The organism is Rahnella sp. BCC 1045 (assembly GCF_019049615.1).
In the GTDB taxonomy this organism is placed as follows: domain Bacteria; phylum Pseudomonadota; class Gammaproteobacteria; order Enterobacterales; family Enterobacteriaceae; genus Rahnella; species Rahnella contaminans.
Genome location: NZ_JAFMOZ010000139.1, coordinates 1 through 57671 on the forward strand (window position 1 = coordinate 1; position 57671 = coordinate 57671).

Consider the following 57671-nt stretch of genomic DNA (forward strand, 5'->3'; position numbering starts at 1 on the left):
GCTTTTTCATAGGGGCTGACTTAAATCAGTGCTGAGCTGCCGTTTTCACCGCGCGCAGGATCACGAATTTCTGGTTGGTGGCGATAGTGGTGCAGTTGCCAAACAGACGACGCAGCTTCTGGTAGTAATCCAGATGACGGTTGCCCACGATACGCAGTTCACCGCCGGTTTGCAGACAACGTTTTGCGTCGCAGAACATGCGCCACGCGGTGTCATCGCTGATAACCGTGCCCTGATGGAACGGCGGGTTACACAATACGGCGTGAAGGGTTTCGCGTTCAACTCCGGCCAGCATGTTGTTCACTTCGAAATGACAACGGCTGACATCCTGCGGCAAATTGTTTTCGACGTTAATCCGGCTCGATTCCACCGCCATATAAGACTCATCGACGAACAGCATTTCAGCATCCGGGTTCAGCGCCAGCGCGGTCATGCCGATTACGCCGTTGCCGCAGCCCAGATCTGCCATGCGGCCTTCGATGCCTTCCGGCAAATGCTGCATGAAGAAGCGCGCGCCGATATCCAGCCCGCCGCGTGAGAACACGTTCGCATGGTTGGAGATACGGAACTCACTGTCATCCAGCGCCCATTCGGAAATCACCGGTTCAGCGGTTTGCGCAGGCAACGTTGCTTCGCAATGGATCAGACGGGCTTTTTTCCACGCCAGACTGGTTTTGGTCGGGCCGAGGATTTTCTCGAACAGCTGCAAGGTCGAGGTGTGAATATCACGGGCTTTGGCACCGGCGATAATCTGGGTGTCCGGCGTGACGACTTCACGCAGCGCCAGCAGTTGTTGTTCCAGCAGCGCCAGCGTTTTTGGCACTTTGATGATGACCAGACCCGGATTGATCGGCAACGGCACCAGACTGCTTTGCGCCGCCACGCTGTCTTCGTCAAAACCGTTAATGCGCAGGTTATGGCGCATCGCCAGCTGGCTCATGAAAGAATCATTGATGCTGGTCGGATTGTATGGCTGCAAGGCGCAGGCCAGCGTGCCAAACGCATCGTTAAAAATCAGCAGCGGACGGCCGTTGAGCGCGCCGGTGTTCAGGTTTTGCAGCAGATACTCATCAGCCGCTTCCCATGCCTGCAACTGCGTTGCCGCTTCTTCCAGCGGATAACGTTCCAGACGCAGTTGCAATAACTGACCACCTGTTTCGGTTTCAAATTGGCTCATTGGCCCTCCTCAATATTCAATTTGCGCTGTTTATCCCTTAATTTGGTCTATCAGTAAAACGTTTTTTCAGTTAAAAAGGGGTTTATCTGCCGGACTGGCGCGATCGTAACGAAAACCCCGCTTACCGGTATGGCATCTTTTCCCCGTCAATAAGAGACAAAGCAAACAGTTATGCCTGAATTGACCTATCTGCAAGGCTATCCCGAGAATCTTCAGGCTCAGGTGCGCCAGTTAATCGAACAGGAACGTTTAGGTAAAGTGTTGCTGACGCGATACCCCGAGCCGCACGAGCTGACCACTGACAAATCGCTCTATCAGTATACGCTGGACCTGAAAAACCAGTTTTTGCGCAGTTCGTCGCCGTTAAGCAAAGTGGCTTATGACAATAAAATCCACGTGATGAAGCATGCGCTGGGCCTGCATACGGCGATTTCCCGCATTCAGGGCGGCAAACTGAAAGCCAAAGCGGAAATTCGCGTCGCCACCGTTTTTAAAAGCGCGCCGGAAGCTTTCCTCAAAATGATCGTGGTTCACGAACTCGCGCACCTGAAAGAAAAAGAACATAACAAAGCGTTCTACAGCCTTTGCTGCCACATGACGCCGGACTATCATCAGTTAGAATTTGATACGCGCATGTATCTGACGCATCTCGAAATATTCGGCAAGTTATATCAATAATGAATTATCCACTTATCTATAGGGAATACATATGATTCGCTTTGCAGTCGTCGGCACCAACTGGATCACCCAGCGTTTCATTGATGCCGCACACGAAAGCGGTAAGATGAAACTGACCGCGATTTACTCCCGCACGCTGGAAGGCGCGAAAAAACTTGGCGAGGATTATCCGGTCGAGCATTATTTTGATTCCCTTGAGGAAATGGCCGCGTCTGACTTAATTGATGCCGTCTACATCGCCAGCCCGAATTCCCTGCACTGTCCGCAATCCCTGCTGTTTCTCAGCCATAAAAAACACGTGATTTGCGAGAAACCGCTGGCCTCAAATCTGGCAGAAGCCGAAAGCCTGATTGCCTGCGCGAAAGAAAATAACGTAGTGCTGTTCGAAGCGTTTAAAACAGCCTATCTGCCGAATTTCCTGCACATGAAAGGCGCGCTCAGCCGTATCGGTACGCTGCGCAAAGCCATTCTGAATTACTGTCAGTATTCATCACGTTATCCGCGCTATCTGGCCGGTGAAAACCCGAATACTTTCAACCCGGCGTTTTCTAACGGGTCGATTATGGATATCGGTTATTACTGCCTGGCGAGCGCCATTTCGCTGTTTGGCGAGCCGGGATCCGTGACCGCCACCGCCGTCCTGCTGGAAAGCGGCGTCGACGGTCAGGGCACGGTGATTTTGTCTTATGCGGATGATTTCGAAGTGGTGATTAACCATTCTAAAATCAGTGATTCCCTTCTGCCGAGTGAAATTCAGGGCGAAGAAGGAACGTTGCAGATGGAGAAACTGTCAGAATGCCAGACGCTCACCCTGACGCCACGCGGCGGCCAGAAGCTGGATCTGACGCAGCCACAACACATCAATACCATGCTGTATGAAGCAGAAACTTTTGCGATTCTGGTCGATAACCAGTTCGTCGCGCACCCGGGGCTGGAAGTCTCGCGCATCACCGCCAAAGTGCTGACGGAAATCCGTCGTCAGACCGGTGTGGTGTTTCCGGCCGATAATCAGCCTTAATGTTCCGCAGGTCACGGGAGTAACAGATGATAGCACCCGGTCAGAAACCGCTGTTGATTTTACAAACCGGCCACGCGCCGGAGCCCATCCGCCGCGCGCACGATAACTTCCCGCAGATGTTTATCCGTCAGGGGGATATCGATCCGCAGCAGGTAGTGATTGTGGATTTGCAGGCGGGCGAACGTCCGCTGCCGCCGGAAAACTATTGCGGAGCCATCATTACCGGTTCGCGCAGCATGGTGACGGAACATCTGGCGTGGAGCGAAGAAGCCGCCGACTGGGTACGTCTGGGCATGTTGCAGGAATTACCGATGTTCGGTGCCTGCTACGGCCATCAGCTGATGGCGTATGCGCTGGGCGGCGAGGTGGATTACCATCCGCAGGGCATTGAAGTTGGCACGCACGAAGTCACGCTGACGCCTGCGGGACATCTCGATCCGCTGGTGTCGCAGCTTCCGGCGCAGTTCGCGGCCAATCTGATCCATCTGCAAACCGTCATTACGCCGCCCGCCACGGCGACGGTGCTGGCGAAAACGCAGCATGATCCGCATCAGATCCTGCGTTACGGTCCGAATGCAGTCAGCACCCAGTTCCATCCGGAGTTCAGTCTGGCGGTGATGAAAACGTATCTGTCCTGGCTGGGTTCCATTGCAGAAGATGACCGCGTGGACTTTGCTCATCAGGCTCAGCAACTTAGCGAAACGCCGCTCAGTCAGGGGCTGCTGCTCTCCTTCGTGGGGGCGCTCGGTAAGCGTCAGGCACTGGCGGGATAATGACCCATAATGTTTCTGAATGTTTGACATTCGACACATTTTGCATTAATTTGCGAGCTGCAAAGGGGAGTAACTTCTTCGTCGGATAATCGTCATTACGGTGTCTGGACCCGCGCTTAGCGTCGTCTCAGCCACCCGGTTACCGGGCAACCAGATCTGTATTCTTCATGAATACATCTCGTTGTAAGTGAGACCTTGCCGGAAGGCGAGGTTTGCTTACAGCTCAGAGAGAGCGGCTAACGTCTTCCGACGCTGGCCGTTTTTTTTTGATGTTTTTTCGAGGATACCGCAATGATGAACTCCGTTGGCAACCCGATGTTATGGGGCTCTTTTGCCGTGGTCGTGATAATTATGCTCGCGTTCGACCTGCTGTTACAGGGTCGCAAAGGCGCGCAAACCATGAGCATGAAAAGTGCTGCGATGTGGTCGCTGGTGTGGATTGGCCTGTCATTACTGTTTAACTTCGGCTTCTGGTGGTATCTGAACGGCGAGTTTGGCCGCGAAGTGGCAGATGCCAAAGCAACAATGTTCCTGACCGGTTACCTGCTGGAAAAAGCGCTGGCGGTGGATAACGTCTTCGTCTGGCTGATCCTGTTCAGCTACTTCTCCATCCCGGCTAACCTGCAACGCCGTGTGCTGGTTTACGGCGTGCTCGGCGCCATCGTTCTGCGTACCGGTATGATATTCGCCGGCAGCTGGCTGGTGGGGCAATTCAGCTGGATTTTATACGTGTTTGGCGCGTTCCTGTTGTTCACCGGTATCAAGATGGCGCTGGCGAAAGACGATGACGGCGAAGTAGGCGAAAAACCGATGATCCGCTGGCTGCGCAGTAAGATGCGTATGACCGACGATTTGCAGGGCGAGAAATTCTTCGTACGCCGCAACGGTATCTTGTTCGCCACACCGCTGTTGCTGGTGCTGATTATGGTTGAACTCAGCGATGTGATTTTCGCGGTCGACAGTATTCCGGCCATCTTCGCCGTGACCACTGACCCGTTCATCGTGCTGACGTCTAACCTGTTCGCGATCCTCGGCCTGCGTGCAATGTACTTCCTGCTGGCGGGCGTGGCGGAACGTTTCTCCATGCTGAAATACGGTCTGGCAGTGATCCTGATCTTCATCGGTATTAAAATGCTGCTGCTGGATGTGTTCCACATTCCGGTAGGGATTTCGCTCGGTGTGATCGCGTCGATTCTGATTATCACCCTGCTCATCAACACCTGGGTGAACCGTCGTAACGACCGTAAAAACAAAGCGCAGTCGTAAGATTCAGGCGGAATAAAACAAAAGCGCGGCCGCTTCACCGGTCGCGCTTTTTTATGGGATTACTTCTGAACCGGTACCGCGCCCAGTAATTTCTCCAGCGGATAGACTACCGCCAGCACCAGTTCATCCTGCACTTTGGCGGCATCGTCCAGCGCGGCCTGCGCCTGCTGGCGTTCCTGCACACTCAGCGTTTCCCCTTTTTGCAGTTTCTCCAGCCAGACCAGCCCTTGCGAAGACAGCGCACCCAGCTGTTCCGCCACCGGCTGCAATGGTCTGAGCACAGAGTTTTGCACCAGCACCGGTTTTACCTGTTCCGCGCTGCGTTGCCAGTTCTCTAACTGCCCGCGTGCCGCGTGAGCTGCCTGCGGATTTTTCGGATCCGCCACCAGCGTTTCGATCTGCGCGGCGAACTCGCGTACCGCATTGCTTTCCGCCGGTAATGCATCCGCCAGACGGTTCAGCGGTTCGGCCTGCGTGTAATGTCCGGCCTGGAATTTGATGTGCTGGCGGGTGTAATACTGCGCCGGTTCGAGCGCGGTCGAGAAACTCAGCAACGGTGCAATGTCCGTGCTGTTGGAAAGCCGCGTCATCAGCCGCGCCGCCTCGGCGTGCTGTTGCAGCCCGACCGACACCACCGACCAGGCGTCGATTTTCGCCAGACGCTGATACATGTTGCGGGTATCTTTGACGTCCTGCGCCGACCACAGGCGCTCTGCGACCACAAATCCGCGCGGCCAGAGTTTCAGATCGAGAATTTGCGACGTGATGTTTTCCTGCCACAGCGCCGCTTCGCCACCGAGAATATTTTTCATATTTTCAGCGTCTGGCACCACCGGCGGCTGGCCGTCAGGCACCGTGCTGAGCGGGCCACCGGTCACCGGATAACGCGCGTTACCAATAATGAAATAGCCGCTGAATTTACCGTCTTTCAGGGTCAGCACCGGGCGCGTGTCGCCCATCCAGGTATCGACGGCGAAACTGACTTTGCCGTCGTCCTGCCAGACAATATCGCGCACCTCACGGCGGGTTTTTCCGGTGAAATCGATGAATCCGCGCCAGCCGTTTTTACCTTCAATCAGCGTAAAGCTACCGTCCACCGGTTTGCCTTTCAGGCGCGGCATGTTGAATTTCCAGCTTTGCGCTTTTTCACCGTCAGCAACGTTCTGATCAACGCCAAGCGGCTGCGGCAGAATTTCATTGCGATAGTGATACGCGGCGCTGTGCGGCTGATCAAGATAGAAGCCGGTCGACAGAATGCCCTGATAACCTTTCTGCGCGCTGGCTCCGAGGGAATCCGGGCCCTGCCATGACTGGATCACAATGTCGTGCGGCAGATCAGGGTGGAAGATTTCGTCCCAGCCGACCATTTTGCGCTGATGCTGGTGCAGGATCGTCTGGAGCCGGGTGTTGAAATACGCCTGCAACGCGTGCGTATCAGCGATGCCTTTTTCTTTCATAAATGCCTGGATCGGTTTGGACGTTTTCCACTGTGTGGCGTCCACTTCATCACCGCCGATGTGCAGATACGGATCGGGGAAGATCTGCGTCAGTTCGCCGACGATGGCATCCGCAAAGGCATAGACTTTTTCATTGGACGGATCGAGTGTCGGTTCATGCACGCCCCAGGATCGTTCCATTTGGTACGGCCCCGGTGCGCTGAGCAGTTCCGGATACGCCACCGCAATTGCCGACGCGTGACCCGGCATGTCGATTTCCGGCACCACGCGGATCCCAAGCTGCGTGGCGTAAGCCACCACGTCTTTCATCTGCGCGACGGTATAAAACTGCCCGTCACTGGCCAGTTCCTGCAATTTTGGATACTTCTGCGATTCGAAGCGCCAGCCCTGATCGTCACTCAGATGCCAGTGCAGGACGTTAAATTTTGCCGCCGCCATGCCGTCGAGCTGGCGTTTGATATCCGCGACCGGCAGGAAATGACGGGCGGAATCGAGCAGAACGCCACGCCAGGCAAAGCGCGGCTGATCGTGAACGGTAACCAGCGGAATAAAGGTATTTTCACCGTCGTTCTGCACCAGCTGTAGCAGCGTTTCCATGCCGCGCATCGCACCGAAACGGGTATTGGCGGTGAGCGTAGCGCCCTGCGGCGTCACGGTTAACTGGTAACTTTCGTCGCTGTCCGGCATGGGCTGCGCGGCAACTTTCTGTTTGATCTCAATGTTGATTGCGGGATGTTCGCCCGCGCTGCCAGTATTTTGCGGCAACAGATACCAGCCGGTTTGCTGCGCCAGGCGCTCGCGCCAGTGGCTCACTTCCGGCATCAGTGCGTCGCCTTTAACCTGAATTTGCAGCGCATCGTTAAGCACAAATTTGCCCGCAGGCGAGGTTATTTCTACCTGCTGCGGCCACGGCATCAGCGGCAGATTCCCTGCCGGAGCAGCGAAAGCGGAGGCGGTCAGAAATAATGAAGTCACGAGAAGGGTACGGCGAAAAGGCAATAACATCGGTGAAATTCCTCAAAGATAAAAGCTGGCCTTCATAGCCCGCTGAAACGTAAAGGAATAACTATAGACGACGGATAAAAAAAGACGGTGACTGTGTTAACAATCACCGTCTTCCGGTTACCGCTCAGGTTTTACTGCCAGCCGTAACGGCGCACAAACCAGCCTTTCACGCACTGTGTCAGCACCATGTAACCCGCCAGGATCGCGATAAGCCACGGGAAGTAGCTCAGCGGCAGAGCCTGCAATTGCAGGAATCCGGCGACCGGCGAGTAGATCAGCGCGATACCGGTAATCACCACCATCAGCGTCATGATGCACAGCGGCCAGGATGCGCGGCTCTGGATGAACGGCACCTTGCGCGTGCGGATCATATGCACAATCAGCGTCTGTGAAAGCAGCCCTTCAATGAACCAGCCGGACTGGAACAGCGTCTGCGCTTCAACGGTATTGGCTTTAAACACCCACCACATCAGGCTGAAGGTCAGAATGTCGAACACGGAGCTGATCGGCCCGAAGAACACCATAAAGCGGCCGATATCCCCGGCGTTCCAGCGCTGCGGTTTCGCCAGCTGCTCTTCATCGACGTTATCAAACGGGATCGCCACCTGAGACACATCGTAAATCAGGTTCTGAATTAACAGGTGCAGCGGCAACATCGGCAGGAACGGCAGGAAGGCGCTGGCAACCAGCACGCTGAAGACGTTCCCGAAGTTAGAACTGGCGGTCATTTTTATGTATTTCAGCATGTTGGCGAACGTTCTGCGCCCTTCCGTCACGCCCTGTTCCAGCACCATCAGGCTTTTTTCCAGCAGGATAATGTCGGCGGCCTCTTTGGCGATATCCACCGCGGAATCCACAGAAATACCGATATCCGCCGCACGCAGCGCCGGTGCATCATTAATGCCATCGCCCATAAATCCGACCACATGCCCTTCACCGCGCAGCACGCGCACGATGCGTTCTTTGTGCATCGGCGTCAGTTTGGCAAATACCGTGGTCTGACGTGCCACGTGCAGCAGCTGTACGTCGTCGAGTTCGTCGATATCGCTGCCCGTCAGTACGTTATCCGCCTTTAAGCCGACGTCTTTGCAGACTTTACGCGCCACCAGCGGGTTGTCGCCGGTAAGAATTTTGACGGTCACGCCTTTGCGTTGCAGGGCTTCCAGCGCCGGAGCAGTGCTCTCTTTTGGCGGATCGAGGAACGCGATATATCCGGCCAGAATCAGGCTGGATTCGTCCGTCACGCCGTAACCCTGCGTGCGGGAAGGCATGACTTTATGAGCAACCGCGACCACGCGCAGCCCCTGCTGATTGAGGTCGTCAGTAATACGGCGAATTCGCCCGAGCAGCACATCGGTCAGTGGCACAATCTCACCATTGAGCTGCACCAGGGTACAAATCGACAACATTTCTTCCAGCGCGCCTTTACAAATCAGACGGTGATTCTGGTCGTTTTCTGCCACCACCACGGACATACGGCGGCGGTCGAAATCAAACGGAATTTCATCAACTTTCAGGGAATTGTGTGCCTGGCTGGCATCACCGGCTTCCAGCACTGCCACGTCGAGCAGATTTTTCAGGCCGGTCTGGTAATGGCTGTTCAGCCACGCCAGGTGCAGCACGTCATCGCTGGTCACGCCAAGCACGTCGGTGTGGCGTTCGAGGACGATTTTATCCTGCGTCAGCGTGCCGGTTTTGTCGGTGCAGAGAATGTCCATCGCGCCGAAGTTCTGGATCGCGTCCAGACGTTTGACGATGACTTTCTGGCGCGACAGTTTCACCGCTCCTTTCGCCAGCGTGGACGTCACAATCATCGGCAGCATTTCAGGCGTCAGCCCGACCGCGACGGACAGCGCAAACAGCGCCGCTTCCCACCAGTCGCCTTTGGTGTAGCCGTTGATCACCAGAACGACGGGCGTCATCACCATCATAAAGCGGATCAGCAGCCAGCTGACTTTGCTGATACCCGCCTGAAAAGCGTTCGGCTGGGTATCTTCCTGCACCACGCGTTCGGCCAGCTGGCCGAACCAGGTTTTGTTGCCGGTCGCAATCACCATCGCGATTGCCGTGCCGCTCACCACGTTGGTGCCCATGAAGCACAGGGTATTCAGTTCAAGCGGATCGTTAGCAATGGGTTTCTTTTCGCAGGCGTGTTTTTCCACCGGCAGGGATTCACCGGTCAGCGCCGCCTGGCTGATAAACAGATCCTTGGCGGAGAGAATACGCAAATCCGCCGGGATCATATCGCCCGCCGACAGCTTAATCAGATCGCCCGGCACCAGGTGGCTGATGGCAATTTCGACCGTTTCACTGCGGCCGGTTTGCGCATCACTGCGCAGCACGGTCGCGGTGTTGCTGACCATCGCTTTCAGCGCATCGGCCGCTTTATTGGAACGCGCTTCCTGGATGAAGTGCATGAACGTCGAGATAAACACCATCGCGCCGATGACCAGCGCGGCGGTCAGATCGTCGGTGGCGTAAGACACCATGCCGAGGACGGTCAGCAGCAAATTGAAAGGGTTGCGGTAGCAGTGCCACAGGTGCAGCCACCACGGCGCAGGTTGCTGATCGCCGGTCTGATTCAGGCCGGAGACTTCGCGGATCGCCTCAGCTTCCTGCTCGGTCAGCCCTTCAGGATGGCTGTCAAACTGCAGGTAAAGCTGGTCTTCTGTCGCACGGGCACAGGCCTGACAATGCGCGGCCATCGCCGCAGGTACCGCCTGTGCGGCGCGGCCTGGAACGGTTTCAAGCATCGGGTCGCGACGAACTAAACGACGCGGAAGGTTGCGGCTGAGCGCATCGAGCAACCGGGAAGTTATATTTTTGAACATCATTCGCACCTTTGTTGCGCCCACGGCTAAGCCGCCATAAGCATGGCAAAAGGATTTCTAAAAACAGGGCGAACGAAAAAACGTGCACCACTGCTCACCAGATAACGTCACGGCAAGCAGCAGCAAAAGGCGGGTGCTTACCGGATCACAACGGACTTACTGAGTTGGGGTCGGGTTCCATCAGGTTTTCACCTCCGGTAAGGAACAATTTGGAAATTCATAGCCGTCGGGCAGGAAAATCCGTTAGGGTAATCAGGAATAAGTGGATATACCTTCGATAATTCGCGCAGTATACGCTGGTGAACTGCAACCAAAATTAAACCTGATCAAGTTATTAATCATTCATCAAACAACCATACTAAATAACTATGCAAAATCGCCTGACCATCAATGACATTGCCCGCCTGAGCGGCGTCGGAAAATCCACGGTATCGCGCGTGCTGAATAATGAAGGCAATGTCAGCCCGCAAACCCGTGAGCGCGTTTTGCAGGTGATTGAGCAGGAGCATTTCAGCCCGTCAAAATCGGCACGCGCTATGCGCGGTTTCAGCGACAAAATTGTGGCAATTATCGTTTCGCGTCTGGATTCCCCTTCCGAGAATCAGGCGGTGCGCGCCATGCTGCCGTTGTTTTATCAGCAGGGCTACGACCCAATTGTGCTGGAAAGCCAGTTCAGCGCCGAACGCGTGAAAGAGCATTTGCAGGTGCTGAAGCAGCGTAATATCGACGGCGTGGTGTTGTTTGGTTTTACCGGATTGTCCGCGCAAATGCTGTCGCCGTGGAAAGATAAGCTGGTGATGCTGGCGCGCGATATGCCGGGGTTGTCTTCGGTCTGCTACGACGATGCGGGCGCGGTTCAGCTGCTGATGCAAAAATTGCTGGCGCAGGCTATCCGGTCGGTTGGCTTTATCGGCGTTTCGCCGCACGACACCACCACCGGGCAACGGCGCAGCGAGGCGTACCGGGCTTTTTGTCAGGAACATCATCTCACGCCGCACATTGCGCTGGGTGAACTCACCTATCAGAGCGGTTTTGAGCTGATCTCGCAACTGCTCGGCCGCAATATTCAGGCGGTAATTTGCGCCTCCGACACCATTGCAATTGGTGCGCAGAAATACCTGCAACAACAGCAAATCCGCGACGTACAGGTTTGCGGTATCGGGAATAACCCGTTGCTGCATTTTCTATTTCCGCAATCCCTGTCGGTTGAACTCGGCTATGGCGCGGGTGGAGAAGCCGCCGCGAAGCAGCTTCTGGCGCAGCTCGACGGTTCCGCGACGCTGCAACAGCTGATTATTCCCTGCCAGCTCGCCGTCTGATTTTCCCCTCTTTGATTTTCTGAATAACAGAAACTTTGTGATCGTCCCGGCAAAACCGGGAACGTTCCCGGACAAGTTCCCACCGGCTTCGCTATGCTTGAACCGTTCCCTACCTCAACAACAAATTTACGCATATCGATAAAAGGCCACCTCCTATGAGTAAGGTAAAACAACAGGATGTTGATCAGCTGATCGCCCTCGTGGGCGGCAGTGACAATATCGCCATGGTGACTCACTGCATCACGCGTCTTCGCTTTGTCCTCAATGATCCGTCCAAAGCTGATCCGAAGGGCCTCGAAACCCTGCCGATGGTGAAAGGTTGCTTCACCAACGCCGGTCAGTTTCAGGTCGTCATCGGCCCGGAAGTGGACGATTACTACAAAGTGCTGATCGCCAGCACCGGCAAAAGCGAAGCCGGCAAAGAACAGGCGAAAGTGGCTGCACGCCAGAATATGAGCTGGTTCGAACGCAGCATTTCGCATTTCGCTGAAATCTTCTTCCCGCTGTTACCGGCGCTGATCAGCGGCGGTCTGATCCTCGGTTTCCGTAACGTTATCGGCGATATTCCGATGAGCGGCGGGCAGACGCTGGCGCAGATGCACCCGCTCTGGCAATCCATTTACGACTTCCTGTGGTTGCTGGGCGAGGCGGTGTTTATGTTCCTGCCGGTGGCCGTATGCTGGTCAACCGTGAAGAAAATGGGCGGAACGGAAATTCTCGGCATCGTACTGGGGATCACGCTGGTTTCGCCGCAGCTGATGAACTCCTACAACCTCGGTCAGCAAATTCCTGAAGTGTGGAATTTCGGCTGGTTCACCATCGAAAAAGTCGGTTATCAGGCGCAGGTTATTCCTTCCGTTCTTGCCGGTATGGCGCTGGCGATGATTGAAAATGGCCTGAAACGCATCGTGCCAAATTACCTGTATCTGGTGATTGTGCCTGTTACATCGCTGATTATTGCCGTCTTCCTGGCGCATACGCTGATCGGACCGTTTGGCCGTATGATCGGCGACGGAGTGGCCTTTGCGGTGAAATTCGTGATGACCGGCAGCCTCGCGCCAGTCGGTGCCGCGCTGTTTGGTTTCCTGTATGCGCCGCTGGTGATCACCGGTGTACATCAGACCACGCTCGCCATCGACATGCAGATGGTACAAAGCACGGGCGGAACCCCGGTCTGGCCACTGATCGCGCTGTCCAACATTGCGCAGGCCGCGGCCGTTGTCGGCGTGATTATTGTCAGCCGTAAACACAACGAGCGTGAGATTTCCGTGCCTGCGGCGATTTCCGCCTTCCTTGGCGTGACCGAACCGGCGATGTACGGGATCAACCTGAAATACCGCTTCCCGATGCTCTGCGCGATGATCGGCTCGGCGTTTGCCGGTCTGATTTGCGGCCTGTTCCACGTGACCGCTAATGGCATTGGTGTCGGCGGATTGCCGGGCATTTTGTCCATCAAGCCACAGTTCTGGAGTATCTACGCGCTGGCGATGCTGGTGGCGATTGTGGTGCCGATTATCCTGACTGTGCTGGTTTATCAGCGCAAAGCCCGCCGTGGCGAACTGGCAGTGGTGTAAGACATTTAAGAAGGAAAATGGAATGAACAGCGAATTGCCGTGGTGGAAAAACGGCGTGATTTACCAGATTTATCCAAAGAGTTTTCAGGACACCACGGGCAGCGGCACCGGTGATATTAACGGCATCACGCAGCGTCTGGATTACCTGAAAACGCTGGGCGTCGATGCGATTTGGCTGACGCCGATGTACCTTTCACCGCAGATTGATAACGGTTACGACGTAGCAGATTATTGCGCGATTGACCCGGCTTACGGCACGCTGGACGATTTCGAGCGGCTGACTGCCGGGGCGCATCAGCGCGGGATCCGCATCGTGATGGATATGGTGTTTAACCATACGTCGACTCACCACGAGTGGTTCCGCCAGTCACAGGATCCGGGCAGCGCATTCCGCCCGTTTTATATCTGGCGCGACAGCGCAGCCGAAGGCGGCCCGCCAAATAACTGGCGTTCTAAATTTGGTGGCGGCGCCTGGCAGTGGCATGAAACCAGCGGACAATATTATCTGCACCTTTTCGCCACCGAACAGGCCGATCTTAACTGGGAATACCCGCCGGTACGCGAGGCGCTGAAAAAAGTCTGCCAGTTCTGGGCAGATAAAGGCGTCGACGGTTTGCGTCTGGATGTGATCAATCTGGTTTCCAAACAGCAGGATTTTCCGGCTGACGACACCGGCGATGGCCGCCGTTTTTACACCGACGGCCCGCGCATTCATGAGTTTTTGCAGGAATTCAGCCGCGATGTGTTTACACCCCTCGGGCTGATGACAGTCGGTGAAATGTCATCGACAAAACTGGAACATTGCCGCCAGTACGCCGCCAATGACGGCAGCGAACTGTCGATGACGTTTAACTTCCATCACCTGAAAGTTGATTACCATGACGGGCAAAAATGGACCGACGCGCCGCCGGATTTCGTGCAGCTCAAGCAGATTTTCCGCGAGTGGCAGCAGGGAATGCACGGCCACGCCTGGAACGCGCTGTTCTGGTGTAATCACGATCAGCCACGCATTGTCTCGCGCTTTGGCGATGAAGGCGCACTGCGCACGACGTCCGCAAAAATGCTGGCGATGGTGCTGCACGGTTTGCAGGGCACGCCGTACATCTATCAGGGTGAAGAAATCGGCATGACCAATCCGGGCTTTAAACACCTCGAGCAATACCGCGATGTGGAAAGCCTGAATATGTTTGCCGAACTGAAATCCGACGGGCGCAGCAACGAAGAGCTGCTGCGAATTCTGGCAAAGAAATCTCGCGATAACAGCCGCACACCGATGCAGTGGAACGCCGGGGAACAAGCCGGATTTACCACCGGCACGCCGTGGATTTCTGTCAGCCATAATGCGCAGGATATTAATACCGAACAGGCGCTGGCGGATAAAGATTCGGTGTTCTATCTCTATCAGCAACTGATCGCGCTGCGCAAAACCGTGCCGGTGCTGACGGAGGGCGATTATCAGGATTTGCTGCCTGAGCATCCGCAGTTGTGGTGCTATAAGCGTGAGGCTGACGGCCAAACGTTGCAGGTGATGGCGAATCTGAGCGGTGAAAATCAGGCCGCCGGTCTACCCGATTTCGGGGGCAAAACGCTGCTGAGCAACTATGGTGATGAACCGGTTTCCGGCAGCCTTCGTCCTTATGAATGCCGCTGGCAACTCCTCGAATAATCTGAATTTTCATCTTTGTCGGGTCAGTCACATCAGTGGCTGACCCGTTTGTTTTTTATGCATCTCCTTTAAAAACAACACGCAAAAAACAGGCCAGAATTAACATTTGTTCACCTATTCTTCCGACGAAAAAATTCTTTGTTTCAGGTCAATAAAATGACAATTAACGCTCGCGCAGATCCTACATCTAGTGTGTATAGTACACACCCAACCCAATATGTAGCGATTTCTCGCCTATCACCCACAACCGGCCTGTAAGCCTTGCGGGGCGCGGGAATGAGCGTAAAAGGAGTGTCATTGTGAAGGCAGACAGACTGGAATCCGTACCCGCAAAATCCAATAACAAAATGCAACCCATCGTGATCAAGCGGGATGGTTGTCAGGTCCCTTTCGATGAAGTTCTGATTAAACAAGCCGTACAACGCGCAGCCGCTGCCGCCGGTATCGACAGCGAGGATTATTGTGCGCAGGTCGCCCGCGTCGTGGCTGAAAGTCTGCAAGATCAGACGCGCGTCGATATTCATGACATACAGGATGCGGTCGAAAATCAGCTGATGGCGGGCCCGCATAAAAAACTGGCACGCGCCTATATCGAGTACCGCCACGACCGTGATGTGAAACGCGAAATGCGGGGACGCCTGAATCAGGAAATCCGCGGCCTGGTTGAACAAAGCAACATGGCGTTGCTCAACGAGAATGCCAACAAAGACAGTAAGGTGATCCCGACCCAGCGTGATCTGCTGGCGGGGATTGTCGCCAAGCATTATGCCAAACAACATATTTTGCCGCGTGACGTGGTGCTGGCGCATGAGCGCGGTGAAATCCATTACCACGATCTGGATTACTCGCCGTTCTTCCCGATGTTCAACTGTATGCTGATCGACCTCAAAGGCATGCTGAATCACGGTTTCAAAATGGGGAATGCGGAAATTGACACCCCGAAGTCAATTTCGACCGCAACCGCCGTTACCGCCCAGATTATCGCGCAGGTCGCCAGCCATATTTACGGCGGCACCACCATTAACCGTATCGATGAAGTGCTGGCTCCGTTCGTCACCGCAAGTTTTAACAAACATCGCCAGACTGCCGGAGAATGGCAGATTGCCGATGCGGATGCTTTTGCCCGTAACCGCACCGAAAAAGAATGTTATGACGCTTTTCAGTCGCTGGAATATGAAGTCAATACGCTGCACACCGCCAATGGTCAGACCCCGTTCGTTACTTTCGGTTTTGGTCTCGGCACGACGTGGGAATCGCGCCTGATCCAGCAATCCATTCTGCGCAACCGCATTGCCGGTTTGGGTAAAAACCGCAAAACGGCGGTGTTTCCAAAACTGGTGTTTGCCATCCGCGACGGCCTGAATCATAAAGCCGGTGATGCCAACTACGACATCAAGCAACTGGCTCTGGAATGCGCCAGCAAGCGTATGTATCCGGACATCCTCAATTATGATCAGGTGGTGAAAGTCACGGGTTCGTTCAAAACGCCGATGGGCTGCCGCAGCTTCCTGGGCGTGTATGAAGAAAACGGGGAAATGATCCACGAAGGCCGCAATAACATCGGCGTGATCAGCCTGAACCTGCCGCGTATTGCGCTGGAAGCGAACCGCGATGAAGCCGCATTCTGGACGCTGCTCGACGAACGTCTGCTGCTGGCCAAGAAAGCGCTGATGACCCGTATTGCGCGTCTCGAAGGCATCAAAGCCCGCGTCGCCCCCATCCTGTATATGGAAGGCGCGTGCGGTGTACGCCTGAAAGCCGACGATGATATTTCCGGCATCTTCAGGAATGGCCGCGCCTCGATTTCGCTCGGCTACATTGGCGTGCATGAAACCATTAACGCGCTGTTCGGCGACGAGACGCACGTATTCGATGCCAGCCAGTTACGCGAAAAAGCCGAGGCGATTGTTGCCCGTCTGAAAGCCGCCACGGAAAGCTGGAAAGACGAAACCGGCTACGGCTTCAGCCTGTACAGTACGCCAAGCGAAAACCTGTGCGACCGTTTCTGCCGTCTGGATAAAGCCGAATTCGGGCTGGTGGCAGGTGTGACCGATAAAGGTTATTACACCAACAGCTTCCATCTGGACGTCGAGAAGAAGGTGAATCCTTATGAAAAACTCGACTTCGAAGCGCCGTATCCGCCACTGAGCAACGGCGGTTTTATTTGCTACGGCGAGTATCCTAACCTGCAACACAACCTGAAAGCGCTGGAAGATGTGTGGGATTACAGTTACACCCGCGTGCCGTATTACGGCACCAATACGCCGATTGATGAGTGCTACGATTGCGGCTATACCGGCGAATTCGAATGCACCAGCAAAGGTTTCACCTGCCCGAAATGCGGCAATCACGAACCTTCACGCGTGTCAGTCACCCGCCGCGTCTGCGGCTATCTCGGCAGCCCGGATGCGCGTCCGTTTAACGCTGGCAAGCAGGAAGAAGTGAAGCGCCGGATTAAACATCTGGGTAACGGACAGCTGGGATAATGCAGTGAATTTTCATCAGTATTACCCGATAGATGTGGTCAACGGGCCGGGAACACGCTGCGTGCTGTTCGTTTCCGGCTGCGTCCATGAATGCCGCGGGTGCTATAACAAAAGCACCTGGCGGCTGGATTCCGGCAAGCCTTTTACGCAGGAAGACGAAGACCGCATCATCGCCGATCTGCAAAACACGGTGATCCCGCGTCAGGGTTTGACGCTTTCCGGCGGCGACCCGCTGCATCCGCAGAATCTGTCTGCGGTGCGTCAGCTTTTGTTACGCGTACAGGCGCAATGTCCGGGTAAAGACGTGTGGATGTGGACCGGTTATACGCTCGGCGAACTGAGTGCTGAACAGCAGGAAGTGACGACATTGATCAACGTGCTGGTCGACGGGAAATTCGTGCAGGAACTGAAAGACCCGTCGCTCATCTGGCGCGGCAGCGGCAATCAGGTGATTCATTATTTACGATAGACGCTTTTAAGAGGGGAAATCATCCCCCTCTTTTCTCTAAATTCCATTCAGCAAAAAATCAAACGCGTTTTTCACTTCATAGATTTCACCGTCGAGCTGTTTTATCCACTCACCGATTTCTTTCGGGGAAACACCTCCCAACATGTGCGTCATGGCAACATAATGCTGATGTTGGATTTTGAGCAACGGACAAAGTTTTTTAGGCGGAAAATCGATAAGCCGTGTCAACGGAATCAGCGGTACCATGACAGTATGGTGATAGCCCACGGCTGACGGATGATGAATATTCAGCAGAAAGGGATAGGCTGCTTTTCCTCCCCCCTTGTTGGTATAGATGGCGTACTGATCCATCAAAATGCGCGCTGATAGTCAGAAAAAGCCCCATATTCCTCTGCATATTTCTTTATGGCCTCAATCCCTTTCCTGTTCTCCCGCGCCCATATTTCAGTCGGTGTTTCAGGCATTACCTGAACAGGTAACTCATTGAATTCCATTGTTCTTGCTTCTGACATACATAATCCTTATGTGATTGACGGTTAAAACTTGCACGACTTAAAAAGTGTATTCCTCCGCTTTCACGCCGTAAACCGCCGATATGTATTCCTGCGAGACATCTTCCAACTCTTCACTTTCCTGCAACCAGACCTTCACCCAATTGTCACTTAGCACGCCCAAGATGATGCCAACGCCACACTGAGGTTTGCATCATGACCCTTTCAGACCGCTATCAATTTTCCCCTGCCACTGCCCGTTTATCCCGTGCGAGGTATTCATTGTGATGAACTTATCTAGACATCCGACCAGTCACACCACGGTTTATCAACAAATCGCTGCTGAACTGGAACAGGAACTGCGCAACGGTTACCGCTGCGGCGATTATCTGCCGCCGGAACAGCAGCTTGCCGAGCGCTTTAAGGTCAACCGCCACACGCTGCGCCGTGCGGTGGATGAGCTGGTTGATCGCGGATGGCTGCAACGCCGTCAGGGTATTGGCACGCTGGTGCTGATGCGCCCTTACGATTACCCGCTGCATTCACAGGCACGTTTCAGCCAGAACCTGCTGGATCAGGGCAGTCACCCGACCAGCGAACGTCTGCTGGCGGTGCTGCGTCCGGCGACCGATCACGTGGCGGCGGCGTTGTCCCGTCAGGAAGGCGACACCGTTATTCATCTGCGCACGCTGCGCCGCGTTAACGGTGTTCCGGTCTGTGTGATTGACCACTATTTACCTGATCTCGACTGGTGGCCTGCGTTGCAAAACTTCCATAACGGCTCGCTGCACGATTTTATCCGCGAAGAGATTAAGCAAAAGCTCAGCCGCCGCACCACCCGCATCAATGCCCGCCGCGCGCTGGCAAAAGAGAGCAAATTGCTCGAAATCGTCCCGCAGGCACCGCTGCTGTGTGTCCGCACCCTGAACATTTGTGAAGGCAGCGAGTCGGTGGCGGAATATTCCGTTAGCCTGACGCGCGCCGACATGATCGAACTGACCATGGAGCACTGAATGGATCACCTGCAAACCCGCCAGCGCTGGATGTCGGTGCTGGCTCACAGCCGCCCGGATGAACTGCTCGCGCACTGGCAACCGCTGAATCTGTCTCCGCAATTTGAACGCATCCGCGCCGCCGAAACCGGCCTGACGCAACTTCAGGGTCGCATGGGCGGTACCGGCAAACGTTTTGTGATGGGCGATATGACCGTCACCCGTGCCGTCATTCAGCTGGAAGGCGGTATCTATGGCTACAGCTACGTCAGCGGACGCAATAAAGCCCACGCTGAACTGTGCGCCGTTATCGATGGTTTATTGCAAATGCAGGGCATGGACGAACTGCTGCATAAACGCGTGATAGCACCGCTGGCTGCACTGCAACAGGAACGTCGTCAGCAGCGCGCACGTGAAGTGGCTGCCAGTCGCGTCGATTTCTTTACTCTGGTTCGCGGAGAATAATTCATGTCACTTGTTGCCAGTTTTCAAAATCCGGTTGCCGATGCACAGTACAGCTTCCGTCGTATTCTCAAAGCATTAAGCGAACCCGGTGTCAGCGTGCAGTTGCCTGCCATGCCCGGCTTCGGGGCGTTAGGTTCCGCCAGCGCCTGCGTGCTGCTGACGCTTATCGACAGCGACACCCCTCTTTGGCTTAGCGCTTCACTCAACGATGAAATCCTGCGGAAAAATCTGCGCTTTCATACCAGCGCGGTGCTGACCGATGACCCTTCCGCTGTCAGTTTTGCCCTGGCGGATCCGGCCCTCGACAGCGCGACGTTACTGGCTTTCCCGTGCGGTGATGAAATGTCGCCGGAACTGGCGACCAGCGTGATTGTTCAGCTTGAAGCTCTGACCGGCGGCACGCCGCTGCGTCTGCGCGGGCCGGGCATTGAAAGCAGCCGCATGATCTCCCCGCAGCTGCCTGATTGTGTCCGGGATTATCTGCTCAACCGCCCTCACCGTTTCCCGCTCGGCCTGGACTTTATGTTCACCTGCGGCGAAGAACTGATTGCCGTACCGCGCACCACGCGCGTGGAGGTGTGCTGATGTACGTCGCCGTTAAAGGGGGTGAGAAGGCCATTGCCGCCGCCCATCAGCTGCTGGCGCACGAACGCCGTGGCAATACGCAAGTGAATGAACTGGGCTGCGAACAGATTGAGCAACAGCTGGGTCTGGCAGTCGATCGCGTGATGAGCGAAGGCGGAATTTACGACCGCGAACTGGCTGCGCTGGCGATTAAGCAGTCCGGCGGCGATCTGGTGGAAGCCATTTTCCTGCTGCGCGCTTACCGCACAACGTTGCCACGTCTGGCAACCAGCGAGCCGCTGAACACTCAGGCGATGCGCCTTGAGCGCCGTATTTCTGCCATCTATAAGGATTTGCCGGGCGGACAGGTACTCGGCCCGACTTACGATTACACCCACCGTCTGCTGGATTTTGCACTGCTGGCCGAAGGCGAAGCGCCGTTCACGCCGATTGCCGATGAACCGCAGCCGGAGAATTGCGGCCATGTGTTTGATTTACTGGAAAATCAACAACTGGCAGTGCGTGAAGAAGATGACGGCGCTGAGCCGGAAGATATCACCCGCACACCGCCGGTGTTTCCGGCTTCCCGCGCGGCACGCCTGCAACAACTGGTGCGCGGTGACGAAGGTTTTCTGCTGTCGCTGAGTTATTCCACCCAGCGCGGCTACGGGCGTAATCATCCGTTCGCCGGGGAAATTCGTACCGGCTGGCTGACCGTCGAAATCGTGCCTGAAGAGCTGGGCTTTGCGATTGATATCGGCGAAATCCTGCTGACCGAATGCGAAATGGTGAACGGTTTTGTCGATCCGCAGGACAGGCCGCCGCACTTTACCCGGGGTTACGGACTGGTGTTTGGCCGCGCCGAGCGCAAGGCGATGTCGATGTCGCTGGTCGATCGTGCACTGCAAACCCGCGAATACAACGAGCAGATCAGCAGTCCGGCGCAGGATGAAGAATTTGTCCTGTCCCACGCCGATAACGTCGAAGCTGCCGGTTTTGTCTCGCATCTCAAACTGCCGCACTACGTCGATTTCCAGGCCGAACTGGAATTGCTCAAACGCCTGCGCGCCGCGAAAGAACAGGATTCCGCCAATGAACAATAATGCCGCCCGAACCCTGACGGGTTACAACCACGGTTATCTTGACGAGCAAACCAAACGCATGATCCGCCGCGGGATCCTCAAAGCCGTCGCGATCCCCGGTTATCAGGTTCCGTTCGCGGGCCGTGAAATGCCGATGCCGTACGGCTGGGGCACCGGTGGGATCCAGCTGACCGCCAGCGTAATCGGCGAAAAAGATGTGCTGAAAGTGATCGACCAGGGAGCGGATGACACCACCAATGCCGTGTCGATCCGTAAATTCTTCCAGAGCGTGGCGGGGGTGAAAACCACCGAGAAAACGGCAGATGCCAGCCTGATCCAGACCCGTCACCGCATTCCGGAAACGCCGTTGCAGGAAGATCAGATCCTGATTTTCCAGGTGCCGATCCCTGAACCGCTGCGCTTTATCGAACCACGCGAAACAGAGACCCGAAAAATGCACGCGCTGGAGGAGTATGGCGTGATGCAGGTGAAGCTTTACGAGGACATCGCGCGCTTCGGGCATATCGCCACGACTTATGCCTACCCGGTAAAAGTGAATGATCGCTACGTAATGGATCCGTCGCCGATCCCGAAATTTGATAACCCGAAAATGAACATGATGCCCGCTTTACAACTGTTTGGTGCCGGACGCGAAAAACGCATTTACGCCCTGCCGCCCTTCACCAAAGTCGAAAGTCTGGATTTTGACGATCATCCGTTCACCGTCCAGCAATGGGATGAACCCTGCGCGATCTGCGGCTCGCACCAAAGCTATCTTGATGAAGTGGTGCTCGACGATCAGGGTAACCGCATGTTCGTGTGCTCCGACACCGATTTTTGTGCTCAGCAGGTTGAGCAACAGGCTTCCAACGAGGTTAACCGCTGATGAACACTCCCTTAAATCTCGCCGCCGAACCGCTGCTGTCGGTGAATAACCTGACTCATCTTTATGCGCCGGGCAAAGGTTTCAGCGATGTGTCTTTCAACCTGTATCCGGGTGAAGTGCTGGGCATTGTCGGGGAATCCGGTTCGGGTAAAACCACGCTGTTGCAGTCGATTTCTGCCCGCCTCGCGCCTCAGCAAGGGCAGGTGATTTACAACAACGGGCAGGTCGGCGCGCAGTCGTTGTATGACATGGCCGAAAGCGACCGCCGTCGTCTGCTGCGCACCGACTGGGGCGTGGTGCATCAGCATCCGATGGACGGATTGCGCCGTCAGGTTTCTGCCGGTGGCAATATCGGCGAGCGCCTGATGGCAGTCGGTGAGCGACATTACGGCGATATCCGCAAGAAAGCCGGTCAGTGGCTGGAAGATGTCGAAATTCCGGTTTCGCGCATCGATGACCTGCCGACCACGTTTTCCGGCGGTATGCAGCAGCGTCTGCAAATCGCCCGCAATCTGGTGACACATCCGCGGCTGGTGTTTATGGATGAGCCGACCGGCGGCCTCGACGTTTCGGTTCAGGCACGGTTGCTGGACTTGCTGCGCACGCTGGTGGTGGAAATGCAGCTGGCAGTGGTGATCGTCACCCATGATCTGGGTGTCGCCCGCCTGCTGGCGCACCGTCTGCTGGTGATGAAGCAAGGTCAGGTAGTGGAAAGTGGTTTAACAGACCGCGTGCTCGACGATCCGCATCATCCGTATACGCAGTTGCTCGTTTCTTCCGTGCTGTCCTAACCTAATTTCAGAGAAAGAGTGACCAAAATGACGACGAAGCTCAGGGTCGAAAATCTCAGTAAAACTTTCGTTCTGCATAACCAGAACAGCGCCAGATTACCGGTTTTCAGCAACGCCAGCCTGACAGTGAATGCCGGAGAATGCGTAGTGCTGCACGGGCATTCCGGCAGCGGAAAATCTACCCTTCTGCGCTCGCTGTACGGTAACTATCTGCCGGACAGCGGCAAAATTTGGGTGGAACACCAGGGCCAGCAGATTGATATGGTCAGCGCCGAGGCGCGTGAAATTCTGGCCGTACGCCGTCATACCGTCGGCTGGGTCAGCCAGTTTCTGCGCGTGATCCCGCGTATCAGTGCGCTGAATCTGGTGATGCAGCCGCTGCTGGAGCTGGGCGTGGATAAAGCACAAAGCGAAGCCCGTGCCAGTGCCCTGCTGCGCCATCTGAATGTGCCGGAACGTCTGTGGCATCTCGCGCCTTCCACGTTTTCCGGCGGTGAACAGCAACGCGTCAATATCGCGCGCGGTTTCGTGGTCGATTATCCGGTGCTGTTGCTCGATGAGCCGACCGCCTCGCTGGACGCCACTAACCGTGCCGCCGTCGTCACGCTGATTGAGCAGGCGAAAGCCCGCGGAGCCGCCGTGGTCGGCATTTTCCATGATGGAGATGTGCGCGAACGCGTTGCCGACAGGCTGTATGAAATGAGTCCAGAAACTGCTCCGGAGATGTCCGCATGATCATAAATAACGTCAGACTGGTCCTCGACGATCAGGTTGTTGAAGGATCGCTTGAAATGCAAGACGGCGTGATCTGCGCCTTTGCCGACAGCCGCAGTCAGCTGCCGCAGGCGCTGGATGCTCAGGGTGGCTGGCTGCTGCCGGGGTTCATCGAGCTGCATACGGATAATCTGGATAAGTTTTTCACGCCGCGCCCGAAAGTGGACTGGCCAGCGCATTCCGCCATGAGCAGCCACGACGCGCTGATGGTGGCGAGCGGGATCACCACGGTGCTTGACGCCGTGGCCGTGGGCGATGTGCGCGACGGCGGCCATCGTCTGGAGAATTTGCAAAAGATGATCGACGCCATCGTCAACAGCCAGAACGCCGGGCTGAACCGCGCTGAACACCGTCTGCATCTGCGCTGCGAACTGCCGCACGACACCACGTTGCCGCTGTTTGAAAAGCTGATGGATACGTCAGTTCTCTCGCTGGTTTCCCTGATGGATCACTCGCCGGGCCAGCGCCAGTTCGCCACTCCACAGAAATACCGCGAGTATTATCAGGGCAAATATCACATGAACGATGAGCAGATGGACGCGTATCAGGAAGAGCAAATCGCCCTGTCGCGCCGCTGGGCACAGCCAAACCGCGAAGCGATTGCCGCCCATTGCCGCGCCAGGAATATTTCGCTGGCCAGCCACGATGACGCCACGGCGGCACACGTTGAGGAATCTCTGGCGCTCGGCAGCGTGATTGCAGAATTCCCGACTACCGAAGAAGCGGCACGCGCCTCACACGCCAGCGGGCTGGCGGTACTGATGGGTGCACCGAATATCGTGCGCGGCGGTTCGCATTCGGGCAACGTCGCGGCGCATAAACTGGCATCACTGGGCCTGCTGGATATCTTGTCCTCCGACTATTATCCCGCCAGCCTGATGGACGCCGTTTTCCGCATCGCCAATGATGAAACAAATGCCTTCAGTTTGCCGCAGGCGGTGAAACTGGTAACGCGCAATCCGGCGAACGCGCTGGGCTTGCAGGATCGCGGTGAAATTGCTGAAGGCAAACGCGCCGATCTGGTTCTGGCACGTGCGCATGGCGATCATCACTATGTGCAAAACGTCTGGCGTCAGGGCATTCAGGTATTTTAAACGGAGAGAAAATGAGTCGTTTACTTTATCTGATGGGCGCTTCAGGTTCGGGAAAGGACAGTCTTCTGGACGCGCTGCGCCAGCATTTACCGGCGGATGTCGCCGTGGCGCATCGCTACATTACGCGCCCCGCTGACGCAGGATCTGAGAATCATATTGCACTGAGCGATGCCGAATTTATTCAGCGCCGCCAGCACGGATTATTTGCGCTGGAATGGCAAGCGCATCAGTGCCGGTACGGCGTGGGAATCGAAATCGACACCTGGATGCAGCTCGGTTGCCACGTGGTGGTCAACGGTTCGCGGGCGCATCTGGAGAAAGCGCAACAGCGTTACGGCCAGCGGCTGGTGCCGGTGTGTTTGCAGGTTTCAGACGAGGTGCTGGCTGCGCGTTTATTGCGGCGCGGACGCGAAGACGCCGGGCAAATTGCCTGCCGTCTGGCGCGTGCCCGTGAGTATGACAGCGCCTTGCCCGCGAGCTGCCACCGGCTGAATAACGACGGTGCGTTACAGGACACGTTACGGCATTTGCTGGCCATTCTTTCTCTGCCGGTCAGCGCCTCTTTTTATTCCGTCACTTCAACATGAGCGAGATTATGACAGACATCATTTCCCCGTTTTCTTTAGCTGACGAACAGGATTATTCACGTCCGAAAATCGGCCAGCAGGTCGAATTGAACCGTTCGCAGCTCGGGCAATACGTGCATATTGCCGATAACGCGATCATCGAAGAAACGCAGATCGGCGATTATTCGTATACGGCGGGCAACAATCAGATCTTCTACGCGACCATCGGCAAGTTTGTGTCGATCGCCACCTATGTCCGGATCAATCCGGGTAATCACCCGACGTATCAGCGCGTTGCGCAGCATCATTTCACCTACCGCAGCTCGGTTTACGGGCTGGGTGAAGACGATCAGGACTTTTTCGACTGGCGTCGTGAACATCACGTCACCGTCGGCAACGACGTGTGGATCGGCCATAACGCCGTGATTATGCCGGGCGTCAGCGTCGGGAACGGCGCGGTGATCGGGACATCGGCCGTGGTAACTAAAGACGTTGAGCCGTATTCCATCGTGGCGGGCGTGGCCGCGAAAAAGATCGGCATGCGTTTTGATGATTCAATGATCGAAAAGATCGAGAACAGCCAGTGGTGGAACTGGGATCACGATACGCTCAAAGAGAGAATGCCGGATTTTCGAAATCTGGATGTGTTTGCGGAGAAATATCTGTAAGGATCGGGACGATCCTTGCGGGGCAAAATTCGCGTTTTTTGCTGATACCTTATCATAAGGATCCCTGTCAGCAGAGAACGCGGATTAAAGTTCTTCAATGCTGGCGGCGATTTGATCGGATTCCAGCACGGTGACGCCGCCCAGTCCTGCGTTAAACGCCTGTTCCTGCAAGGCTTTGGCGACAACGTCCGAATCGATGGCTTTCCATTTTCCCGGCAACAGTTTAAACAGCGGCGCACTGAGTTGTTCAAGCAGGCGCGGCGGATGGCGTTTCCCGACCAGCAACGATGGCCTGACCAGCGTGAGCAAAGTCCAGCCCTGGTGCATCAGCGCCTGTTCCATGTCCCCTTTCGTCCGGTTATAGAGAAATCGTGAGTGCGCATCCGCACCGTTGGCGCTGACCGCCAGACAATGGCGCGCACCGAGTTCCTTCGCGGCTTTGGCGCAATCCACCACCAGATCGTAATCTACAGCGCGAAACGCTTCCGCGCTGCCCGCCTGTTTACGCGTGGTGCCAAGGCAGCAGAACAGCAGGTCGATCGGCTCATCCAGCGCGACCACCAGCGACGTGAGATTCGCCCCGAGCGGGTTGATCAGTTTATTACCCGGCGGCAGCGGGCGGCGGCTCGGCGCAACAATCCGGCTAACGCGCGGATCCAGCTGCAACAGACGCAAAAGCTCACGCCCAATCAGACCACTTCCGCCCAGAAGAAGAACTTTTGCCATATCACTTCCTTTTAAAAAACGGCCTTTACATGGAATTTCAGAAACAGATAAGTTCAAGTGTTACCCGATTGTAAATTTCCCGCTATAAGACAGTTCCTGTTACTCAGGCTTATCAGAAAGCGCGCGATCCCACAGCAGCTTTTTGCCAAATCCCAGGGCGTTATCCGTCATCTTGATGCTGTTAAGTTTCAGCGCCCAGACCGGCGCTTTCATGGCGATCGCCACCGGGAAGTGTTTGCAGTACAGACGGCGCGCGTGGCTCTCTTCTTCACCGGAAAGGATCGTCGCCTCACCGCGATACTGAATGCCTTTGATCAGCGCAATGGTTTTCGGATGCGGCGCGATCGTGCCCACCACCTGCGGCGATTTTGCCATCAGCGTGCCGTGCAACGTTTTCAGTTCGGTCATGAAGTATAAAGACAGGGTTTCAGCATCGGTGACGTAAAAGCAATTAGCGCTCCACATCTCGCCGTCGGCGGCGGCACACAGCGCCAGCACATGATTTTTGGTCAGGAATTTAAGAATGTGTTTCAGGTCGTCGGGGTTATTCATCGGAGGATCCTTGTCGTCTTTCCCGCAGTGTACCGTGACACACCGATGTTTTACGTCATTCTGCCGTGCGGTTCAGGTAAACTTACGCAAACTTTTCCAAATACGATGCGTCTATGTCCACTTCTCCCGTCTGGTTTTTATACATGTTGAGAACGCCCACCGGCATGCTTTATACCGGCATCACGACCGACGTGACGCGGCGTCTTGCCCGGCATCAGACCGGTAAAGGGGCGAAAGCATTACGCGGAAAAGGTGCACTGGAGCTGGTGTTCCACTGCGTGGCGGGGGATCGTTCTCTGGCCTCAAAGCTGGAAATCCGGGTGAAAAAGCTGAGTAAGCCTCAGAAGGAATTGCTGGTGAAATCCGCACCGGTATCCCTGCAACGTTATTTTGGATTGCCGGATAGCGGGAGTCAGGAACACAAGGCGCGGGAAGAAAACTAACGGGCCTGAAATCAGACCCGTTAGAAGTCAGACCCGCTGAAAATCAGAACCGGTCAAACGGCGGGGAGAATTCCACCTGCCCGCTGGCGTCGTTGAGGGCATCGTCGGACAAGGTGAAGAGCTGGAATGCCGCTTCGGTGTCCGGCCAGCGGCACTGCAAATTATGAACTGCCGCTGGTTTAAAACCAAAACGCCCGTAATACGTTGGGTCGCCAAGCACCACGACGGCGGCGTAGCCAAATTCGTTCAGGGAATCGAGCCCTTCGTACACCAGCTTTTCGCCCAATCCCTGACGACGCAAAGACTCGTCAACCGCCAGCGGTGCCAGCGCGACCCAGTTGCGATCTTCGCCCTGAATATCAACCGGGCTGAAGGCGACATAACCGACCACGCCACCTTCGTCATCGGTGGCAACAACGCCCAGCGTCAGCAGGCCGTCTTCGCGCAATTGCTGCACCAGGTCGGCTTCGGCACCACCGGGAAACGCGCGGCGCAACAGACGGTCAATGCCCGCGGCATCTACCGGAATTTCAGTGCGAATTAGCATGGCTCAGCTACCGGAGCTTTCGGCTCACGGTCCTCTTGCAGTCCCGCTTCGACAAAATCGGCCAGGCGCAGCAGCCCATTTTTCAGCAGCAGCGGCATAGTATCGAGATCGATAGAATCCATCAGATTCTTCACGTACAGACCGAGTTCCGTGTCACCCTCAATACGCAGACGACGCTGAAAGAACAGCGTATCCGGATCTTCTTTGCGCGCAGCAATCAAAATCAGATCGTTGGCGTTACCACTAAAGCTGACATCCGCGTCGCCTTTTTCTGCAACGATCAACTTGCCTTCGTCCACTGACATCAGCCAGCTCATGCTGAGATCGCTGACGTCAATTTTCAGCCAGCGGCCTTCGAGGAAATCCAGTTCGCCATCGGCCAGCGCCTGACGAAGCTGCCCGCTCAGTACCTGTTGCAAGACCTGACGCTGTAGCGCAAAAGGCGTGAATTTCAAAGGCACACTCAACAGGGATGGTCCCTGACGAACCAAACGTGCACGTAGTTTTTGCAACACTGGCACTACTCCTTTCGGTAACATTTTCGGCAATTTATTGGCAACTATTTGTACTATTTTGCCACATCGCCCGTAACGTTCAGCGGTGTACATCAATAAATACTGCAACAGAAAAACCTCCCGTACAACCTCCCCGACGGTTGCTGCGCCTTCAACACCCCAGAAACTGCCTCAAATCAAAATATTGCATCTATAGCTTCTCTAAAATAGTTCGCCAATCAAAGCCCTGACTGATGAATGAATAACGTCGGCAACTGGCTTTTCATCACCCACAACCCTTTCGCCACGGCGTGCGGTTGCAGTAAGGAACGAGAATGGAGCTACTTTGCCCGGCAGGGAATTTACCTGCGCTAAAAGCGGCCATCGATAACGGTGCTGATGCGGTATATATCGGCCTGAAAGATGACACCAATGCACGCCACTTTGCAGGCCTGAACTTCACGGAGAAGAAATTGCAGGAGGCGGCAAATTACGTTCACCGCCACCGCCGTAAGTTGCATATCGCCATCAATACATTTGCGCACCCTGACGGCTATCAGCGCTGGGAACGCGCCGTGGATATGGCCGCGCAGCTCGGTGCCGATGCGCTGATCCTCGCCGATATTGCCATGCTGGATTACGCCGCAACGAAATATCCGCACGTCGAGCGCCACGTCTCCGTTCAGGCTTCCGCCACCAACGACGAAGCAATCCGTTTCTACAAAAACAATTTTGACGTCGGCCGCGTGGTGCTGCCGCGCGTGCTTTCGATGCATCAGGTACGCCAGTTGTCTCGCACCACCGTCGTGCCGCTGGAAGTATTCGCGTTCGGCAGCCTGTGCATTATGGCCGAGGGCCGCTGTTACCTTTCTTCCTATCTCACCGGCGAATCGCCCAATACCGTGGGTGCCTGTTCTCCGGCGCGTTTTGTGCGCTGGCAACAAACCGCACAGGGCATGGAATCACGGCTGAATGACGTGCTGATTGACCGCTATGACGAAGGCGAAAACGCCGGTTATCCGACACTGTGCAAAGGCCGGTATCTGGTGGATGGCGCGAAATACCACGCGCTGGAAGAACCGACCAGCCTGAATACGCTGGAATTACTGCCGGAGCTGTTCGCCGCCAATATTGCTTCGGTGAAAATCGAAGGGCGCCAGCGCAGCCCGGCGTATGTCAGCCAGGTGGCACGCGTGTGGCGCATGGCCATAGACCGCTGCATGGCCGATCCGCAAAACTACAAAACCGACGAAGCCTGGATGAAAGCGCTGGGCGCGATGTCTGAGGGTACGCAAACGACGCTCGGTGCCTATCACCGTAAATGGCAGTAATTAAAGAGATCATCATGAAATATTCACTAGGAGCCATCCTTTATTACTGGCCAAAAGCGCAGGTTGAAGACTTTTATCAGGCAGCGGCAAACAGCAGCGCCGACATCATTTACCTCGGCGAGAATGTGTGTACCAAACGGCGCGAAATGAAGGTCAGTGACTGGATGGATGTCGCCCGTGAACTGGCGTCAGCCGGAAAGCAGGTGGTGATTTCCACACTGGCGTTGTTGCAGGCGCCGTCCGAACTTAATGAGCTGAAACGCTACGTCGAGAACGGTGAGTTCCTGCTGGAAGCCAACGATTTTGGCGCGGTCAATATGGCGTCTGAGCGCAGGCTCCCGTTTGTCGTCGGCCACGCGCTGAACTGCTACAACGCCGTCACGCTGAAACTGCTGCAAAAACAGGGGATGGTGCGCTGGTGTATGCCGGTTGAGCTTTCCCGCGACTGGCTGGTGAATCTGCTGAATCAGTGCCAGGAGCTGGGCATCCGGGATAAGTTCGAAGTGGAAGTGCTGTCTTACGGGCATCTGCCACTGGCCTATTCCGCGCGCTGTTTCACGGCTCGTTCTGAAAACCGTGGGAAAGATGAATGCGAAACCTGCTGCATCAATTATCCGCAGGGCCGGAAAATGCTGTCGCAGGAAAATCAGCAGGTGTTTATCCTCAACGGCATCCAGACACAAAGTGGCTATTGCTACAATCTGGGCAATGAACTGACGTCGATGCAGGGGCTGGTTGATATCGTGCGGCTGTCGCCGGAAACTCACGAGACGCTTTCCACTCTCGAGGAATTCCGCGCCAATGAACGGGGTTTGCATCCGTTAATGCTGACAGACAAAGCCGACTGCAACGGTTACTGGCAGCGCATTGCCGGGCTGGAACTGCGTCGCTGAGCGCTAAAATGACACTATGAAAAAGGGATATTACTTTTCGGTAATATCCCTTTTTTGATCAGACGCCTTTTCGCCGCGGCCTGAAAATCGCCCGCAGACGCACGCCGTCGCGCAGCATCCCCACGGCGATACCAATGAACGTATAAAACGCGCATAAAAGCAGAAGCATCAGGATGTCGCCGCCAACATCTTTAAACGGCAGCCCCATCTGATTCACCCCCGCAATCGCTTTGGTCGCCCAGGTCGAGGGCAGCATCGAAGATACCGCCCTGACCCACGCGGGCATCGCCTGCAACGGCCAGATGGTGCCGGAAATGTAAAAGACCGGCGTCGTCACAAAGGCCAGCGTCAGGTAAATCAGTTCCACGCTGCGCAGGCATTCCGTGACCAGTTTGCCTAATCCGAGCACGGCCAGTAAAAACGGGAACGTCAGCAGCAGAATTTCAGGAATGCTGGCCGTCTGCCGGTATCCCAACACCCAAGGCCACAGCACGAACAGGACAATCGACAGGAATAACCAGACCGGGATCAGCGCTGAAATCCCGCCAAGAAAGGCCGGTATCGCCGGTTTTCCGGAAGGCCCGCTGTTGAGCACAATGCTGACACGTACGCTGGCGATCAGCAGTGAGTGCTGCAATAACATAACCAGAAGACCGGGAAAGATAATCGCCGCGAAGCTGATGCCGGGGTTAAAGACATCCAGCGACTGCCCGATTATCGGCGACAACACCACGCTGGCCTGCCGCTCGCTGAAGCCGTTGCTGAGCAGTAAATCTGTGTTGTATTGCGTGAGGATCGCCTGATACGCCGCCAGCACATCCTGCTGGATCTGCCCGTTCGCCAGCCGGTTGGTCGCATCGCCGTACACCGGGATCACAATGTTTTGCCCGGCGAGGATCTTCTTCTCAAGATCCACCGGCATGATGATCACCGCGAACAATTTACGCAACGCCAGATCGCGTTCGGCATCGGCGAGATTATCGTAGTGGTTAGTTTCAACTTTCGACGTGGCATCCAGCTGACGGGTCAGCATGCGGCTGGCGGTGCTGTGATCCTGATCGATAACAGCGACTGGCAGATCCCAGACTGTGCGGTTAGCGTAAACCAGGCTCATCACACATAGCGAAAGCAGCAACATCATCCACATCGGTTTATCAAGCAAACCGGTAAGCACTTTGCTGAAGGTTCCCCACCAGGTTTTGAACCACTCGCGACGGGTCATTGTCCTGGCTCCTGTTGTTTCATGCGCATATACAGACGCTTGCGCACCAGCACACCGGTTAGCAACGGATAAATCAGCAGAATGCAGCACACCATCAGAATGCCGCGCAGCGATACCTGACGCAGGAAAACATCAAACATTGCCGCCAGCGCGTAACTCAGGGGTTCGATGCCGGAAATAATACGCGCCGGCAGCGGCATTGATAACACCGGAACGGCCATCCCGGAGAAGGTGAGCGCAATACTGACGAAAATCCCCATCATGGTATAAGCGGTGATGGTCGTTTTCGTGAAGGTAAATAACAGCAGCCCCAGGCTTTGCGCGGCAATCACATAAAAGAAGCCGATCACCAGCATATACAACGGATTACCGCTCACCCGTGCGTCGAAAAAGCCCACGAGCATGGCGATTTCCACCATCAGCAAGGTGGTGAAACACAGCGTGTACGGCGCGAGTTTCCCGAGCAGCGCGAGTGTAAATGACGGCGCACTGAGCAGCGCCTGACTGCGCGCCATCACGTAAATCATGCAGGTGACGGTGAAAAGTTGCAGAAGGTGGATGGTGGCGGCAAATTGCTGATAATAAATGTAGCTGCCGCTGGCGTTGAAAAGGCTACCGTAAGAGAGATCGACGCTGGCCAGTGACGGTAACGTTTTGCCGATTTCTGTCGCGATAATCGACCGGTAGCTGGTGTTCAGCTCAGTGATAAGCCCGCTGAAATCTTGCGTGGAATACAACCCGGCACCGTAAAACAGAGCGTTGTAATACAGAACCGCGCTCGGCTGTTTACCGGCCAGTACGTCCGCTTCGAAGTTCACCGGAATATACAATAATGCGTAATCCTGCGCGGTTCGCAGACGGTATTCCGCTTCCGGCAATCCGCCTTCAAAGGCCTGAACGTGCGCATGAGAACCCGCGTCGAGTTTACGGGTCAGCGTTTTGGATAGCGTGCTGTGATCGTTATCCACCACTGAAACGGGCAAATCCAGCAAGGTGCCTTCAGAGAAGTTGCTGCTGATCAGGCCAAACAGAAGTAAAGGGAAAATCCAGCACAGCCAGTGGATCACCGGCTTACGAAAGGCGTAATTTGCCTCGCGGGTAAAAGCACGACTGAAACAGCGCCATGCGGCTTTTATCCTTTCACTGCGCGGCGCTTTGACCGGCTTCACTTCGCCTTCCACTGCCAAAGTGCACTCATGCCCTGACGTAATCCGGGAACCGGTTTGGCAGGATAAAGGCGCACTTCAAAGGTTTTTAAATCGAAGTCACCGGTCGCGCGCGTTGCACGTTTGGTGGCGTAATCACCGAGCGGCGCGATATAACGCACTTCGGCTTCAATCATTTCATTATTCAGCGCAGGCACGCGCATCTGCACTTTGTCGCCTTTGCGCACGCCCGCCAGAATGTCTTCACGCAGGTTAAAAACGAAATAGGCATCAGGCAGACGGACTAACGTCAGCAACGGGCTGGACGCACTTTGCAGCTCGCCAATTTCCACCGGGATCGGCCCGACTTCGCCGTCTACCGGCGCTTTCACCTGTAAATCATCGGTCTGAGCTTTCACTTCCAGTAAATCTTCTTCCGCCTGACGCAGCTGCGCGGCGTAGCTCTCGCGTTGTTCCACGCGGTCGCCGTTGATGCCTTCATCAAGATTGGCTTTAGCAACGAGAACTTGTGCATACGCGCTGTCACGCGCACGGCGGGAATCTTCTAAGTCGGAGGCGGAGATAAAGCCTTTCCCGGCGATTTTCGCATTGCGGTTGTATTCATCGCGGGCGTTGACGTATTCGGCCTGAGATTGCGCCAGTGTCGCTTTCAGGTTGCGGATGCTTTCTTCACGCGTCCCGTTAACAGAAAGTTCGAGCTGGGCTTTGGCCTGATCGCGTGCGGCTTCCAGCGCGCGGAGCTGCGCCATCATTTCCGGGCTGTCGAGGGTAATCAGCAACTGGCCCGCTTTTACGTCATCGCCACGTTCGACATGACGTTCAATCACGCGGCCTTTGGCTTTCGACGCGACAATGACTTCAGGCGCATCGACTTCGCCCTGAAGCAGGAGATCTTCGTTATGCGCACGAAATAAAACAGCCAAAGAAACCGCAACCGCCACCAGCAGCAGGGTTAATAACATTCGTTTACTCATTGATACCACGTCCTTTTTGTTCGCCTGAATTATTTACCGGCATTGGTTTTCCCTTCCATCATTTTCCCTGCCTGCTTTCGCAGCCTTTTCAGGCGCATTTTTTACTTCAATGAAATCATAGCGGGATGAGCAGAGACTTTTTAACACAAAACAACATATTGGCTAAAATTATAGTTTAGGCGACTCCAATCTATTTTAAGCATGTTTAAACGGAAATTAAGGGCACAAATGCCGTATTCAATGAACGCGTAATGGGTAATACTCGGTCTAATTATGAGCGGAATGCACCCTTTCCCCTCCTCTTCATCAACGAGTGAGCCGTGATTATGTCTGATAAAAACACCGTTCCCCTTTCCGTGCTCGATCTGGCACCCGTCCCGCAAGGTGCTGATCCGGCGAAGGCTTTTCAATGTTCTCTGAGTCTGGCGCAAAACGCCGAGAAATGGGGCTATCAGCGCTACTGGATGGCAGAACACCACAACATGACCGGCATCGCGAGCGCCGCGACGTCCGTTTTACTGGGTTATATTGCGGGCGGGACGAAAACAATACGCGTGGGTTCCGGTGGCGTGATGCTGCCAAACCATTCGCCCTTGGTGATTGCTGAACAATTCGGAACGCTGGCGACGCTGTATCCGAACCGTGTCGATCTCGGCCTGGGCCGCGCACCGGGAACCGATCAGCGCACGATGATTGCGCTGCGCCGTCATCTTTCCGGGGAGATTGATAATTTCCCGCAGGATGTTCAGGAATTGCAGATGTATTTCGGCGACGTTCAGCCGCAGCAGGCCGTTCAGGCCGTGCCGGGACAAGGTTTGCATGTGCCAATCTGGCTGCTGGGTTCCAGCCTGTACAGCGCGCAACTGGCGGCGGCGCTAGGTCTGCCATTTGCCTTCGCCTCCCATTTTGCCCCAGATATGCTCTATCAGGCACTGGCGATTTATCGCAGCAAATTCCAGCCTTCTGCGCAGCTCGAAAAGCCGCACGCGATGGTGTGCATCAACGCGATTGCGGCCGATACCGATGAAGAGGCGCGCCGGATGTTTACCTCCAATCAGCAGCAGTTCATTAATCTGCGCCGCGGGATGCCGGGTAAACTCCCTGCGCCGGTCGATAACATTGAAAGCCTGTGGTCAGCACAGGAACGCTTTGGCGTCGACAACGCACTGCGCATGTCAGTGGTCGGTAATAAAGAGACGGTGCGTCAGGGGCTGCAAAATATTCTGCGTGAAACTGAGGCCGATGAGCTGATGATCAACGGTCAGATTTTTGATCACCAGGCGCGTCTGCATTCGTTCGAGATTGTCTCTCAGCTTCAGGGGGATTTGGTGAAAGAACAGCGCATCGGATAAACGTCGCGGTAAATGGCAGACGAAAAAAAACCAGCCTGTTAAAAGGCTGGTTTTTTATTATCTGAAATTCAGCGAACTGAAATCAGAATATTATGCGTCGGTAGTACGACGTGGTGCGCGGCTTGGCGGACGACGGTCGCCAGCGGCTGAAGAACCTTCACGACGGTCGCCGTTGAAAGAACGTGGAGCACCGTTACCACGGCCACCCTCACGACGTTCGCCATTGAACGGACGCGGAGCACCGTTACCACGACGCTCACCACCAGCACCTGCCGGACGGTCGCGACGCGGAGCTTGTGGCTGCGCATCACCGATCAACTGCATGTTCATCGGTTTGTTCAGGATACGGGTACGGGTGAAGTGAGACAGAATCTCGCCCGGCATACCCTTCGGCAACTCGATAGTGGAGTGCGTACCGAACAGTTTGATGTTACCGATGTAACGGCTGCTGATATCGCCTTCGTTAGCGATAGCGCCAACGATGTGACGAACTTCAACACCATCATCGCGGCCCACTTCGATACGATACAGTTCCATATCGCCAGCATCACGACGCTCACGACGTGGGCTGTCGCCATCACGTGCAGGGCGGTCGCTGTTACGCGCCGGGCGGTCACGACGGTCGCCACGGTCACCGCGGTCGCCACGATCTTCGAATTCACGACGTGGTGGACGGCTTTTGAACGGCTGATCAGCAGGAACGATCAGAGGGCGTTCGCCCTGTGCCATTTTCAGCAGTGCAGCGGCCAGCGTTTCGATGTCCAGCTCTTCTGCAGGTTGCAGTTTTGCCAGCAAGCCACGGTATTGATCCAGATCGCTGCTTTCCAGTTGCTGTTGAACTTTGGCTGCGAATTTAGCCAGGCGACGTTCGCCCAGCACTTCTGCAGTTGGGATTTCAACTTCTGGAATGGTCAGCTTCATGGTGCGTTCAATGTTACGCAGCAGGCGACGCTCACGGTTCTCAACGAACAGCAATGCGCGACCTGCACGGCCAGCACGACCGGTACGACCGATACGGTGAACGTAAGATTCTGAATCCATCGGGATGTCGTAGTTAACAACCAGGCTGATACGTTCTACGTCGAGACCACGTGCTGCCACGTCGGTTGCGATCAGAATATCCAGACGGCCATCCTTCAGACGTTCCAGAGTCTGCTCACGCAGGGCCTGGTTCATGTCACCGTTCAGTGCAGCGCTGCTGTAGCCGCTACGTTCCAGAGCTTCAGCCACTTCCAGCGTCGCGTTTTTGGTACGAACGAAGATAATCGCCGCATCAAAATCTTCAGCTTCCAGAAAACGTACCAGCGCTTCGTTTTTACGCAGACCATACACAGACCAGTAGCTCTGGCTGATGTCAGGACGGGTCGTCACGCTAGACTGGATACGTACTTCCTGTGGCTCTTTCATGAAGCGACGGGTAATGCGACGGATAGCTTCTGGCATGGTTGCAGAGAACAACGCGGTCTGATGTTCAGCCGGGATCTGCGCCATGATAGTTTCGACGTCTTCGATGAAGCCCATACGCAGCATTTCATCAGCTTCGTCCAGCACCAGGCCGCTCAGGTTAGAGAGGTTCAGGGTGCCGCGTTTCAGGTGATCCAGCAGACGGCCCGGGGTACCGACAACAACTTGTGGTCCCTGACGCAGTGCGCGCAGCTGAACGTCATAGCGCTGGCCGCCGTAAAGGGCAACCACATTCACGCCATGCATATGTTTAGAGAAATCAGTCATTGCTTCAGCAACCTGAACCGCCAGTTCGCGGGTTGGTGCCAGAACAAGAATTTGTGGTGCTTTCAGTGAAGCATCGATGTTATGCAGCAGCGGTAAAGAGAACGCTGCAGTTTTGCCGGAACCTGTCTGAGCCATGCCCAGAACGTCGCGGCCATTTAACAGGTGAGGAATACACTCAGCCTGGATTGGTGAAGGTTTTTCGTAGCCCAAATCAGTCAGGGCAGAAATGATCGGAGCAGACAGCCCCAGGTCAGCAAAAGAGGTTTCAAGCTCAGTAGTCATGTACACGTGCCTCATTAATAATGGCAGCCAGTCTACATAACTCGTCGAGAAAATTTTCAGTCATTTTCATTGAAAAGTGTGAACCGGCTCAAATTAGATTATAAAACGAACAAAGCAACCCTCGCCCGTTAAGGCGCTTAAAAATGGCATATACCATGATTAAAAAGGCTGATTGGTGTCGTCAGCTATTGCTGGTCCGATTCTGATAGGTCGTCTTGCTCATGGCCCAAAAGCGCCAATTCCAACAATGCATAGCGGTGCTCAACGAAGTTATGGACGTTGTTAGCTACCGTCAGTTTGAACAGTGCCGCGGCGCTGTTCTTGTCCCCCAGACTTAGGTAATGCTTACCTAAATAGAAGTCAGTTTCACTGAGATGCTCAGCGAGCGAAGTGTTATCCGTTGCTTCTGCCTTGAGGCGTTCCATCAGCGTAGATTCGCTGATTTTGCCCAGGTAGAATTCGACGATATTCCATCCCCATTGCCCTCTGTCCGCTTTGTCATAACGCTCCTGGAGCGCTACTTCGGCATTCTTCGGATTGATTTCTCGCTCCGCAAGATAAAGCCATAACGAACGGAAGGGATCATTTGGATCGTCTCGATAAAACGCCTGCAGATCATCCTGCGCTAACGAGAATCGGCCACCGTAATACAGTGCGATACCTCGGTTCAAACGCGCGTAGTTGTAAGTTGGATCAAGCTCTAGTACAGAATCAAACGCTTCATAGGCAGCATCGAAATTGCCTGCCTGCGTTAGGTAAATCCCCAGGTAGTTAAAAACTTCTGGCATATCAGGACGAATAGACAGCGCTTGTGAAAAATCATTTCGCGCCAGTGCTCTTAGCCCGAGACTATCATACAGCACACCGCGCTCATATAATAGCTGTGCTCTCTCATCGTCAGTCAATGACCGGCTGGCAAGTATTTGTTCCATGCGTGCCAGAATGACTTCCTGCTGCAACGTCGGCTGCAACGGAATCGCCAGAACTTCATTTTTACGCCAATCATGGTTGCTGCATCCTGCCAACATAAGTGCTGTCGCAACATAACACCAGCGCAAGAAAGGCTTCATTTCTACTCCCGGAGACAAACATTGGATGAACGTCCTGTCATCCGCTTGCTTAACACAAACGCATCCTACGTTCGTGAGACGAACAGCCCCCTTCCAGCTGGAAAGGAGCTGTAAAACTTCTGTTACAGATTATTCTGCTGCAGGTTGCTCAGTTGTATCGTCCTGAGTTGGTGCGGTAGCTTCTTTGATGCTCAGACGCACACGACCCTGACGGTCAACTTCCAGAACTTTAACCGGAACTTCCTGGCCCATCTGCAGGTAATCAGTCACTTTCTCAACGCGCTTATCAGCGATTTGAGAAATGTGAACCAGACCTTCTTTACCGCCGCCGATGGCAACAAACGCACCAAAGTCAACGATACGGGTCACTTTACCCTGATAGATACGACCCACTTCGATTTCTGCAGTGATCTCTTCGATACGACGGATAGCGTATTTCGCTTTCTCGCCGTCGGTTGCTGCGATTTTAACAGTACCGTCATCTTCGATTTCGATAGTGGTGCCAGTTTCTTCAGTCAGAGCACGGATCACAGAACCACCTTTACCGATCACGTCTTTAATTTTGTCCGGACTGATCTTGATGGTGTGGATGCGTGGAGCAAACTGAGAGATATCGCCACGTGGTGTGCTGATAGCCTGTTCCATTACGCCCAGAATGTGCAGACGCGCACCCTTAGCCTGGTTCAGAGCCACCTGCATGATTTCGCGGGTGATACCTTCGATTTTAATGTCCATCTGCAGCGCGGTGATACCGTCGCGGCTACCGGCCACTTTGAAGTCCATGTCGCCCAGGTGATCTTCGTCACCCAGAATGTCGGACAGAACGACAAAGCTGTCGTCTTCTTTAACCAGACCCATTGCGATACCCGCAACAGCGGCTTTAATCGGAACACCTGCATCCATCAGGGCCAGAGAAGCACCACAAACAGAAGCCATTGAAGATGAACCGTTAGATTCGGTGATTTCAGAAACTACACGTACGGTGTACGGGAAGTCTTCTGGTTTTGGCATCATTGCCAGCACGCCACGTTTAGCAAGACGGCCATGGCCAATCTCACGACGTTTTGGCGAGCCAACCATACCTGTTTCACCAACAGAGTACGGAGGGAAGTTGTAGTGGAACAGGAAGCTATCAGTCTTCTCGCCCATCAGCTCATCCAGATTCTGCGCATCACGTGCAGTACCCAGAGTTGCGGTAACCAAAGCCTGAGTTTCACCACGGGTGAACAGCGCAGAACCGTGGGTACGTGGCAGAACGCCAGTACGCACGTCCAGACCGCGGATCATGTCTTTTTCACGGCCATCGATACGCGGTTCGCCACGGAGAACACGGCTACGAACCACGTTCTTCTCGATGCTGCCCAGGATGTCGGAGATTTCGCCCGCATCCAGAGCGTCGTCTTCAGCTTGCAGAGCCTGAACAACGTCAGATTTGATAACGTTGATCTGAGCGTAACGATCTTGTTTATCAGTGATCAGGTACGCATCACCCAGACGGGATTCAGACAGTGCAGCCACGCGAGCGTGCAGCTCGGAGTTAACCGCTTCTGGCTGCCAGTCCCATTTTGGCTTACCGGCTTCAGCAACCAGTGAGTTGATGTTGTCGATAACGATTTGTTGTTGTTCGTGGCCGAATACGACCGCGCCCAGCATCTGATCTTCGCTCAGCACTTCAGCTTCAGACTCAACCATCAGCACCGCGCCCTGAGTACCGGCAACAACCAGGTCCAGACGGCTTGTTTTCAGCTCATCTGCGGTTGGGTTCAGAACGTACTGGTCGTTGATGTAACCAACGCGTGCAGCACCGATTGGGCCGTTGAATGGAATACCAGACAGGCTCAGGGCAGCAGACGCACCGATCATCGCAACGATGTCAGGGTTAACTTGTGGGTTCAGGGAAACCACAGTCGCGATAACCTGAACTTCATTCAGGAAAGAGTCCGGGAACAGAGGACGGATCGGACGGTCAATCAGACGCGAAGTCAGCGTTTCGCCTTCACTTGGACGGCCTTCACGACGGAAGAAGCTACCCGGGATACGACCAGCAGCGTAAGTACGCTCCTGATAGTTAACTGTCAGCGGGAAGAAGCTCTGACCTGGTTTCGCTTTTTTCTGGCCAACAACGGTAACGAATACCGCGGTGTCGTCCATGCTAACCATAACAGCTGCAGTAGCCTGACGAGCCATCATGCCGGTTTCCAGCGTAACGGTGTGCTGGCCGTATTGGAACTTACGAATAGTCGGATTAAGCAATGTAATATCCTTGTTTGTGGCGCGCAGCTGTTATGACAGCAGTTCACACCGATAAATATCCGAGCTTCTCACTACATTCTCGCGACTAATGACAATCCTTATTGGCCTGACGTTGTGGCAATAAAGTCTCTCATTAGCCGCGCGAAAACATCTGTAACGGAAGTTCATGTTCTTAGAATAACAATAGAAACAGCAGCCATACAGTAACCTGATTTGCTGATGCTTCCTAGAATAAAGGGGCCTATTGGCCCCTTTACACTGAAACTCGCTTGATTAGCGACGCAGACCCAGACGTTCGATCAGGCTGGTGTAACGTGCTACATCTTTACGCTTCAGGTAGTCCAGCAGTTTACGACGCTGAGAAACCATACGCAGCAGACCACGACGGCTGTGGTGATCTTTTTTGTGCTCTGCAAAGTGACCTTGCAGATGGTTAATTTGAGCAGTCAGCAGAGCAACCTGAACTTCGGTAGAACCACTGTCGTTAGTGCCACGACCGAAGTCGGAAACGATTTGAGCTTTAGCTTCAACGCTTAGAGACATAATCTTACTCCAAAATATTATAGATAATTAAACGGGAGCCGATCTCTAATTCAGCTACCCAATGCATAAGCTGCGCTATTCTACCCTTTGCTATATGTGATCGCAAGGTGAGCAGAAAGCGCTTAATCCGTGTATTCGACGACTAAACGACGCGGCGCAATGCGCCCATCATCATCTATTTCGCCCACACCGATAAACTTACGTTCTTCGCCTTCGGTGATGCGAACCATGCCACTCGCCGGCGCGCCAGATGCCTGAACAGGTTGGCCCTGCTTAACATATCCGGCCACCACAGGCAGCAGATTCACTTCCGGGAAGTCTTCACATGCGCTGTCCATCGGCAACAACAACGGATCCAGCAAAAGACGAGGCTCTATGCCCTGCTCTTCAGCCTGAGCAATCAACTCATGGAGTTTTTCCATGGTGACCATACGCTCAGAAGGATAGGTTGCGACCTGCAAACGACGCAGATAAGTCACGTGCGCACCACACCCCAACTTCTCGCCGAGATCATCGACAATCGTACGGATGTAAGTACCTTTTGAGCAGTGGATTTCCAGCTCAACTTCAAAACCTTCCCAGCGGATGAACTTGAGTTCATACACTGTAATACTGCGCGATTCTCGCGGAACTTCGATGCCCTGGCGCGCGTACTCATACAGCTTTTTCCCTTCGTATTTCAGTGCAGAATACATGGAAGGAATTTGCCGGGTTTCCCCGCGGAAGCTGTTGAGTGCGTCATCCAGTTGCTGCTGACTGAAGGTCACTTCACGTTCAGAAATGATCGCGCCTTCAGCATCAGATGTGTCCGTGCGCTGTCCCATACGGGCGATAACACGATAACGCTTATCTGAATCGAGCAGGAATCGGGAAAACTTGGTGGCTTCACCTAAGCACAACGGCAACATGCCGGTAGCCAGAGGATCCAGCGCACCGGTATGCCCTGCGCGGTTAGCGTTATAAAGACGTTTAACCTTTTGCAGAGCATCGTTGGACGACAAGCCAATCGATTTGTCCAGTAGCAGAACGCCGTGAATGTCACGACCGCGGCGACGTGGGCGGCTCATTTATACTTCCTCGTCATCGCCTGCAGCTGAACGACGTTCAGCATCGTTCTTCACAACGTTGGTCACCAGGTTAGACATGCGCATACCTTCAACCAAAGAGTTGTCGTAAGCGAAAGTCAGTTCCGGCACGACGCGCAAACGCATTGCTTTACCGATCAGCGTGCGGATGAAACCGGATGCGTCCTGCAAAGCTTTGATGCCATTTTTGACACGATCAGGATCGTGATTGTCAGTCGTCAGAACGTCCAGGAAGGTCACGAATACTTTGGCATAAGCCAGATCGCGTGAAACTTCAACGCCTGAAACTGTCGCCATTCCTACGCGCGGGTCTTTAACTTCGCGCTGTAAGATAATAGCGATTTCTTTTTGCATCTCCTGAGAGACGCGCTGAGTACGGCTAAATTCTTTTGCCATGATGCTTTTCTCCTCACTTGATCCAGACAAATAAGGGGGCGCAAGGCCCCCCATCTGGATATCAGCTACTTCGCAAACGTTAAGCGATAGTACGTTTGATCTCGATGATTTCGAAGACTTCGATCACATCGCCAGCACGCACATCGTTGTAGTTCTTAACGCCGATACCACATTCCATGCCGTTACGAACTTCAGCAACGTCATCTTTGAAGCGACGCAGGGATTCCAGCTCGCCTTCATAGATCACCACGTTATCACGCAGTACACGGATTGGGTTGTTACGCTTGATCATACCCTCAGTAACCATACAACCTGCAATTGCGCCGAATTTAGGTGACTTGAACACGTCACGAACTTCAGCCAGGCCGATGATTTGCTGTTTGTACTCTGGCGCCAACATACCGCTCATCGCCTGCTTAACTTCGTCAATCAGGTTATAGATAACGGAATAGTAACGCAGATCCAGGCTTTCGCTTTCTACGACACGGCGGGCAGAAGCATCTGCACGGACGTTGAAGCCGAGGATGATCGCGTTGGAAGCAGCAGCCAGCGTTGCATCAGTTTCGGTGATACCACCTACACCCATGCCTACGATTTTGACTTTCACTTCGTCGGTAGACAAGCTCTGCAATGCATCGGAAATCGCTTCGCAAGAACCCTGTACGTCAGATTTCAGAACGATGTTCAGTTCAGAAACTTCACCTTCGGTCATGTTCGCGAACATGTTCTCCAGTTTAGATTTCTGCTGACGAGCCAGTTTAACTTCGCGGAATTTACCCTGACGATACAGAGCAACTTCACGAGCTTTCTTCTCGTCACGAACAACGGTCACTTCATCACCCGCAGCAGGAACGCTGGACAGACCCAGCACTTCGACAGGGATTGAAGGACCTGCTGACAGAATGTCACGACCCATTTCGTCACGCATCGCACGGACACGGCCGTATTCGAAGCCACACAGAATGATGTCGCCTTTATTCAGCGTACCTTCCTGAACCAGAACGGTAGCAACCGGGCCGCGACCTTTATCCAGGAAGGACTCGATCACAACACCACTCGCCATACCGGTACGAACAGCTTTCAGTTCCAGAACTTCAGCTTGCAGCAAGATGGCTTGCAGCAGATCGTCGATACCAGTACCGACTTTAGCAGAAACGTGGATGAACTGAGACTCACCGCCCCACTCTTCTGGCATAACGCCGTACTGAGACAGTTCGGTACGAACGCGATCCGGATCAGAGTCTGGCTTATCAATTTTATTGACTGCAACGACGATTGGCACACCAGCAGCTTTCGCATGCTGAACTGCTTCGATCGTTTGTGGCATCACGCCATCATCAGCAGAAACAACCAGAACCACGATGTCCGTAGCCTGAGCACCACGAGCGCGCATTGAAGTAAACGCGGCGTGTCCCGGTGTATCCAGGAAGGTGATCATGCCATTTTCGGTTTCAACGTGATAAGCACCGATGTGCTGGGTAATACCACCGGCCTCGCCTGCTGCCACTTTCGTAGAACGAATGTAGTCAAGCAAAGAGGTTTTACCGTGGTCAACGTGGCCCATGATGGTCACAACCGGAGCACGTGGCTCAGCGGCAGCAGAAGAAGCTGTATCACGATCGCTCATCAGCGCTTCTTCCAGCTCGTTCTCACGACGCAGAATAACTTTGTGGCCCATTTCTTCCGCAACCAGCTGAGCAGTTTCCTGATCAATAACCTGGTTGATGGTGGCCATGGCGCCCAGTTTCATCATGGTTTTGATGACCTGAGAACCTTTCACTGCCATTTTATTTGCCAGTTCGGCAACAGTAATGGTTTCGCCAATCACGACATCACGGTTAACCGCGATAACAGGCTTGTTGAAGCTCTGTTGCAGGGTGCTTGGTTTGCGTTTGCCTTTACCATTACGGCCAACAGCACGGGCTTCTTCGCGATCCGCTTTAGATTCGGACAGCTTGTTGCCTTTCTTCTGTTTGGTCGCTTTGCCACCGCGGGTACGGCTACGACGTTCGCCTTCAACTTTGGCGTCATTCTCGTCTTCAGCAGCACGGGCGTGGGTAGAAGTGGTGACATGGTAGTCAGCAGATTCTGATTCGCTTGGCGCGGCAGTTTCAGTCCAGACACCAGAGTCAGCCATTTTACGGGCTTCTTCTGCAATGCGCTTGGCGTTTTCTTCAAGCTTACGCTGGGCTTCTTCTTCCGTTTTGCGTTTCAGCTCTGCGGCTTCAGCTTCACGGCGTGCTTTCTCTGCCTGAGCTGGTTTGGTTACTTCATCGGTATGTTGATTCGTCACTTTATCTTTTTCCGCTGCGTCACGCTTAGCTTTATCAGCGGCCTCACGTTTAGCTTGCTCTTCGGCGGCGCGCTTGGCTTTTTCCTGAGCTTCGCGCTGGGCTTGCTCTGCTGCTACACGCTGTGCCTGTTCTTCCGCGTCACGCTTCGCCTGCTCTTCCGCTTCGGCCTGGGCAATCTCTGCCTCGGTCATATCACGTTTAACATAAGTGCGTTTCTTGCGGACCTCGATTTGCACCGATTTACTCTTCCCGCCGGTGCTCGGAATATTCAGTGTACTACGCGTTTTGCGTTGTAACGTCAGTTTGTTTGTCGCACCTGAGTTTCCACCATTCAGATGCGCCAACAATGTTTCTTTTTCTTGCTGGGTCACAGAGTCAGCTTCGGACTTCGAGATCCCTGCATCAGCAAATTGCTGTACCAGGCGATCTACCGGTGTCTGAATCTCTGCCGCCAGCGATTTTACAGTTACATCTGTCATGCTGTTCCTTCCTGCTACAGTTTATTACGCGTTGTCGCCAAACCAGCAGATATTGCGCGCAGCCATGATAAGTTCACCAGCCCGCTCGTCAGTAAGACCTTCAATATCAGCCAGATCGTCGACACCCTGCTCGGCAAGATCTTCCAGCGTACAAACCCCTTGGGCAGCCAGTTTAAATGCCATGCTACGTTCCAGACCCGCCAGGTTCAGCAGATCATCAGCAGGCTTTTTATCACCGAGACTTTCTTCCTGGGCTAAAGCAATAGTGGTCAGCGCTTCTTTTGCACGTTCGCGCAGCGCGTCTACGGTGTCTTCATCCAGGCCGTCGATTTCAAGCAGTTCGTTGACTGGCACGTAAGCCAGTTCTTCAAGCGTAGAGAAACCTTCTTCGACCAGAACCGTGGCAAAATCTTCATCAATGGCCAGGTATTTCGTGAAGGTATCAATCGCAGCGTGTGCCTCAGCCTGATGCTTGGCTTGCAGGTCGTCTGCTGTCATCACGTTCAGTTCCCACTTGTCATCACCACGATGCTGTTTCAACAATTGGGAGGCCAAACGCACGTTCTGACCATTACGGCCAATCGCCTGTGCCAGGTTGCTGGCTTCGACGGCGATATCCATGGTGCATTTATCTTCATCAACAACGATGGAAGCGACGTCTGCCGGCGCCATAGCGTTGATCACGAATTGCGCAGGATTATCATCCCAAAGGATGATATCGATACGTTCACCGCCCAGTTCACTGGATACGGCCTGAACGCGTGCGCCACGCATACCGACACAGGCACCTACCGGGTCGATACGTTTATCGTTGGTTTTCACTGCGATTTTTGCACGGGAACCGGGATCACGGGCTGCCGCTTTAATCTCAATCAGCTCTTCACCAATTTCTGGTACTTCGATGCGGAACAGTTCGATCAGCATCTCATTACGTGAACGGCTGACAAACAACTGGGCGCCACGTGCTTCCGGACGAACATCATACAGCACGCCACGGATACGGTCGCCAGAGCGGAAGTTTTCACGCGGAAGCATGTCTTCACGCAGGATAACGGCTTCAGCGTTGCTGCCTAAATCCAGTGCGATGCTGTCGCGGTTTACTTTTTTAACGACACCAGTGACGATTTCGCCCTGTTGTTCGCGGAATTGCTCAACCACCATTGCACGTTCTGCTTCACGTACTTTTTGTACGATAACTTGTTTAGCAGTCTGTGTGGTGATGCGGTCGAAAGTGACCGACTCAATTTGGTCTTCGATGTATCCGCCAAGCTCGATGGACGGATCTTCGTATTGTGCGGCCTCGAGGGTGATCTCGCGGGTAGGCTGAGTCACTTCGTCGACTGCAACCCAACGACGGAAGGTATCAAAGTCACCGGTTTTGCGGTCAATGCTGACGCGGACTTCGATTTCCTGCTCGTATTTTTTCTTGGTCGCTGTTGATAATGCAATTTCCAGCGCTTCAAAAATCTTCTCGCGCGGGAGGGATTTTTCATTAGAAACTGCTTCTACAACAGCCAGAATCTCTTTGTTCATCCTAGTTGCCTCTTCCAAACTCTTTAAAAGTGGGGTACCAGGTTCGCTTTCTGGATGTTGCTCAGTGCGAACACTTCATCTTTCCCTTCCACTGTCACCGTGATCATTTCGCCTTCGACAGCCTTAATAATGCCCTGCCATTTGCGACGGTTCTGCACAGCCATTCGCAGGACAATGCTAACTTCGTCACCGAGGAAACGTTGATAATGTTCAGCGGTGAACATAGGACGATCAAGGCCTGGAGAGGAAACTTCCAGGTTATAGGCGACGGTGACTGGATCTTCTACGTCCAGCACAGCGCTCACCTGGTGGCTGACATCAGCACAATCATCAACATTGATCCCGGCGTCACTATCAATATAGATGCGCAACGTCGATTGGCGAGCCCGAACGAACTCGATGCCCACCAGCTCAAAGCCAAGTGCCTCGACTGGTGCTGTAATCAGCTCTGTTAATTTTTGTTCTAATGTGGACAAGCCCACCCCCAAGACATAAAAAAAGGGCTAAATAGCCCAGTGATTCTGTTGCCAAATAACAAAAAACCCCGATAAATCGGGGCTTTATGCAACTGGACCCTATTTGCCGCACAGGCGGCTTCGGTGCAACTTTCGCAAAGTATTATTTTCAAATTGAAGCTTTCAAATTGGAGCTGCAGAACATCACAGGAAGATACTGAAAGTCTATTTGAAATAAACACTTAGGGAAAGTGGTTGCGGGGGCCGGATTTGAACCGACGACCTTCGGGTTATGAGCCCGACGAGCTACCAGGCTGCTCCACCCCGCGTCCGAAAACGTGGCAAATATTACGCCGATAACCGCTTAAAAGCAAGTTATCATAAAGATTGGTACCGAGGACGGGACTTGAACCCGTAAGCCCATTCGGGCACTACCACCTCAAGGTAGCGTGTCTACCAATTCCACCACCTCGGCACTCTTTTTTTCACAATCGCTCATACTGTCCAAGCACAAGCCACTGTTTAAAACTCTGCTTCTTTTGATAAGAAGTTTACTGCTTAGTGAGGAACGTCACTGTTAGGCGCTGCTGGAGCGGCCGGTGCAGTAGTCTGCTCAGTTTGTGCTGGCTGACTTAAGTTTTCCCACTCACTACCTTTTTGGCCTTTATTGGTACTCATGTTCCCAAGAATCAAACTAATGATAAAGAACAGTGCGGCCAAAATGCCTGTCATGCGGGTCATGAAGTTACCGGAACCACTCGAACCGAACAATGTGCCAGAAGCACCTGCTCCGAAAGAGGCTCCCATATCAGCGCCTTTACCCTGTTGCAGCATAACCAGAGCCACAAGGCCGATTGCTACGATAAGGAAAATCACCAGAAGAGCGTCGTACATAGTAGTACCTGTATCCTCGCGGGTTCACCGCATGCCAATTGCTTCTCACCAATTTAGCAGGTCATTCAAGGACCCACTGAAGCGGGTGTGAATACTAACCAAAGCCGTATTACCGCGCAAGGGCAATTTTCATCAGATTGTTCGTTTGCGGAAAAAATCGTCAAATATCCGTCAAAACAACCAAAGTGATTCATTTTACGCCGCTCCCCGGAAATAAAGCTGCGGCGAAAAAAAATGAAAATTCTCCGTTTTTTATCGGCTTACGGCTTCACGGCTTTTACGGCATCGGCGATACGGTTCGCCAGTTTTTCGACCAGTGCCGCGTCTTCGCCTTCAACCATCACGCGCAGCAACGGTTCGGTGCCTGATTTGCGTAACAGCACACGGCCGCGACCACCCAGCTCTTTTTCCACTTCAGCAGTCACTTTTTTGACGTCGTCGGATTCCAGCGGATCATGTTCCCCGGCAAAGCGAACATTCACCAAAATCTGCGGCAACAATTTCATGCCGCTGCAAAGATCGTGAAGGCTCATATGGTTGCGAACCATCGCAGTGAGCACTTGCAAACCGGCCACGATGCCATCTCCTGTGGTGGTTTTGTCCAGCAGGATAATGTGACCTGAGTTTTCTGCACCGATGCGCCAGCCTTTCTCCTGCATTTTCTCCAGCACGTAGCGGTCGCCGACTTTAGCGCGGGTGAAAGGAATGCCCAGCTGTTTGAGCGCCAGTTCCAGCCCCATATTGCTCATCAGCGTGCCCACGGCGCCGCCTTTCAGCTGCCCCTGGCGCAAACCTTCGCGCGCAATGATATAAAGGATCTGGTCGCCATCGACCTTGTTGCCTTCGTGGTCAACCATGATCAAACGGTCACCGTCGCCATCAAATGCCAGACCGAGGTCAGCTTTTTCTGCCAGAACGCGTTTTTGCAACTGACGTACATCTGTCGCACCGCATTCTTCATTGATGTTCATGCCGTCAGGCTCGCAGCCGATCGCAATCACTTTAGCACCCAGTTCGCGCAGCACGCTTGGGGCAATGTGATAGGTTGCGCCATTGGCACAGTCGACCACAATTTTGAGGCTATTCAGGCTCAGTTCGCTCGGGAATGTACCTTTGCAAAATTCGATATAACGGCCTGCTGCGTCAACGATCCGGCTGGCTTTGCCCAGTTCGGCAGACTCTACGCAGGTCAGCGGTTTTTCCAGCTCAGCTTCAATAGCCTCTTCAACTTCATCAGGCAGTTTCGTCCCGTCGATGGTGAAAAACTTGATGCCGTTGTCGTAGTAAGGGTTATGCGATGCAGAGATAACAATCCCCGCTTCTGCCCGGAATGTTCTTGTAAGGTAAGCAACCGCTGGCGTTGGCATAGGTCCGGTGAAAGAAGCCGACAGACCGGCCGCAGCCAGCCCGGCTTCCAGTGCAGATTCCAGCATATAACCGGAAATGCGGGTGTCTTTGCCGATAATAACTTTGCGCGAACCGTGTCGGGCCAGCACTTTACCGGCAGCCCAGCCGAGTTTCAGAACAAAATCAGGTGTAATCGGGCTATCGCCTACTTTTCCGCGGATGCCATCTGTCCCAAAGTATTTACGGTTGCTCATAGTTATTTTTTATTCCTTGCAGAAAGTGTGGCTTCGACGATACGCATCGCTTCAACGGTTTCTTTGACATCATGTACCCGGATTATCTGAGCGCCTTGCATAGCCGCGATGACTGCACAGGCGACACTCCCGGTAACCCGCTTTTCAGGTGACACATGCAGCAGTTGCCCCACCATAGATTTTCGCGACATACCCACCAGAAGCGGCAATCCCAGATGATGGAATTCTGCCAGTCGGGCGAGCATCTGGTAATTGTGTTCCAGATTTTTACCGAAACCGAAGCCGGGGTCGAGTAACAATTTATTTTTAGGAATACCGGCGTTCACACAACGCGAAATTTGCCCGGCAAGATACTGCTCAACTTCGGCAACTACATCTCCGTAATGCGGAGAATGCTGCATTGTTTTCGGGTCTCCTTGCATGTGCATCAGACAAACGGGTAACCCGGTTTCTGCCGCAGCCTGCAATGCTCCCGGCTCCTGAAGCGAACGAATGTCGTTAATCAAATGCATGCCCGCATTCGCGGATTCGCGGATCACTGAAGCCTTCGAGGTATCGACAGAAATCCAGACATCAAAACGCCGGGCTATCGCCTCAACGATCGGTACCACGCGGGCCAGTTCTTCATCTTCGCTCACTTCAGCTGCGCCCGGACGCGTTGATTCGCCCCCGATATCAAGGATTGTCGCGCCAGCATCAACCATCGCCTGAGCGTGTCGAAGCGCAAGATCCAGCGTGTTGTGTCGCCCGCCATCGGAAAAAGAATCCGGGGTAACATTCAGGATCCCCATCACTTGGGGAAAAGTGAGATCCAGTATCGACTCTCTGGCTGTGAGGTGCATAAATCATGTCCCTTCTGGTCGTTCGTGAGGCAGTTTCAAATTCCGAGACAAAGAATGCACGCATAAAAAACCCCGGGCAAGCCCGGGGTTGAGTGTTATCTGCGTTATTTTCCAACCAGCTGCTTATTTGCCGCTGAATTGCTCAAACATCGTGTTGCCAGGATTTGGTGTACGAGGTTCGTCAACTGGCGTTGGGGCTTTAGGCGCACCACCGTCGTTAGAATTGCCGTTACCGTTTTTACCGTTTGCATCGTCCCAGCCTGCTGGCGGGCGAACTTCTGTACGGTTCATCAGGTCGTCAATTTGTGGTGCATCGATGGTTTCATATTTCATCAGGGCATCTTTCATTGAATGAAGGATATCCATGTTTTCCATCAGCAAAGTGCGTGCACGCACATAGTTACGCTCAACCAGTGATTTTACTTCCTGGTCAATGATGCGGGCTGTTTCATCAGACATATGCTTAGCTTTCGCCACTGAACGACCGAGGAAGACTTCGCCTTCTTCTTCTGCATACAGCAACGGACCTAATTTCTCTGAGAAGCCCCATTGCGTCACCATGTTACGGGCAATCGACGTTGCAACTTTAATGTCGTTAGACGCGCCGGTAGACACTTTTTCCACGCCGTAGATGATTTCTTCAGCAAGACGGCCACCGTACAAGGTAGAAATCTGGCTTTCGAGTTTCTGACGGCTGGCGCTAATGGCATCGCCTTCAGGCAGAAAGAAGGTCACACCTAATGCACGTCCGCGAGGAATAATCGTCACTTTATGCACCGGGTCGTGTTCAGGAACCAGACGGCCAATAATGGCGTGGCCTGCTTCATGATACGCGGTCGATTCTTTCTGCGATTCTGTCATCACCATGGAACGGCGTTCTGCACCCATCATGATTTTGTCTTTGGCTTTTTCGAACTCAACCATAGACACCACGCGTTTGTTACCACGCGCGGAGAATAGCGCAGCTTCGTTGACAAGGTTTGCCAGGTCAGCACCGGAGAAACCAGGTGTACCACGGGCAATCACAGAAGCATCAACGTCAGTGGCCAAAGGAACACGACGCATGTGAACTTTCAGAATCTGTTCACGGCCACGAACGTCCGGCAAGCCAACCACAACCTGACGGTCGAAACGGCCTGGACGCAGCAATGCCGGGTCAAGAACGTCCGGACGGTTAGTCGCGGCAATAACGATGATTCCTTCGTTACCTTCGAAGCCATCCATCTCAACCAACATCTGGTTCAGCGTTTGTTCACGTTCATCATGACCACCGCCTAAACCTGCGCCACGCTGACGGCCAACGGCGTCAATTTCATCGATGAAAATGATACATGGAGCGGCTTTCTTCGCCTGTTCGAACATGTCACGCACACGAGATGCACCCACACCCACGAACATTTCAACGAAGTCAGAACCGGAAATAGTAAAGAATGGAACTTTAGCTTCACCTGCAATGGCTTTAGCCAGCAAGGTTTTACCGGTACCCGGAGGACCGACCATCAGAACGCCTTTAGGAATTTTACCGCCCAATTTCTGGAAACGGCTCGGCTCGCGCAGGTAATCTACCAGTTCGCTCACTTCTTCCTTCGCTTCGTCGCAACCTGCAACATCAGCGAATGTGGTTTTGATTTGGTCTTCCGTCAGCATGCGGGCTTTGCTTTTGCCAAAGGACATTGCACCTTTGCCACCGCCACCCTGCATTTGTCGCATAAAGAATATCCAGACGCCAATCAGGAGCAGCATCGGGAACCATGAAATAAAGATAGTTGCGAGGAAGCTCTGCTGTTCAGGCGGTTCGCCAACAACTTTCACGTTTTTGCTCAGCAGCGTATCCAGTAATTTAGGGTCATTTACCGGGATATAGGTTGTGTATTTGCTGCTGTCTTTTTTGGTTACGTCAATCGCACGTCCATTGATACGTACTTCACGAACCTGGTCTTGGGCCACTTCGGTAGTAAAGGTAGTGTAATCCACCTTACTGCCATTCGACTCGCTGGGCCCAAAACTCTGAAATACAGACATCAATACAACCGCGATGACTAACCAGAGGATCAGGTTCTTCGCCATGTCACTCAAGGGATTAACCTCATATTACAACTGTGTTAACAAACAGCGTTAGGGTACTACTCTTTCCGCCCTGTCGCTACGATGTACACTTCTCGCGAACGTGCTCGGGAAGCGTCTGGCTTACGAATCTTCACCTTCGTAAACAGGGAGCGAATTTCCCGCAGGTATTCATCAAAGCCATCTCCCTGAAACACCTTCACCAGGAAACTTCCGCCTGGTGCTAATACATCCCGACACATATCCAGCGCTAACTCAACCAGATACATCGATTTTGGAATATCGACTGCCGGAGTACCGCTCATATTCGGGGCCATATCGGACATGACCACCTGAACTTTGTTTTCTCCCACGCGTTCGAGCAGCGCTTTGAGAACTAATTCATCACGAAAATCCCCCTGAAGGAAATCGACTCCTACAATAGGATCCATAGGTAAAAGGTCCAGAGCAATAATTCGCCCTTTGTTGCCGATTTGGGTCGCCGCAAACTGCGACCAACCGCCCGGTGCGGCACCTAAATCGACGACTGTCATACCCGGTTTAAACAGCTTATCGCCTTGCTGGATTTCATCAAGTTTAAACCAGGCACGGGAACGTAGGCCTTTTTTCTGTGCTTGTAGCACATATTTATCGCTAAAGTGTTCCTGCAACCAGCGACTGGAACTTGCAGAACGCTTCTTATTAGACATTATTTAATAACCATATAGTTTTCCAACCACCCTGAGTTAGAGCTTTTGGAACAAGCTGTTAGCATCATGACGTCTATGGCTAAGTCAGTATAATTCCCTTCCCGGAGCAGTCCGGGTTGGTGATATACATGAGATGGCGGTAGAATGACCCGTTTTCAATCCCAACTTAAGCAAAAAAGACGATGAATCTTAACAATAAACAAAAACAGTACCTGAAAGGTCTGGCACATCCACTAAAACCGGTTGTCATGCTGGGTAACAACGGCCTGACTGAAGGCGTGCTGGCCGAAATTGAACAGGCCCTGCAGCATCACGAGCTGATCAAGGTAAAAGTCGCGGCAGAAGAACGCGAAACGAAGACCTTGATCGTAGACGCAATCGTGCGTGAAACCAAGGCGTGTAATGTGCAAGTCATCGGCAATATGCTGGTACTTTATCGCCCTTCTACCGAAGACCGCAAAATTATCTTACCGCGTTAATCTGTTAAGGTTTAACGAAAAGCGCTTTAGATTTTCGGAAAGGTGCCACGAAATCACGTTCAGGGAAAGGCCTCAGGTGGCCTTTTTACTTTAGTTTTCAATTTACTGTGAAGCAATTCACTGCATGAATGTGAGAATTACAGGGCGAAACAACGTGTTTCGCCCTTTTTAATGCAGATTTTTAGAGATATTCGACCTTCAGTACTTCGAACTCAACATCACCGCCAGGCGTTTTGATAACGACCACATCATCCTGTTCTTTACCGATTAAACCCCGTGCAATCGGTGAGTTCACAGAAATCAGATTCTGCTTAAAATCAGCTTCGTCATCACCCACAATGCGGTAAGACTGTTCTTCTTCTGTGTCCAGATTCAGCACTTTCACTGTTGCGCCAAAAATGACACGACCAGTTGCCGGCATTTTAGTGACATCAATAACCTGAGCATTTGAAAGCTTGGCTTCAATTTCCTGGATGCGACCTTCACAAAAACCCTGCTGCTCGCGGGCGGCGTGGTATTCAGCATTTTCTTTCAGGTCGCCATGCTCACGTGCAGTGGCAATATCTGCGATGATTTTCGGACGACGGACACCTTTCAGATGGTCCAGTTCTTCACGTAATCTTTCTGCGCCACGCAACGTCATCGGAATCGGTTTCATATATTATTACCTCTAACTTTGTCCTTTCGGTAAACACCGTCCTGATTGAATCAGGTAAGAAATTAAGCCAGCTCTTCTGACCGACTCTCTCTGGCGAAAAACAAAAAAAACCTCACCCGGGGTTGCCACCAGGCCAGGATTCATTTTGCATTATGATTCGTATTTTAACGTAGAGTTCCTTGAGGATCATTGTTTACTTTCAGCCACGTTGCGCCTTGGTTCGTAGCATCGTAGTATGGCACCACTTTATCCTGCCGTTACCCAGAGCCTTTACTCAAAATAATGCGTTTTTTACGAATTGTCAGTGGATTAGCATGCGCGTTTGTACTGAATACAAATGCGGCCCAGATCGAGAATTACACAGAATATCTGCCGGACGGCACGAATCTGGCTGTGCTGGTACAGAAAATCGGTGCCCCTGCACCCGTGCTTGATTATCACGGTTCGCAGATGGCTCTGCCTGCCAGTACAATGAAAATTCTCACCGCGTTGGCGGCTCTTTTGCAGCTCGGCCCCGATTTCCGCTTCACTACCACGCTCGAAACTCCGGGTTCCGTTTCTGATGGCGTGCTGAAAGGTGATTTGGTTGCTCGTTTTTCCGGCGATCCGACACTGAAACGTCAGAATATTCGGAATATGGTCGCGGTGCTAAAAAAACAGGGCATCAAAGAGATCAGTGGCGATGTGGTTATTAACACATCTGTATTTGCCAGCCACGATAAAGCGCCCGGCTGGCCCTGGAACGACATCACCCAGTGCTTCAGCGCACCACCGGCGGCGGCAATAGTCGACAGGAACTGTTTCTCCGTGTCCCTCTACAGCGCCCCGAAACCGGACGAAAATGCCTTTATCCGCGTGGCATCTTATTACCCTGTTCATATGTTTAGCGAAGTACGCACTCTGGCAAAAGGCTCGCCAGATGCCCAGTACTGTGAGCTGGACGTAGTGCCGGGTGAGTTTAACCGTTATACCCTGACAGGTTGTCTGACCCAGCGCAGCGAGCCTTTGCCTTTGGCATTCGCCATTCAGGATGGGGCCAGTTATGCGGGCGCAATTCTGAAAGACGAATTGCTGCAAGCGGATATCCAGATTGATGGCACGTTAAAACGCCAGACTCAGCAAACGCCTGCCGGAACTGTGCTCGCTCAAACGCAGTCCGTTCCGTTGCATGATTTACTGCATCAGATGTTGAAAAAATCTGACAACATGATCGCCGATACTGTTTTCCGTACAATCGGTCATCAGCGTTTTGGCGTTCCGGGAACCTGGCGTGCGGGTTCGGATGCAGTTCGTCAGATTCTGCGTCAGAAAGCAGGCGTGGATTTGGGCAACTCAATTCAGGTTGATGGCTCCGGTCTCTCCCGTCATGACTTATTGTCTCCGGCTACCATGATGCAGGTGCTGCAATACATCGCGCAGCACGATAAAGAGTTAGACTTTATTTCTATGCTGCCTTTAGCGGGCCATGACGGAACCTTGCAATATCGCGGCGGTCTTCATGAAGCGGGCGTAGATGGCAAAGTGTCAGCGAAAACCGGTTCACTTGCTGGCGTTTATAATCTGGCGGGCTTTATCACCACGGCCAGCGGACAACGCATGGCATTTGTCCAGTTCCTCTCCGGTTACGCGGTTCCGCCTGAAGACCAGCGCACACGGCGTGCTCCGCTGGTGCGCTTTGAGAGCCGTCTCTACAGGGACATCTACCAAAATAATTAACCACGGAGCCGTGCCAGACGATGAAACTGCTGATAGTTGAAGATGATGAACTTTTACGGCAGGGATTATCTCTGGCACTTACCAGTGATAATTATGTTTGCGACTGCGCTTCTACAGCCGCTGAAGCGCAAAGTCTGATTCAAACCAGCCAGTACAGCCTGGTGATCCTGGATTTAGGATTGCCGGATAAAGATGGCGCAACGCTGTTGCGTCAGTGGCGACGTCAAAATATTTCCCTCCCCGTGCTGATTCTCACTGCCCGCGATGCGCTGGAAGACCGCGTTGATGGCCTCGATGCCGGTGCGGATGATTATCTGATCAAACCTTTTGCTCTGGTGGAATTGCAGGCCCGCGTCCGGGCACTCATTCGTCGTTATCAGGGGCAAAGTGACAATCAGATATCTGTCGGAAACCTGACCATTAACCTTTCGTCTCAGCAGGCCTATCTGGGCGATTCTCCGGTAGAAGTCACACCTAAAGAATTCGCCATTTTATCCCGTCTGATGATGCGAGCCGGGCAGACCGTCAATCGCGAATTGCTTCAGCAAGATCTCTACACCTGGCAGGACGATTTGGGATCCAATACGCTGGAAGTTCATGTGCATAATCTGCGGCGGAAGTTGGGTAAAGAGCTGATTCGCACAGTTCGCGGTATTGGCTATCGGTTGGAAGTTTTACCATGACCAGTATGCGCCGCCGCCTGCTTGTTATGCTGGCCCTGATCCTCTTCGTCACCCAGCTCACCAGCGTTTTCTGGCTCTGGCATGAAAGCCAGGAGCAGATAAACCTGCTGGTGAATGACACGCTTTCCGCAA

General features: G+C 53.7%; 55 protein-coding genes and 2 tRNA genes (1 of these 57 running past the window's edge). 27 read left to right on the top strand and 30 right to left on the bottom strand.

Going from position 1 to position 57671, the window contains the following annotated elements:
• Positions 1-25: 25 nt before the first annotated feature.
• Positions 26-1177: a 23S rRNA (guanine(1835)-N(2))-methyltransferase RlmG gene (gene rlmG / locus J1782_RS20080; RefSeq protein WP_152325247.1), complete on the bottom strand. Its 1152-nt coding sequence runs from the start codon at positions 1175-1177 to the stop codon at positions 26-28.
• Positions 1178-1348: 171 nt separating this feature from the next.
• Between rlmG and J1782_RS20085 the strand changes: the two genes are divergently transcribed.
• The 4 genes from J1782_RS20085 to J1782_RS20100 all read left to right on the top strand — a co-directional run bounded on the left by J1782_RS20085 (position 1349) and on the right by J1782_RS20100 (position 4912).
• Positions 1349-1855, top strand: coding sequence for a M48 family metallopeptidase (locus J1782_RS20085; protein ID WP_112286754.1), 507 nt, complete (start codon positions 1349-1351; stop codon positions 1853-1855).
• 31 nt (positions 1856-1886) lie between these two features.
• Entirely contained in the window at positions 1887-2873 is a 987-nt protein-coding gene (locus J1782_RS20090) for a Gfo/Idh/MocA family protein (RefSeq protein WP_217153792.1), read from the top strand.
• A gap of 26 nt (positions 2874-2899) precedes the next feature.
• Positions 2900-3646: a glutamine amidotransferase gene (locus tag J1782_RS20095; RefSeq protein ID WP_152325249.1), complete on the top strand. Its 747-nt coding sequence runs from the start codon at positions 2900-2902 to the stop codon at positions 3644-3646.
• A 294-nt stretch (positions 3647-3940) separates the two neighbouring features.
• The gene (locus J1782_RS20100) at positions 3941-4912 is read left to right on the top strand and encodes a TerC family protein (RefSeq protein WP_152325366.1); all 972 of its coding nucleotides are present in this window, start codon (positions 3941-3943) and stop codon (positions 4910-4912) included.
• A gap of 59 nt (positions 4913-4971) precedes the next feature.
• Here J1782_RS20100 and J1782_RS20105 read toward each other — a convergent pair whose 3' ends face one another.
• Positions 4972-7374, bottom strand: coding sequence for a beta-N-acetylhexosaminidase (locus J1782_RS20105; RefSeq protein WP_217153793.1), 2403 nt, complete (start codon positions 7372-7374; stop codon positions 4972-4974).
• 131 nt (positions 7375-7505) lie between these two features.
• The gene (gene mgtA, locus J1782_RS20110) at positions 7506-10208 is read right to left on the bottom strand and encodes a magnesium-translocating P-type ATPase (protein ID WP_217153794.1); all 2703 of its coding nucleotides are present in this window, start codon (positions 10206-10208) and stop codon (positions 7506-7508) included.
• A 365-nt stretch (positions 10209-10573) separates the two neighbouring features.
• On the opposite strand from mgtA, the gene treR reads away from it, so the two are divergent.
• The 5 genes from treR to nrdG all read left to right on the top strand — a co-directional run bounded on the left by treR (position 10574) and on the right by nrdG (position 17719).
• Positions 10574-11524 (top strand): trehalose operon repressor TreR, encoded by a 951-nt coding sequence (gene treR / locus J1782_RS20115; RefSeq protein WP_217153795.1) that lies wholly within the window; start codon positions 10574-10576, stop codon positions 11522-11524.
• 155 nt (positions 11525-11679) lie between these two features.
• Positions 11680-13098: a PTS trehalose transporter subunit IIBC gene (gene treB, locus J1782_RS20120; protein ID WP_165058885.1), complete on the top strand. Its 1419-nt coding sequence runs from the start codon at positions 11680-11682 to the stop codon at positions 13096-13098.
• Positions 13099-13120: 22 nt separating this feature from the next.
• Positions 13121-14764: an alpha,alpha-phosphotrehalase gene (gene treC / locus J1782_RS20125; protein WP_217153796.1), complete on the top strand. Its 1644-nt coding sequence runs from the start codon at positions 13121-13123 to the stop codon at positions 14762-14764.
• Between the two features lie 347 nt (positions 14765-15111).
• Entirely contained in the window at positions 15112-17250 is a 2139-nt protein-coding gene (gene nrdD / locus J1782_RS20130; protein WP_217153837.1) for an anaerobic ribonucleoside-triphosphate reductase, read from the top strand.
• Positions 17251-17254: 4 nt separating this feature from the next.
• Positions 17255-17719, top strand: a complete 465-nt coding sequence (gene nrdG, locus J1782_RS20135; RefSeq protein WP_217153797.1) for an anaerobic ribonucleoside-triphosphate reductase-activating protein — start codon at positions 17255-17257, stop codon at positions 17717-17719.
• 36 nt (positions 17720-17755) lie between these two features.
• Here the strand turns inward: nrdG and J1782_RS20140 are convergent, their stop codons facing one another.
• Together J1782_RS20140 and J1782_RS20145 are read right to left on the bottom strand one after the other, a co-directional pair.
• Positions 17756-18070, bottom strand: a complete 315-nt coding sequence (locus tag J1782_RS20140) for a CcdB family protein (protein WP_104923467.1) — start codon at positions 18068-18070, stop codon at positions 17756-17758.
• Entirely contained in the window at positions 18070-18231 is a 162-nt protein-coding gene (locus J1782_RS20145; RefSeq protein WP_217153798.1) for a type II toxin-antitoxin system CcdA family antitoxin, read from the bottom strand. The genes J1782_RS20140 and J1782_RS20145 overlap by 1 nt, the downstream gene beginning before the upstream one ends.
• A 266-nt stretch (positions 18232-18497) precedes the next feature.
• Between J1782_RS20145 and phnF the strand changes: the two genes are divergently transcribed.
• Genes phnF through J1782_RS20195 form a run of 10 tightly spaced genes read left to right on the top strand, consistent with a single transcriptional unit; the run spans position 18498 to position 26092 of the window.
• Complete coding sequence (phnF, locus tag J1782_RS20150; RefSeq protein ID WP_152325259.1) at positions 18498-19223, top strand: phosphonate metabolism transcriptional regulator PhnF; 726 nt, start codon at positions 18498-18500, stop codon at positions 19221-19223.
• Positions 19224-19667: a phosphonate C-P lyase system protein PhnG gene (gene phnG, locus J1782_RS20155; RefSeq protein ID WP_152325260.1), complete on the top strand. Its 444-nt coding sequence runs from the start codon at positions 19224-19226 to the stop codon at positions 19665-19667.
• Positions 19668-19670: 3 nt separating this feature from the next.
• Positions 19671-20252 carry a phosphonate C-P lyase system protein PhnH gene (gene phnH / locus J1782_RS20160; protein ID WP_217153799.1) on the top strand — a complete coding sequence of 194 codons (582 nt, stop codon included), beginning with the start codon at positions 19671-19673 and terminating at the stop codon, positions 20250-20252.
• Positions 20252-21334 carry a carbon-phosphorus lyase complex subunit PhnI gene (locus J1782_RS20165; RefSeq protein ID WP_217153800.1) on the top strand — a complete coding sequence of 361 codons (1083 nt, stop codon included), beginning with the start codon at positions 20252-20254 and terminating at the stop codon, positions 21332-21334. Before phnH ends, J1782_RS20165 begins: the two co-directional genes overlap by 1 nt.
• Positions 21324-22199 (top strand): alpha-D-ribose 1-methylphosphonate 5-phosphate C-P-lyase PhnJ, encoded by an 876-nt coding sequence (locus tag J1782_RS20170; protein ID WP_152325263.1) that lies wholly within the window; start codon positions 21324-21326, stop codon positions 22197-22199. Before J1782_RS20165 ends, J1782_RS20170 begins: the two co-directional genes overlap by 11 nt.
• On the top strand, positions 22199-22990 hold the full coding sequence (gene phnK / locus J1782_RS20175; RefSeq protein WP_152325264.1) for a phosphonate C-P lyase system protein PhnK: 792 nt from the start codon (positions 22199-22201) through the stop codon (positions 22988-22990). Before J1782_RS20170 ends, phnK begins: the two co-directional genes overlap by 1 nt.
• A 27-nt stretch (positions 22991-23017) precedes the next feature.
• Entirely contained in the window at positions 23018-23725 is a 708-nt protein-coding gene (gene phnL / locus J1782_RS20180) for a phosphonate C-P lyase system protein PhnL (protein ID WP_152325265.1), read from the top strand.
• Positions 23722-24858, top strand: a complete 1137-nt coding sequence (gene phnM / locus J1782_RS20185; RefSeq protein ID WP_217153801.1) for an alpha-D-ribose 1-methylphosphonate 5-triphosphate diphosphatase — start codon at positions 23722-23724, stop codon at positions 24856-24858. Before phnL ends, phnM begins: the two co-directional genes overlap by 4 nt.
• An 11-nt stretch (positions 24859-24869) precedes the next feature.
• Positions 24870-25445: a ribose 1,5-bisphosphokinase gene (gene phnN / locus J1782_RS20190; RefSeq protein ID WP_217153802.1), complete on the top strand. Its 576-nt coding sequence runs from the start codon at positions 24870-24872 to the stop codon at positions 25443-25445.
• An 8-nt stretch (positions 25446-25453) separates the two neighbouring features.
• Positions 25454-26092, top strand: coding sequence for a DapH/DapD/GlmU-related protein (locus tag J1782_RS20195; RefSeq protein WP_165058870.1), 639 nt, complete (start codon positions 25454-25456; stop codon positions 26090-26092).
• Positions 26093-26176: 84 nt separating this feature from the next.
• Here J1782_RS20195 and J1782_RS20200 read toward each other — a convergent pair whose 3' ends face one another.
• Both J1782_RS20200 and J1782_RS20205 read right to left on the bottom strand, forming a co-directional pair.
• On the bottom strand, positions 26177-26818 hold the full coding sequence (locus J1782_RS20200) for a hypothetical protein (RefSeq protein WP_208951565.1): 642 nt from the start codon (positions 26816-26818) through the stop codon (positions 26177-26179).
• Positions 26819-26917: 99 nt separating this feature from the next.
• The gene (locus J1782_RS20205; protein WP_208951566.1) at positions 26918-27370 is read right to left on the bottom strand and encodes a YhbP family protein; all 453 of its coding nucleotides are present in this window, start codon (positions 27368-27370) and stop codon (positions 26918-26920) included.
• A 113-nt stretch (positions 27371-27483) separates the two neighbouring features.
• Here J1782_RS20205 and J1782_RS20210 point away from each other — a divergent pair, with 113 nt between their 5' ends.
• Entirely contained in the window at positions 27484-27813 is a 330-nt protein-coding gene (locus J1782_RS20210; protein WP_208951567.1) for a GIY-YIG nuclease family protein, read from the top strand.
• A 43-nt stretch (positions 27814-27856) separates the two neighbouring features.
• Here J1782_RS20210 and J1782_RS20215 read toward each other — a convergent pair whose 3' ends face one another.
• Both J1782_RS20215 and J1782_RS20220 read right to left on the bottom strand, forming a co-directional pair.
• On the bottom strand, positions 27857-28360 hold the full coding sequence (locus J1782_RS20215) for a GNAT family N-acetyltransferase (protein WP_217153803.1): 504 nt from the start codon (positions 28358-28360) through the stop codon (positions 27857-27859).
• The gene (locus tag J1782_RS20220; protein ID WP_217153804.1) at positions 28354-28875 is read right to left on the bottom strand and encodes an SCP2 domain-containing protein; all 522 of its coding nucleotides are present in this window, start codon (positions 28873-28875) and stop codon (positions 28354-28356) included. Before J1782_RS20220 ends, J1782_RS20215 begins: the two co-directional genes overlap by 7 nt.
• 314 nt (positions 28876-29189) lie before the next feature.
• Here J1782_RS20220 and J1782_RS20225 point away from each other — a divergent pair, with 314 nt between their 5' ends.
• Positions 29190-30185, top strand: coding sequence for a peptidase U32 family protein (locus tag J1782_RS20225; protein WP_217153805.1), 996 nt, complete (start codon positions 29190-29192; stop codon positions 30183-30185).
• A gap of 14 nt (positions 30186-30199) precedes the next feature.
• Complete coding sequence (locus tag J1782_RS20230) at positions 30200-31078, top strand: U32 family peptidase (protein ID WP_152325278.1); 879 nt, start codon at positions 30200-30202, stop codon at positions 31076-31078.
• 58 nt (positions 31079-31136) lie between these two features.
• Here the strand turns inward: J1782_RS20230 and J1782_RS20235 are convergent, their stop codons facing one another.
• Genes J1782_RS20235 through J1782_RS20245 form a run of 3 tightly spaced genes read right to left on the bottom strand, consistent with a single transcriptional unit; the run spans position 31137 to position 34440 of the window.
• Positions 31137-32300 carry an ABC transporter permease gene (locus tag J1782_RS20235; RefSeq protein ID WP_152325279.1) on the bottom strand — a complete coding sequence of 388 codons (1164 nt, stop codon included), beginning with the start codon at positions 32298-32300 and terminating at the stop codon, positions 31137-31139.
• Positions 32297-33469, bottom strand: coding sequence for an ABC transporter permease (locus J1782_RS20240; protein WP_101078331.1), 1173 nt, complete (start codon positions 33467-33469; stop codon positions 32297-32299). The genes J1782_RS20235 and J1782_RS20240 overlap by 4 nt, the downstream gene beginning before the upstream one ends.
• Positions 33466-34440, bottom strand: coding sequence for an HlyD family secretion protein (locus J1782_RS20245; protein ID WP_217153806.1), 975 nt, complete (start codon positions 34438-34440; stop codon positions 33466-33468). The genes J1782_RS20240 and J1782_RS20245 overlap by 4 nt, the downstream gene beginning before the upstream one ends.
• A gap of 326 nt (positions 34441-34766) precedes the next feature.
• Here J1782_RS20245 and J1782_RS20250 point away from each other — a divergent pair, with 326 nt between their 5' ends.
• On the top strand, positions 34767-35792 hold the full coding sequence (locus J1782_RS20250; RefSeq protein ID WP_152325281.1) for a luciferase-like monooxygenase: 1026 nt from the start codon (positions 34767-34769) through the stop codon (positions 35790-35792).
• Positions 35793-35882: 90 nt separating this feature from the next.
• Here J1782_RS20250 and J1782_RS20255 read toward each other — a convergent pair whose 3' ends face one another.
• From J1782_RS20255 to rlmE, 17 genes are all read right to left on the bottom strand, one after another.
• Positions 35883-37805: a DEAD/DEAH family ATP-dependent RNA helicase gene (locus J1782_RS20255; RefSeq protein WP_152325282.1), complete on the bottom strand. Its 1923-nt coding sequence runs from the start codon at positions 37803-37805 to the stop codon at positions 35883-35885.
• Positions 37795-37875 (bottom strand): protein YrbN, encoded by an 81-nt coding sequence (gene yrbN / locus J1782_RS26575; protein ID WP_096335046.1) that lies wholly within the window; start codon positions 37873-37875, stop codon positions 37795-37797. Before yrbN ends, J1782_RS20255 begins: the two co-directional genes overlap by 11 nt.
• 115 nt (positions 37876-37990) lie before the next feature.
• On the bottom strand, positions 37991-38875 hold the full coding sequence (gene nlpI / locus J1782_RS20265; RefSeq protein WP_112286786.1) for a lipoprotein NlpI: 885 nt from the start codon (positions 38873-38875) through the stop codon (positions 37991-37993).
• Positions 38876-39004: 129 nt separating this feature from the next.
• Positions 39005-41128, bottom strand: a complete 2124-nt coding sequence (pnp, locus tag J1782_RS20270) for a polyribonucleotide nucleotidyltransferase (RefSeq protein WP_217153807.1) — start codon at positions 41126-41128, stop codon at positions 39005-39007.
• A gap of 273 nt (positions 41129-41401) precedes the next feature.
• Positions 41402-41671 (bottom strand): 30S ribosomal protein S15, encoded by a 270-nt coding sequence (gene rpsO / locus J1782_RS20275; RefSeq protein ID WP_014333706.1) that lies wholly within the window; start codon positions 41669-41671, stop codon positions 41402-41404.
• 122 nt (positions 41672-41793) lie between these two features.
• The gene (gene truB / locus J1782_RS20280) at positions 41794-42738 is read right to left on the bottom strand and encodes a tRNA pseudouridine(55) synthase TruB (RefSeq protein ID WP_165058864.1); all 945 of its coding nucleotides are present in this window, start codon (positions 42736-42738) and stop codon (positions 41794-41796) included.
• On the bottom strand, positions 42739-43152 hold the full coding sequence (gene rbfA, locus J1782_RS20285) for a 30S ribosome-binding factor RbfA (RefSeq protein WP_101078324.1): 414 nt from the start codon (positions 43150-43152) through the stop codon (positions 42739-42741).
• A 79-nt stretch (positions 43153-43231) separates the two neighbouring features.
• Positions 43232-45925, bottom strand: a complete 2694-nt coding sequence (gene infB / locus J1782_RS20290; RefSeq protein ID WP_152325285.1) for a translation initiation factor IF-2 — start codon at positions 45923-45925, stop codon at positions 43232-43234.
• A 24-nt stretch (positions 45926-45949) separates the two neighbouring features.
• A complete protein-coding gene (nusA, locus tag J1782_RS20295) occupies positions 45950-47458 on the bottom strand; it encodes a transcription termination factor NusA (protein WP_152325286.1) in 1509 nt (502 codons plus the stop codon).
• Positions 47459-47481: 23 nt separating this feature from the next.
• The gene (rimP, locus tag J1782_RS20300) at positions 47482-47934 is read right to left on the bottom strand and encodes a ribosome maturation factor RimP (protein ID WP_147243271.1); all 453 of its coding nucleotides are present in this window, start codon (positions 47932-47934) and stop codon (positions 47482-47484) included.
• Between the two features lie 231 nt (positions 47935-48165).
• A tRNA-Met gene (locus tag J1782_RS20305) sits at positions 48166-48242 on the bottom strand.
• A gap of 59 nt (positions 48243-48301) precedes the next feature.
• Positions 48302-48388 (bottom strand) — tRNA-Leu (locus J1782_RS20310).
• A gap of 83 nt (positions 48389-48471) precedes the next feature.
• Positions 48472-48807 (bottom strand): preprotein translocase subunit SecG, encoded by a 336-nt coding sequence (secG, locus tag J1782_RS20315; protein ID WP_101078321.1) that lies wholly within the window; start codon positions 48805-48807, stop codon positions 48472-48474.
• A gap of 260 nt (positions 48808-49067) precedes the next feature.
• Complete coding sequence (gene glmM / locus J1782_RS20320) at positions 49068-50408, bottom strand: phosphoglucosamine mutase (RefSeq protein ID WP_152325287.1); 1341 nt, start codon at positions 50406-50408, stop codon at positions 49068-49070.
• A 2-nt stretch (positions 50409-50410) separates the two neighbouring features.
• Positions 50411-51250 (bottom strand): dihydropteroate synthase, encoded by an 840-nt coding sequence (folP, locus tag J1782_RS20325; RefSeq protein WP_217153808.1) that lies wholly within the window; start codon positions 51248-51250, stop codon positions 50411-50413.
• Positions 51251-51373: 123 nt separating this feature from the next.
• Entirely contained in the window at positions 51374-53317 is a 1944-nt protein-coding gene (ftsH, locus tag J1782_RS20330; protein WP_165059684.1) for an ATP-dependent zinc metalloprotease FtsH, read from the bottom strand.
• A 56-nt stretch (positions 53318-53373) separates the two neighbouring features.
• On the bottom strand, positions 53374-54003 hold the full coding sequence (gene rlmE / locus J1782_RS20335; RefSeq protein WP_152325290.1) for a 23S rRNA (uridine(2552)-2'-O)-methyltransferase RlmE: 630 nt from the start codon (positions 54001-54003) through the stop codon (positions 53374-53376).
• Between the two features lie 182 nt (positions 54004-54185).
• Between rlmE and yhbY the strand changes: the two genes are divergently transcribed.
• The gene (gene yhbY, locus J1782_RS20340) at positions 54186-54482 is read left to right on the top strand and encodes a ribosome assembly RNA-binding protein YhbY (RefSeq protein WP_095923662.1); all 297 of its coding nucleotides are present in this window, start codon (positions 54186-54188) and stop codon (positions 54480-54482) included.
• 181 nt (positions 54483-54663) lie between these two features.
• On the opposite strand, the gene greA is transcribed toward yhbY, so the two are convergent.
• Positions 54664-55140, bottom strand: a complete 477-nt coding sequence (greA, locus tag J1782_RS20345; protein ID WP_152325291.1) for a transcription elongation factor GreA — start codon at positions 55138-55140, stop codon at positions 54664-54666.
• A gap of 282 nt (positions 55141-55422) precedes the next feature.
• Between greA and dacB the strand changes: the two genes are divergently transcribed.
• The 3 genes in view from dacB to pmrB are tightly spaced (at most 20 nt apart) and all read left to right on the top strand, a layout consistent with a single transcriptional unit that may run on beyond the window.
• Entirely contained in the window at positions 55423-56856 is a 1434-nt protein-coding gene (dacB, locus tag J1782_RS20350) for a serine-type D-Ala-D-Ala carboxypeptidase (protein WP_152325292.1), read from the top strand.
• A gap of 20 nt (positions 56857-56876) precedes the next feature.
• Positions 56877-57539 (top strand): two-component system response regulator PmrA, encoded by a 663-nt coding sequence (gene pmrA / locus J1782_RS20355; protein ID WP_152325293.1) that lies wholly within the window; start codon positions 56877-56879, stop codon positions 57537-57539.
• Positions 57536-57671: the 5' portion of a two-component system sensor histidine kinase PmrB gene (gene pmrB / locus J1782_RS20360; protein WP_217153809.1), read on the top strand. It continues 950 nt past the right edge of the window; 136 of the gene's 1086 nt are visible here — the first part of the coding sequence; its start codon is at positions 57536-57538; its stop codon lies off the right edge, out of view. The genes pmrA and pmrB overlap by 4 nt, the downstream gene beginning before the upstream one ends.

Coding starts and splice junctions, on each gene's coding strand:
- rlmG (WP_152325247.1), bottom strand. CDS start 1,177: ATGAGCCAATTTGAAACCGAAACAGGTGGTCAGTTATTGCAACTGCGT.
- J1782_RS20085 (WP_112286754.1), top strand. CDS start 1,349: ATGCCTGAATTGACCTATCTGCAAGGCTATCCCGAGAATCTTCAGGCT.
- J1782_RS20090 (WP_217153792.1), top strand. CDS start 1,887: ATGATTCGCTTTGCAGTCGTCGGCACCAACTGGATCACCCAGCGTTTC.
- J1782_RS20095 (WP_152325249.1), top strand. CDS start 2,900: ATGATAGCACCCGGTCAGAAACCGCTGTTGATTTTACAAACCGGCCAC.
- J1782_RS20100 (WP_152325366.1), top strand. CDS start 3,941: ATGAACTCCGTTGGCAACCCGATGTTATGGGGCTCTTTTGCCGTGGTC.
- J1782_RS20105 (WP_217153793.1), bottom strand. CDS start 7,374: ATGTTATTGCCTTTTCGCCGTACCCTTCTCGTGACTTCATTATTTCTG.
- mgtA (WP_217153794.1), bottom strand. CDS start 10,208: ATGATGTTCAAAAATATAACTTCCCGGTTGCTCGATGCGCTCAGCCGC.
- treR (WP_217153795.1), top strand. CDS start 10,574: ATGCAAAATCGCCTGACCATCAATGACATTGCCCGCCTGAGCGGCGTC.
- treB (WP_165058885.1), top strand. CDS start 11,680: ATGAGTAAGGTAAAACAACAGGATGTTGATCAGCTGATCGCCCTCGTG.
- treC (WP_217153796.1), top strand. CDS start 13,121: ATGAACAGCGAATTGCCGTGGTGGAAAAACGGCGTGATTTACCAGATT.
- nrdD (WP_217153837.1), top strand. CDS start 15,112: ATGCAACCCATCGTGATCAAGCGGGATGGTTGTCAGGTCCCTTTCGAT.
- J1782_RS20140 (WP_104923467.1), bottom strand. CDS start 18,070: ATGGATCAGTACGCCATCTATACCAACAAGGGGGGAGGAAAAGCAGCC.
- J1782_RS20145 (WP_217153798.1), bottom strand. CDS start 18,231: ATGTCAGAAGCAAGAACAATGGAATTCAATGAGTTACCTGTTCAGGTA.
- phnF (WP_152325259.1), top strand. CDS start 18,498: ATGAACTTATCTAGACATCCGACCAGTCACACCACGGTTTATCAACAA.
- phnG (WP_152325260.1), top strand. CDS start 19,224: ATGGATCACCTGCAAACCCGCCAGCGCTGGATGTCGGTGCTGGCTCAC.
- phnH (WP_217153799.1), top strand. CDS start 19,671: ATGTCACTTGTTGCCAGTTTTCAAAATCCGGTTGCCGATGCACAGTAC.
- J1782_RS20165 (WP_217153800.1), top strand. CDS start 20,252: ATGTACGTCGCCGTTAAAGGGGGTGAGAAGGCCATTGCCGCCGCCCAT.
- J1782_RS20170 (WP_152325263.1), top strand. CDS start 21,324: ATGAACAATAATGCCGCCCGAACCCTGACGGGTTACAACCACGGTTAT.
- phnK (WP_152325264.1), top strand. CDS start 22,199: ATGAACACTCCCTTAAATCTCGCCGCCGAACCGCTGCTGTCGGTGAAT.
- phnL (WP_152325265.1), top strand. CDS start 23,018: ATGACGACGAAGCTCAGGGTCGAAAATCTCAGTAAAACTTTCGTTCTG.
- phnM (WP_217153801.1), top strand. CDS start 23,722: ATGATCATAAATAACGTCAGACTGGTCCTCGACGATCAGGTTGTTGAA.
- phnN (WP_217153802.1), top strand. CDS start 24,870: ATGAGTCGTTTACTTTATCTGATGGGCGCTTCAGGTTCGGGAAAGGAC.
- J1782_RS20195 (WP_165058870.1), top strand. CDS start 25,454: ATGACAGACATCATTTCCCCGTTTTCTTTAGCTGACGAACAGGATTAT.
- J1782_RS20200 (WP_208951565.1), bottom strand. CDS start 26,818: ATGGCAAAAGTTCTTCTTCTGGGCGGAAGTGGTCTGATTGGGCGTGAG.
- J1782_RS20205 (WP_208951566.1), bottom strand. CDS start 27,370: ATGAATAACCCCGACGACCTGAAACACATTCTTAAATTCCTGACCAAA.
- J1782_RS20210 (WP_208951567.1), top strand. CDS start 27,484: ATGTCCACTTCTCCCGTCTGGTTTTTATACATGTTGAGAACGCCCACC.
- J1782_RS20215 (WP_217153803.1), bottom strand. CDS start 28,360: ATGCTAATTCGCACTGAAATTCCGGTAGATGCCGCGGGCATTGACCGT.
- J1782_RS20225 (WP_217153805.1), top strand. CDS start 29,190: ATGGAGCTACTTTGCCCGGCAGGGAATTTACCTGCGCTAAAAGCGGCC.
- J1782_RS20230 (WP_152325278.1), top strand. CDS start 30,200: ATGAAATATTCACTAGGAGCCATCCTTTATTACTGGCCAAAAGCGCAG.
- J1782_RS20235 (WP_152325279.1), bottom strand. CDS start 32,300: ATGACCCGTCGCGAGTGGTTCAAAACCTGGTGGGGAACCTTCAGCAAA.
- J1782_RS20245 (WP_217153806.1), bottom strand. CDS start 34,440: ATGAGTAAACGAATGTTATTAACCCTGCTGCTGGTGGCGGTTGCGGTT.
- J1782_RS20250 (WP_152325281.1), top strand. CDS start 34,767: ATGTCTGATAAAAACACCGTTCCCCTTTCCGTGCTCGATCTGGCACCC.
- J1782_RS20255 (WP_152325282.1), bottom strand. CDS start 37,805: ATGACTACTGAGCTTGAAACCTCTTTTGCTGACCTGGGGCTGTCTGCT.
- yrbN (WP_096335046.1), bottom strand. CDS start 37,875: ATGAAAATGACTGAAAATTTTCTCGACGAGTTATGTAGACTGGCTGCC.
- nlpI (WP_112286786.1), bottom strand. CDS start 38,875: ATGAAGCCTTTCTTGCGCTGGTGTTATGTTGCGACAGCACTTATGTTG.
- rpsO (WP_014333706.1), bottom strand. CDS start 41,671: ATGTCTCTAAGCGTTGAAGCTAAAGCTCAAATCGTTTCCGACTTCGGT.
- truB (WP_165058864.1), bottom strand. CDS start 42,738: ATGAGCCGCCCACGTCGCCGCGGTCGTGACATTCACGGCGTTCTGCTA.
- rbfA (WP_101078324.1), bottom strand. CDS start 43,152: ATGGCAAAAGAATTTAGCCGTACTCAGCGCGTCTCTCAGGAGATGCAA.
- infB (WP_152325285.1), bottom strand. CDS start 45,925: ATGACAGATGTAACTGTAAAATCGCTGGCGGCAGAGATTCAGACACCG.
- nusA (WP_152325286.1), bottom strand. CDS start 47,458: ATGAACAAAGAGATTCTGGCTGTTGTAGAAGCAGTTTCTAATGAAAAA.
- secG (WP_101078321.1), bottom strand. CDS start 48,807: ATGTACGACGCTCTTCTGGTGATTTTCCTTATCGTAGCAATCGGCCTT.
- glmM (WP_152325287.1), bottom strand. CDS start 50,408: ATGAGCAACCGTAAATACTTTGGGACAGATGGCATCCGCGGAAAAGTA.
- folP (WP_217153808.1), bottom strand. CDS start 51,250: ATGCACCTCACAGCCAGAGAGTCGATACTGGATCTCACTTTTCCCCAA.
- ftsH (WP_165059684.1), bottom strand. CDS start 53,317: ATGGCGAAGAACCTGATCCTCTGGTTAGTCATCGCGGTTGTATTGATG.
- rlmE (WP_152325290.1), bottom strand. CDS start 54,003: ATGTCTAATAAGAAGCGTTCTGCAAGTTCCAGTCGCTGGTTGCAGGAA.
- yhbY (WP_095923662.1), top strand. CDS start 54,186: ATGAATCTTAACAATAAACAAAAACAGTACCTGAAAGGTCTGGCACAT.
- greA (WP_152325291.1), bottom strand. CDS start 55,140: ATGAAACCGATTCCGATGACGTTGCGTGGCGCAGAAAGATTACGTGAA.
- dacB (WP_152325292.1), top strand. CDS start 55,423: ATGCGTTTTTTACGAATTGTCAGTGGATTAGCATGCGCGTTTGTACTG.
- pmrA (WP_152325293.1), top strand. CDS start 56,877: ATGAAACTGCTGATAGTTGAAGATGATGAACTTTTACGGCAGGGATTA.